Genomic DNA, 56,756 nt, shown 5'->3' with positions numbered 1-56,756 from the left:
CATGAGCGAGGGTATGTGGAAGCGCCGGTGCGCATCCGCTCCATTCTCAAAGCCATCGAGCCGCTGGGCCTGTTTCAACGCCTCAAGGTGCGCCATTTCGGCGAGGAACATATCCTGGCCGTGCATGACCGGCAGCTTGTGGAGTACATCAGGCGGGCCTCCGCGCTGCTGAAGCCCGGCGAATCGGTCTATCCCTATGTTTTCCCGATCCGCAACAGCACCAGGCCACCCAAGGAATTGCCGGTCCGGGCCGGATACTTCTGCATCGACACCTTTACGCCCATCAACCGCAACGCCTTTCTGGCGGCCAAGCGGGCCGTGGATTGCGCCCTGACGGCGGCCCAGGCCCTGCGCGAAGGCTACCGCTCCGCCTACGCCCTGGTCCGGCCTCCGGGGCATCACGCGGAGCGTCGTGTTTTCGGAGGGTTCTGCTACTTCAATTCCGCCGCCGCGGCGGCTCAGAGCCTTAGCCGCCATGGCCGGGTGGCGGTGCTGGACATCGATTATCATCACGGCAACGGCACCCAGGACATCTTCAACCATCGCCCGGACGTGCTCACCGTCTCCCTGCACGGCCACCCTCGGTTCGCCTATCCGTATTTCAGCGGATATGGAGAGGAAAAAGGAGAAGGGCCGGGCCGAGGCTTCAACCTGAACATCGCCCTGCCGGAAGCGCTTGACGGCGAGGGATACCGCGAGGCCTTGGCCCAGGCCCTGCGCCGGATCACCAAGTTCGCGCCCCGGGCTCTGGTAGTAGCTCTGGGACTGGATCCGGCCAAAGGGGATCCCACCGGGACTTGGGGGCTGACCGCCAGGGACTTCGAACGCAACGGTCGGATGATCGGCGAACTGCGTCTGCCGACCCTGGTTGTCCAGGAGGGCGGCTACCGCATCCGCTCCCTGGGAACCAACGCCAAGCACTTCTTTCTCGGCCTGGCCGCCGGGCTCTTTAGTCGATAGCGAGCCCTCCCGCTTGATGCCGCGTCCGAGACCAGCTCTTGACATCCGTTGGAAAAAGCCTCACTTGCTCAGCCGCAATTCCTCTTCCCCAACAACAAGGTAGCGTCGGCCATGCCGGTTAGCCCCATCCAATTTACCGTTTTCGTCCAACCCGCCGGGCTCTCCCATCGCTCCGTGCTGATTCAGACCTCATCGCAGCCGATCACCCATCCCGTCCGCTCAAGAAAGATCATCAACGCCCTCTCTTCGCCATAGTCGTTGTACTCGACCATCGGCGGCGCTTCCGCCTCATCTTGCGGCATCTTCCCTTACCCATGACGCGTTCCCATGGAGCACGTCTTGTCTTGACGTCTTTCAACAGCTTGATCAAGCACTTCCATGCCAAAACACTTTTTGCAGGCAGGCCGAACCACAACGAACCTGACCGTCATCTTGACCATCTTGGCCATTCATTCAGGAGTCTGGTGGTTTTTCAACCGACCGATAACTCAGCAGCAGGACTGGCAAGATTCGATTCAGGGCGTTTCCTTCAGCCCATACCAGTCATGGCAGGACCCGTTTCTTGGCATCCACCCCAGTGCCCAGGAACTACGCGACGACCTTCGACTGCTCCAGGGCAGGGTCCGGGAAGTCCGCTCCTACGGCTCCACCAACGGCCTGGAACAGATCCCGGCCCTGGCCGCGGAATTCGGACTGTTCGTCACCGCCGGGGCCTGGCTGGATGCAGATCGAACGAACAACGCCCAGGAGCTTCATAACCTGCTCCGCAACGCCGAAGTCCACGCCAACGTGAAGCAGGTGATCCTGGGGAACGAAAGCCTGTTGCGCGGAGACCTGACCGTGGCGGAGCTGAGCCGTTACCTGCGGGAGGCCAGGGATCGGACCACCAAGCCCGTGAGCACCGCCGAGCCCTGGCACGTCTGGATGGACCATCCGGAACTCGCCGCGGAAGTGGATTTTATTGCCATCCATATCCTTCCCTACTGGGAGGATATCCCGGCGGACACGGCCGTGCAGTGGGCCCTGGATCGCCATGCTGACGTGGCGAATGCCTTTCCCGGCAAACGAATACTGGTCGCCGAAGTGGGCTGGCCCAGTCACGGCGAACGCAACGGCCCGGCCAAGCCCGGCCGGGACAAGCAGGCCATTTTTCTCCGCGAGTTCCTGCCCGCGGCTCAGAAGCTCGGCATCGAATACTTTGTGATGGAGGCCTTTGATCAACCCTGGAAACAGCCCATGGAAGGCGTGGTGGGAGGACACTGGGGTATCTTCGATCAGCACCGCCAGCCCAAGTTCGCCTGGACAGGCCCCATCGTCCGCTCCGTGACATGGGGCCTGGAATGTGCCGCTGCCTCACTTTTAGGCGTGCTGATGCTGGGTGTTTATCTGCGTCGCCGTTCCAGTGTTCCGGTGATGGTGATTCTGCCCTTCGGCCTTCTGCTCCAGGCCGCCGCGGCCACTATGATCTGGTATGCGGGCGCGCCGATGGGGGCGGCCTATTCCCGTTTGGAACTGGCCGTCTGGCTGGGACTGTTTCCGCTGAATCTGGGCCTGCTCACGGTCGTCCTGACCAGCGGCCTGGAAATGGAACGGCTGCTCAGCCCGGGCGGACTCCGCCGCGACCCGTCCGCCTCCGGACCGCAACCCGTCGGGCTGCCCAAGGTCTCCCTGCATGTGGCCATCTGCAACGAGCCGGCGGACATGGTCCTGAAAACCCTGAGCAGTCTGGACGCCCTGGACTATCCGGACTTCGAGGTGCTGGTGGTGGACAACAACACCACCTCATCCGCCTCGTGGCACCCGGTCCAGGAATTCTGCAAGGGCCGGGGAACACGGTTCCGGTTCTTCCATTTGCGGAAATGCAAGGGCTTCAAGGCCGGCGCCCTGAACTTCGCCCTGACCAAGACCCACCCGGATACCGGCATTGTCGGCATCGTGGACAGCGACTACGTCGTCCGTCCTGACTGGTTGCGTACTCTTGCACCCAATTTTTGTCGGGATCCGCAGCTGGCACTGGTCCAGGCTCCCCAGGACCACCGCGACTGGGAAACGAATTCGTTCAAGACCATGTGCAACTGGGAATATGCCGGTTTTTTTCAGATCGGCATGGTTCATCGCAACGAGGACAACGCCATCATCCAGCACGGCACCATGTCCCTGATCCGCCATGAAGCCCTGCGCGAGGCCGGTGGCTGGGCAACCTGGTGCATCTGCGAGGACGCCGAACTGGGGTTGCGGTTGATGGCGGCGGGCCACAAGACCCTCTATGTGCCTCAGAGCTTCGGATGGGGGCTGGCCCCGGACACCTTCTCCAGCTACTGTGGCCAACGGTTCCGGTGGGCCTACGGAGCCGTCCAAATCCTGAAACGGCATTGGCGGTGTTTGCTGCCCTGGAACCGGAACAACGGCCTGACCCCGGCCCAGAAGTATCATTTTCTGACCGGCTGGCTGCCTTGGTTCGCGGATGCGGCGCATCTGCTCTGCGTCACGGCCAGCCTGCTCTGGGCCGGCGGAATGCTGCTGACACCGAACTGGATCGGCACTCCGATGTCCATTTTTCTGTTGCCCGTCATGGCCGCATTCGGCTTCCGCCTGCTGCAGTTCATCTGGCTCTACCAAGTCCGGGTGCGCTGCGGTCTGCCGCGCACCCTGGGCGCGGCTCTGGCCGGAACCGCCCTGATGCACACCATAGGCAAAGCCGTGCTTTCGGGAATGGCAACCTCGGATAAGCCGTTTCTGCGCACTCCCAAAAGCGAGGCTGCGTCCGGTCTGTTTCGAGGACTGTCCATGGTCCGCCAGGAGGCGCTTTTGGGCCTCCTGCTCTGGTTGGCGGCTGGCTGGCTGGCCCTTGACCGAGGATTCGCGGATGGGGACGTCAATTTATGGATGGCCGTTCTGGTCTTGCAATCGTCGCCCTACGTGGCCGCCGTGGCCGTGGCTCTGGTCAACGTCCTCTCGATAAAGCCTGCCGGCGACCTACCGCGGACGGCCGCCCCGGCCCCGTCCGTCTCCTTGTTGCGGTTGCGTTTTCGATCCGCGGCCAGATTGACGACAAGCCTGTTGCTGAAGGGAAAAATATGAGCAATAAAAAGTGCCAATGACGGCTTTCACAACCAGTTTTCCCCATCGGATACTTAAACGGATTCGGAAACCGGACGTTTCCCAACGGCTCCAGGATTGGCTGACCCGGCACCCCCGGTCCGCCAGGCTCCTGCATCACAGCGGTGCGTTGCGCACTGATCCCGATGCTCTGGCCCGGGGCGTGGCCGTGGGTCTGTTTATCGGCCTGACCCCGACTTTCGGCGTACAGACCGCGCTCATCGTTGTTGGCTGCATCCTGTTGCGCGGAAACGTCTGTAGCGCTCTGGCCGCGTCCTGGGTCTGCAACCCTCTGACCATTATCCCGCTCTATTGGTGCTTCCACGCCTTGGGTGACGCCTGCTTTTCGACCCTTCCGGCCTTTGCTGCCCCTCCTTTTGCTCCGGATGCCTGGGATGTGGGCGATGAGCTGCTGATCACGGCTCTCGGCAGCCTGATCATGGCCTTTCCCCTGGCTGTTTTCGGCTATCTAGCGGCCTTGCAGGGCGCGGGCCGGTTGCTTCGCCAAAGAGCCATGAATCGATCCCTGAAAAACGGAGTGTAATCCCCTGGACATCCTCACCGGTCTCGTCGGCCTCGCCCTGCTGATCCTCGGCGCGAATTTTCAGGTCCGCGGGACCTCGTGCGCACTCTGCCTGGGCCAGTCTTCCCCGTTTGAACGCCCACCCTGCCCAGAAAGACACGCCCTCTCATGACCTCGACGCAACAGATTCTTCTCTCCCTGGTTTGCTACGCCATCAGTACATGGCTGCTCTCCGGAAGCCTCCGGGTGCGTCCGGTCCGCTACGGATTCGGGCTCAGCGGCTTCTGTCTGATCCTGGCGACAGGTGTTTTTCTGATCGCCGATTCCTTTACCACGATGGGGATCGATGCGTCCGTGACCTATCACCTCCGGTACGGTCTGTCCGGAGCCGGCTTCGCGGAGTACTCCGGCAGCGTCTACGCGGGTATGGCCATGCTTTCCCTCGCCGCCGCGGTAGGCTTTGTCTCGGTCCGGCGACTGCGTCCGATTCCAGGCAGATCGGTTCATTCCAGAAGCTGGACCGCCCCCTTCGTGCTGGGCGCGGCGTTCCTGGTCAATCCGGGAATTCAGGACATCTCCAGGTTGGCGACCCAGCCTTTGAAGCAAGCCTCGGGCAAGGATCACTTCACTGTCCTTTACCATGTGCCACCCATTACTCCCGTGACAGGCCGACCCAAAAACCTTGTCTTCATTTACGCCGAAAGTTTGGAGCGAACCTACTTCGACGAGTCCCTGTTTCCCGGGTTGATCCAGGGGCTCCGGGAGCTGGAGCAAGAAGCCCTGTCTTTCACTGGGGTGGAACAGGTCAGCGGCACCCATTGGACCATTGCCGGCATGGTCGCCAGTCAGTGCGGCATTCCGCTTGTCACATCCTCCGGCGGCAATTCCATGTCCGGGATTGACCATTTTTTGCCCGGCGCAATCTGCCTAGGCGACGTGCTGCAAGCCCAAGGGTACGCTCTCACCTTTCTGGGAGGGGCGGACCTGGATTTTGCCGGAAAGGGCAAGTTTTATGCTACTCATGGATTCTCCGAAATAAAGGGGAAAACCGAGCTGCAAGGCATATTGGAGGATCCGGCCTACCTGAACGAGTGGGGACTGTATGACGACGTGTTACTGGAGTATGCTGGCCAACGCTTTGAACAACTGTCCCAAACGCCCAACCCGTTCGCCATGGTTCTTCTGACTTTGGACACCCATCATCCCCGAGGCCATCCTTCAAGAAAATGTGCCGGTATGCGCTACCAGACTGGCGACAACCCCGTACTCAATGCCGTAAAATGCTCGGACTATCTGATTTCCAAATTCGTCCGCGACGTGATGCGTTCTTCCCATTGGGAAAATACGCTGATCGTCATTGCCTCGGATCATCTTGCCATGGGCAATACGGCCACCCATCTTTTAGATCAGGGAAACCAAAAAAACATGTTCATGGTCATTGATTCAGACCACGAAAACGGAATAATGATCGACAAACCGGGGACGACCCTGGACATTGCCCCCACCGTTCTTTCTTTGCTCGGCTTCGACGTGTCCTTGTTTGGTCTGGGCCGCGCTCTCATCGGTGCCGAACCCACCTTGATCATGCAAGAGTCCGATCTAGGACTGACACTGGCCGGCTTTCGATCTGAAATCGCCATGTTTTGGAGGTACCCCGTAGTACGAGAGGGTATTCGAATAAACGTTCCACGGCGGAGTCTGCATGTAAATGAAAGGGTTTTTCAGCTGCCGACACTTTTGCATTTGAGCAAAAGCGGCGAAATTCTTGACGTGTTCTTCGAATACCAACTCTTTGACTACGCCGAGAAACTGGCATCCTACTTCTCGCGCATGAAACACGACGATGTCGTTGTCTGGGTTGATTTCTGTCAGAATTTCAGAGGCCTGGACTTGGACTTCGGAGAGGATTCATTTTGTGTTTACTTGGGTAAGGTCGACGATGAAAAGCCCTTAGTAACGCCCATAATCGATGAGATATATATCTCGATGAAGTTGCTGGACCCGTTTTTGAAATGACCTACAACGCCATGGGTTACGGATTGGCATATAGTTTGACTAGGTGAAGTTGGTTGTCTCGATTTTTTAAGATCACTGCTTGAATCAGGGAGCTCGCTCACTCCAGACGACTTTAGCTTGAAAAACAGTCGTTAACGCTGGCGAGACCAGGGATGCGTCCCTCGTCTCGCGCTGACCGACGACAGCTTGGGCATTGTTTTCAAAGTCACTTTGGCTTTGTATCGAAATGGTTTCGCCAAGCAGGGTCTCGGCCAGATAGTCGATGCGGATGGAGCGGACTTGGCGGCGTTCATGGTGCTCTTGGTCAAAGCTGTCCAGTATCCAGCGCACGTAGGCCGCGTTGTTGACGTGTCGGTTCACGTCCAGGTCGCTGTACGGCACGGTAACGGGACGCAGTTCCCGCATATTTTGGGCGACATCTTGCTTTTCGAGAATGTCGCCCTCCACGTCCGGCTCATCGGGCAAGACCATGTGCTCCAGAAACGGGCCGGGACGGACAGGTCGATGCTTCGCCGCATCCAGGATCACCCAGGCCGAGATACCGGAACCGAATTCCTCGCCGTCAGGGTCCAGCAGGCGAAAATGGCGCAGCGCAAAAAGCCGACGCACCCCCTGAGGCCAGGTGCGGACCACAAATTCCTTGCCCCAGGCCGGATAACGCCGGACGCGCATCCAGCAGCGAGAAAGCACCCAGAAACATCCTTGCGCGTCCAAATGTTCCCGGCCCACGCCGAGATCCCGGGCATGATGTCCGGCAGCCTCCTGAAAACAACCGAACAGGGCGTCCAGGCGGGCCAGGCCGAACATATCCGCCTCGCTGGTCCGTACCCTGAAGGATTCCGTCCAAACCGACCGGCTCATTTGGCCTCTGCCTGAGTTTGCTTCTGGGCGAGAATGTCCTTCAAAGCTCCTTCCAGCATCCCAAATCGAAAAGTAAATCCGGCGTCAGTCAGGGCCTTCGGCACGATTTTCGCCCCTTGCAGCACGACCTGGGCGACCTCTCCCATGACCAATTTGATGGCAAACCCCGGGACCGGAAAAATTGTCGGCCGACGCAGCAAACCTCCCAAGGCCCGGGTGAAATACGTATTCGTGGCCGCCTGGGGCGCGCAGCAGTTCACAGGGCCGTCCATCTCCGCGTGCAGAGCCATGAACTCCAAAGCCCGGCACAGATCAAGCACGTGAATCCACGGAAACCACTGCTCTCCGCTGCCCAGGCGCCCGCCCAGGCCCTTGCGAAAAATCGGAAGCAGCTGGGCCATGGCACCGCCGTCCGGTCCCAGCACGGTCCCGAACCGGGCAATGACCACCCGGGCACCGAACCCTCGAGCCTTTTCCGCTTCATATTGCCACGCCTGAGCCACGTCGGCCAGAAACCCCGTGCCTCGCGGCCCGTCCTCGGCAAACTCGGCTTTGGAATCCAGCGGGTAGTAACCCACGGCGTTGGCGTTGATCAGAACCTTGCCCTTGCCCTGATCTCCGGCCAGGGTCTGCACGGCCATGCGCGTGGACTGAACCCTGGATTCCAGAATCTCCTTTTTGGTCACGTCGCTCCAGCGGGTCATGATCGACCGGCCAACCAGGTTGATTACCACGTCTCCCTGGCCCGCCCTTTCCTGCCACTCTCCAGGGCGCATGGGATCGCCGATGACGGTCCGGCATCCGGAAGGAATTCGATCCAAGCTTTTCGCGCTTCGCCCCAGAACTTCCACGTCATGGCTTTGTTGCAATAACCATTTGATCAAATGCTTGCCGACGAAACCGGTCCCACCCAGAATAAAAAAGCGCATGCATCCTCCAGTATCTGTTGGTTTCTGACTACAAGGCACCCCGGTTCACCGGAGCATGGGGTATGCCTTCGTGGGCCAGCAGGTATTGTTTCATTTCCAAACCGGGGCCAAAGCCCGTCAATTGACCGGAGCGCCCCAGCACCCTGTGGCAGGGAAACAGCAAGGGCCACGGGTTTCGGGCCATGACCCGCCCCACGGCCCTGGCGGCCATGGGATGTCCGCAATCCGTCGCCAGCTCGCCGTAGCTGAGCCAGGCCCCGGTCGGCAAAGTACGCAAACGTCGCAAGACCTTCCAGGCGAAATCGCTCAAACCGTCTCCGGCCAACGGAATCTCCGGCCAAGCCGGATCCTTCTTGGACAAGTAGCGCGCCAGACTGTCCCGGAACGGCTCGGCCCAGGGAGTGATCAAGGCGGATTTCCGCCCGGCTGCCGAGCTTTCCGACCATTCCAGGGATATGGACTCCAGGCGGTCCTCCCGCCACGTCAAACTGAGAAAAAGAGGATCGACCCTGATGAGGTCGCGATTTCGCATGATGGCATCTCCTTGCCGAAGAAAGACTCGTCCGTCATGAACACAGGAAGCCCTGACCCTGCCGCGCATCCTCGGCTTCCATGCGTCGCCCCAGCGTATCCAGGACGTCTCGCTTGTCCCCGGCCCACAGAGGCGCCAGCAGTTCGTGGGGCTGGGGGTCCGCGTTCAGGCGGTGCACGATGATGTCCGGCCGGAGCAGTTGCAGCCCCGTGATCACGGACTGAACATAGGCATCTTTTGTCGGCGGGACGTAGCCGCCGCTTCGCCAGACCGGTTCCAGAGAGCTGCCCGCGGCCACGAAAAGATTGTGAAATTTGATTCCCGCGACGGGCAATCGATTCACCTGGCGAATGGTTTCTAAAAAATCGACGTCGCTTTCCCCGGGCAGTCCATGCATGACGTGAGCGCAGACCGACAGCCCCCAGGCATGAGCCCGGTCCACGCACCGGGCAAAGCAGGCGAAGTCATGACCGCGATTGATGTGCCGTAAGGTTCGATCATTGGCGGATTGCAGCCCGATGTCCAGCCAGACTTCCGCAAAGCCACAGTCCGCGATGCACCGCAGTTTTTCTTCATCCAAACAATCCGGACGGGTTCCCAGACCGACCAGACGAACTCCTGGCAGGTCGGCCAACTCGCCCATCAACCGACGGACTCGGCTCAACGGACCATAAGTATTGGAAAAGGATTGCAGATAGGCCCAAAAGGCGTCTGTCTTGTATTTTTGCCCCAAGCGCCGAGTCAAGGTAACCCATTGTTCGGTTAGGGACAGCCCGCGATCAAACAGCCCGGAGCCCGAACCGGACGGATTGCAGAACATGCAGCCGCTTCGGGAAAGCAGACCGTCCCGGTTTGGGCAGGTTGAACCGGCATCCAGGGGAATTTTCCGCACCCGGACGCCATATTTTGACCGTAAATAAACGGAAAGGGAGTTGTAGCGGAAGGAGAGCACGGCGGCATCGTTTTGAGAAGATATCGCGGGGAGGACGCGAAGGCGACTTGCCGCCTTGCTTGCACCCACCATCTTTGCTAGATTCACGGACTTTGCGCGCTCGTCGCGACACCATCCTATCTTATCCCCAAGCGAGGGTCTATGTCGAGAATTCTGGATATCCTGCTGGGCCCATTTTCCAGCGATTTGGCGATTGATTTGGGCACCGCCAATACCTGCGTCTACGTCAAGGGCAAGGGCATCGTGCTCCGTGAACCTTCCGTGGTCGCCGTGAAGAAGGATAATCGCGGTCAAAACAAGGTTTTGGCCGTAGGCTCCGAGGCCAAGCGGATGCTTGGCAGGACCCCCGGAAACATCGAAGCTATCCGCCCCATGAAGGACGGTGTCATCGCGGACTTCGAGATCACCGAGGCCATGCTTCGACACTTCATTTCCAAGGTCCACAATCGTCGTCACCTGGTACGGCCGCGGATCATCATCTGCGTGCCCACGGGCATCACCCAGGTGGAGAAACGAGCCGTGCGCGAGTCCGCGCAAAGCGCGGGGGCACGGGAAGTCTACCTGATCGAGGAACCCATGGCCGCGGCCATCGGCGCCAACCTGCCCGTCACCGAGCCGACTTCCAACATGGTCGTGGATATCGGCGGCGGCACCACCGAAGTGGCCGTCATTTCTCTCTCCGGAGTGGTGTACAGCAAGTCCGTGCGCATGGGCGGGGACAAGATGGACGAATCCATCATGCAGCACCTGAAACGCAAATATAACATGCTCATCGGAGAGAGTTCCGCCGAGCAGATCAAGATGCAGCTCGGCTCGGCCTTTCCACTGGAAAAAGAAGAAGAGATGGAAGTCAAGGGACGGGATCTGGTTACAGGTATTCCCCAGAATATTTTGATCACATCTGAAGAGGTCCGTAAAGCCTTGGCCGATCAGGTGGACGTCATCGTCCAGGCGGTGCGCATCGCTCTGGAGCAGACCCCTCCCGAGCTTGCCGCGGACATCGTCGACCGCGGCATTGTTTTGACCGGAGGCGGCGCCCTGCTCCGCGGGCTGGACAACCTGCTGCGCGAAGAGACTTCGCTGCCCATTACCGTTGTCGACGACCCACTTTCAGCCGTGGTGCTCGGTTCCGGCAAGGCACTGGACAGCCTGGACATCTTGCGGGAGGTAACCATCGATTAGCCTCTTTCCCGTCCGCTCCAAGCGGTTCATAGCTTTTTTGCTCCTGATCATCTTTCTGCTTCTGAGCATTTACACCTGGAACTGGCGTACCGGCGTCCTGGACGGGATCACGGGAAAGACCGGCCTGGAAATCGTGGCCTGGGTTTCGTTCCCCCTGCGATGGACCAGAGAGCAGGTTCGTTCCACTTGGGATTCCTACGTCAAACTGGGAGAGGTGCGCCAGGAGAATGAACGGCTGTGGGCCAAGGTCACTGATCTTTATTTGCAATTGTCCCGGTTGCATGAGGAGGCCGCCGAGGTCAACCGCCTGCGAGACCTGCACGATTTCCAGCCGCCCGAGGAATGGACTCTGGAAGGCGGGCGGGTAGTGGCCGCACGGTTCGGACCGCACGCAGTGGTGGAATCCTTACTTGTGGACAAGGGAACCCGGGTCGGTGTCGTCGAAAACACCCCCGTGATCACTCCCCTGGGAGTCGTGGGGCGAGTGCTGCGCGGTTCCCCCTCCTTTTCCAACGTGCTCTTGATCACCGATCCCAACAGTAAAGTGGCAATTATGGGCCGCGACCACCGCACGCAGGGCATCCTGGTGGGCAATGGGCCGCAACGGGAACTGCAAATGCAATACGTCCCGCTGAACGACCTGCTCCAGGAGGGCGAAATTCTCGTCACCTCCGGCATGGACGGCATTTTCCCCAAGGGGTTGCCCGTGGCCCGGGTCCAGCGCATCGAGCGGCCCAGCACCTCGCTGTTCCAAGTAGTGGAGGCCTCGTCGCTCGTGGACTTGCGCAACCTGGAGGAAGTATTCCTGGTATTGAACCTTACCCCGGTCATCGAAGAGTAGACGTGCTTTCCATCATCGGCGTGACCCCGGCACGCGTTTTTTGGGTCGTCTTCTTCGTTTTGGCGGTTTGGCTCCAACTGTTTTTTCCCGGGACGGACTTCTTCGCTCCGGGCGTCGTTCTCTGCCTGCAGCGGGAACGATTCAGCCATGTCCTCGCGCTGATCCTCCCGGCGCTGCTGATCCAGGAAGGCACCGGAGCCCTGGTGTTCGGTGCGGGGCTCCTGCGCTACGGGGGGCTCATCGGAATGTTCCTGGTCGGGCGCGGTCTGTTCGAAGCCCGCAGTCCGGTCTTCATCCTGCTGCTGGCCGCCGCCTTCTCCCTCGCGCAGATGATCATCCTGCATACCATGGCCGGGCTCCAGTCCATGGACATCCAAGGCCAGCGTCTGCTCTTGGAAAGCTTGACCATGTTCGCGACGATTATACTGGGCTGGTGGCTCCTGGACGCTGTTTACCGCTTCATCTCCCGCCATGCATCTCAATCGTGACGCCGAACAACAGCAGTCTCCGAAAAACGGCCTGCTGCTGCTCCAACTGTTGGTGCTGGGAATATTCGTCGTCTTCACCCTGCGTTTCTGGTATTTACAACTGCATCGAGGCCAGGAGTTTGCTGATCGAGCCGAAAACAACCGCATCCGCCAGCAGCAGGTTTACGCTCCCCGAGGCCTGATCAGGGATCGCAACGGCGTGTTGTTGGCCGTGAACGAACCGGCCTACGCCCTGGCCATTGTTCGCGAGGACTCACGGGACATCCCCGCCGCCCTCCGACGGATCAGCGACTGGCTGGATATGAACCACGACCTTCTCCAGGAAACCTTCGAAAAGGGACGCCCGAGAATCCGGCGGTTTGAGCCGCAAATCCTCGTCCATTCACTGACCTTTGCGCAACTGGCCACCATCGAAGCCAACACCATGACCTGGCCGGAACTGAAAATCCTCACCAAGCCGAGACGATTTTATCCCCAGGGCCCATTGCTGGCCCACGTTATCGGATACGTAGCCGAGGCCAACGAGCAGGAAATGAACGCCGATCCGAACCTGACCCTGGGCGACAGCGTAGGCAAAAAAGGGATCGAGTTCACCATGGAATCGTCAATGCGCGGGCGCAAGGGGGCGCGCCAAGTTGACGTGGACGCCGCCGGACGTCAGTTGGGGACCACGATGCTGGTCCCTCCTGAAGCCGGAGGCGATGTTCGGCTGAGCATCGACCTGGAACTGCAAGAGTTCGTCGACCAAGCCCTGGGCGAGCATGTCGGCTCGGTGATCGTTATGGAAGCCGATACCGGGCAGGTCTTGGCCCTGGTCAGCAAACCGGCCTTTGACAACAATATGTTCGTCTCCGGGTTAAGCCACGCGGACTGGGCCCTGCTCCGGGACAATCCCGCCCATCCGTTGCAGAACCGGGCCATCCAGAGCGCGTACCCCCCGGGCTCGGTCTTCAAGCTGGTCATTGCCGGAGCCGCACTGACGCACCGCATCGCCGCAACCACTGACCGGGTCTTCTGCTCCGGCGGACTCCGGCTGGGCAATCGCCTGTTCCGCTGCTGGGAACGACGCGGACACGGCTGGATGGACATGAACCAGGGATTGGTCCAGTCCTGTGACGTCTACTTTTACACCCTCGGAGACAAACTGGGCGTGGACCGGATGCACCCCCATGCCGTGGAAAGCGGGTTCGGCGTGCGCACCGGCATCGACCTGCCCCACGAATCCATGGGCCTGGTTCCCAGCCGCGATTGGAAACGTCGCCGCTTTAACGAGCCTTGGCACGGCGGAGAAAATCTGAACATGTCCATCGGGCAAGGCTACATGCTGACCACGCCGCTGCAGGTGGCCAGATACACCGCGGCCCTGATCAACGGCGGCAAACTGCTCAAGCCTCAGCTCCTGGCCGACGCGCCTCCGGATATCCTGGGAGAACTGCCCTTGCAAGCCGGGCACCGGGAATTTCTGGTGCAAACCATGGTCAACACCGTCGAAGGCTCAAGGGGCACGGCGCGACGGATCGCCAAGCCCGGCGTGCGCCTTGGAGCCAAGACCGGCACAGCCCAGGTGGTTCGACTGATGAGCGAGTTCGAGCGGGCCAAGCTCACGGACATTCCGTACCACTTCCGTGACCACGCCTGGATGAATTCCTTCGGCCAAAGAGACGGACGCAGTTACGTCATCGTAGCCATGGTCGAACACGGCGGAGGCGGCGGCTCCACAGCCGGACCGATCATCAAATCCATTTACGACTACCTGTTCCCTGACCCTCCAGCCCCCCCAGAAACGGACGAAGCCCTTGACCCTGCTTGATCGCCGTTTAATCACCCACTTCGACTGGGCCTTGGCCGGCTTCGCCATGGCCCTGTTCGCCTTGGGAGTCGTCAACCTCTACTCCGCCAGTGGGTTCCGGATGGAGGAGGGGCTCTCTTTGAGCTCCTTTTATCGGAAGCAACTCTACTGGGGCATGATTGGCCTGGGCGGAATGATCGCCTTTCTAGTCTTTGATTATCGACACTTGCGGATGCTGGCCTGGCCGTTGTTCGTGGCCACCGTGCTCGCCCTGGTCGCGACCCTGCTCTGGGGCAAAACCATTATGGGGGCCCGACGCTGGCTGGATCTGGGCCTGTTCAACTTCCAATCCAGTGAGTTCGCTAAAATTTCCCTACTGATCCTCGCCGCCAAGCTGCTTTCCCGTGACCAGGGCAAGCTTGGCTGGAACCAACTTCTGATTCTCGGCGGCATCGGTCTTGTTCCGGCGCTTCTCGTGCTCAAACAGCCGGACCTCGGCTCGGCCGTCACCCTGCTGCTGATCCTGGGCGGCATGGCCCTGTTTCGCGGTATCCGCGGCTCGGTGCTCAAAGTGGCGGCCCTACTCGTTCCCGCGGCCCTTCCCCTGGGTTGGCACGTGCTGCACGACTACCAGCGCCAGCGCATTCTCGGCTTTCTCGACCCAGGCAATGATCCGCTGGGCGCCGGATACCATATTATTCAATCTCAGATCGCGGTGGGCTCCGGGCAACTCTGGGGCAGGGGCTTTTTGGAGGGAACCCAGAGTCAATTGCGATTTTTGCCGGAAAAGCATACTGACTTCGCATTGGCCGTGTTTGGGGAGGAATGGGGATTTATCGGCTGTCTGGTCCTCTTGATTCTGATTTCCCTGTTCCTATTGAGCATCATCCGAACCGCGGCCGAGGCCAAGGACGGATTCGGCTGCTATCTGGCCGTGGGTATTTTCTTCTACTTTTTCTGGCAAATACTCATCAACATGGGCATGGTGCTGGGCTTGATGCCCGTAGTGGGCATCCCTCTTCCGCTGATCAGCTACGGAGGCACGTCGACCATGACCAGTTTCTGTTTGATCGGTCTCGTGCTCAACATTTCCATGCGCCGCTTTTTTTTCAAAAAATAATCAACCCGGAGAGCATCAATCCATGTGTGCGCTCTTTTCAAAAGACTCTAATAAAGGAACTCCAGCCATGGCCAAAGACGAGATCAACGCCTTCCTGGGCTCTGGAACGTCGTACGAAGGAAAACTCCACTTTCAAGGGGCGGTCCGCATTGATGGCTCCTTTCTCGGAAGAATCGATTCCCAAGGCACCCTGATCGTCGGGCAGGACGCAAAGATCGACGGCGAAGTCGCCGTGGGCAGCCTGATCCTCAGCGGCCTGCTCAAGGGACGCGTCACGGCGGAGGACAAGATCGTCCTGCACAAGACGGCTCGTCTGCAGGGTTCGCTGCGCGCCCCGACCTTGATCATCGAGGAAGGAGCGGTTCTGGACGGCGACGTGGTGATGTCCGCAACGACCACCGAGACCACCGACGAACTCCCAATACCTCGAGAAGATTCCGAATCTTCTTCTTGAACTACTCAGAGTACGTGAAAAAAATGAAAACCTTTTGACAGAGAACATAAAATTCGGTAGAGGCCGTTTGGCTTGCACTAAAATTCACATACTCACCACCCGGAGGGCAGACTATGATTGATGTCAACATTTCCATGCTCATTCAGCTGATCAACTTCTTCATTGTTCTGGCTGTGCTCAACGCCATCCTCTATCGACCGATCCGGGCGGTCATCAAGAAGCGCGCCCAACGCATGTCGGCGCAACTGCACGACGTGGAGAACTTCACGGCTCAAGCTCAGGAAAAAATGGCGGCCTATACGAGTGCTCTCGCAGCCGCCCAGCAACAGGGCGTGGAAATCCGCTCCAAGCTCAAGGCCGATGGATACCAGGAAGAAACCACGCTTTTGGACGGGGCCAACAAGTCAGCGGCTCAAGAGTTAAAGGCAGCCCGCGAGGACGCCGCGTCGCAGGTGCGCGCCGGCAAAAAAACATTGACATCCCGAGTCGACGGGTACGCTCGACAGGTCTCGGAAAAAGTCGTCGGCTGGGCCGTGTAACCGCAATCAATCGTAAGGAGGGCTTGGAGTTGAAACGCATTACGATCTGTTGGATCACGTTTGCTATGGTGCTCGTGAGCGTCGGAGCGGCCTGGGCGGCCGGCGAAGCGGGCGACATGGCCAAGTGGAAGGATTTCATGTGGCGGGTGATCAACTTCATCATCTTCGTCGGGATCCTTTACTGGGCCGCCGGAAAGCGCATCGGCCAGCTGCTCACCTCCCGGCGGGAGAAAATTCGGGACGATCTCATCGACCTGGATCAACGCCGCACCGATGCCGACAAAAAATTGCAAGAAGTCGAAGCCCAGATCAAGGATCTGGACGCCGAGCGCGAAAGGGTGCTTGCCGACTTCCAGAGCCAGGGAGAGGCGCTGAAGCAGACCATCATCGCCCAGGCGCATGAAAAAGCGGCGCAGATCAAGGCCCAGGCCGAAACAGCCGCAACCCTGGAGTACAAACAGGCTACGGAACGACTCCGCGAGGAACTGGCCGACATGGTCGTGGAAACCGCCGAGAAAATGATCCAGAGTCAGTTGACCAAGGAAGGCCATGAAAAATTGATCCAACAATCCTTAACAAGGGTGGTGCTGCATTGATTGGAAACATCGTGGCGCGCAGATACGCCCGGGCTCTTTTCTCCTTGGGCGTGGCCCAGGGAGACGCTGAACTTGTCGCTTACGGCAAGGACCTCACCGGGCTGGCGAAGGCATTGAACGAGTCGCCGCAATTAGACCGCATATTTCGCAATCCAGTCTTCAAGGTTGAAGAAAAGAAGGCTGTGGTCAACGCGATTCTTTCAAAGATCAAGGCCAAGCAGATGATCGTCAACTTCTGTTACCTGCTGGCGGACAACAACAGACTAGGGTTTCTGGCGGACATCCAGGCCTACTACGCCGAGTTGCTGGATGAGCACCAGGGTGTGGCCCGAGGCCGGATGACCACGGCCATCAACCTGGAGCCGGAAATCCAGAAAAAGCTTAAGAAATCGCTGGAGGAAAAGACCAGCCGCCAGTTGATTCTCGATTATGCCGTGGACCCGGGAATTTTGGGGGGACTCGTGCTGAAGATTGGGGACAGGGTACTGGATGCCAGCCTTCGGGCCCAACTGGTCGCGATGAAAGAAACCATCAAGAGGGGTGAGTAACGGCCATGCAGATTAAAGCAGATGAAATCAGCAAAATTATTGAGAGCCAGATTCAGAATTACGAACAGCGCGTTGAAATGAGCGAAACAGGCGTCGTCCTCTCAGTGGGTGACGGCATCGCTCGCGTCTACGGCGTTGAAAACGCCATGGCCATGGAGCTGCTGGAATTCACCGGCGGCGTGTACGGCATGGTGCTGAACCTGGAAGAGGACAACGTCGGCGTCGCGCTGTTGGGCGAAGTCACGAACATTAAGGAAGGCGACACGGTCAAACGGACCGGGCGGATCTTTTCCGTACCCGTCGGCGACGCGGTGGTCGGCCGGGTCATCGACCCCTTGGGAAATCCGCTGGACGGCCTGGGACCCATCGAAGCCAAGGAAATCCGGAAAGTTGAAATCAAGGCTCCCGGCATCGTGGCTCGGAAGTCCGTTCACGAGCCCATGTACACCGGCCTGAAGGCCGTGGACGCCATGACCCCCATCGGCCGCGGACAGCGCGAGTTGGTCATCGGCGACCGCCAGATCGGGAAAACGGCCCTCTGCCTGGATGCCATTCTGGCCCAGAAGGAAAGCGACATCCACTGCTTTTACGTGGCCATCGGCCAGAAGAAGTCCACCGTCGCCCTGGTCGTAGACACCCTGCGCAAATACGGTGCCATGGAATACACCACGGTTATCTCCGCCACGGCTTCCGAACCGGCCTCTCTGCAGTACATCGCGGCATACTCCGGTTGCACCATGGCTGAATACTATAGGGACAGCGGCAAACACTCCCTGATTATTTACGACGACCTTTCCAAGCAGGCCGTCGCCTACCGCCAGATGTCCCTGCTGCTGCGTCGTCCTCCAGGACGTGAAGCCTTCCCCGGCGACATCTTCTACAACCACTCCCGTCTGCTGGAGCGCTCCGCCAAGGTAAACGACGCAATGGGTGCCGGCTCCCTCACCGCTCTGCCGATCATTGAAACCCAGGCCGGCGACGTCTCCGCTTACATCCCGACCAACGTCATCTCCATTACCGACGGTCAGGTCTACTTGGAGCCCAGCCTGTTCTACGCGGGCGTTCGTCCGGCCATCAACGTCGGGCTGTCCGTCTCTCGCGTGGGCGGCGCCGCTCAGATCAAGGCCATGAAGCAGGTCGCCGGAACATTGCGCCTGGATTTGGCCCAGTATCGTGAACTGGCCGCCTTTGCCCAGTTCGGCTCCGACCTGGACAAATCCACGCAGCAGCGCCTGAACCGTGGCATGCGGCTCGTGGAACTGCTGAAGCAGCCACAGTATCAGCCGATGAACGCTGCCGAGCAGGTTATTTCCTTGTACGCCGGCACCCGCGGGCTGATGGATGATCTGCCGGTGTCCGCGGTGGCCAAATTCGAGACCGAACTGCTGGAATACATGCGCAATCAGCGCGCTGACATTCTGGACGCCATCAAAACCAAGCAGGCCCTGGACGCGGATCTTGAAGCCAAACTGCGTGAAGCCATCGAGACGATGAAGAAGACCTTTCAGGCTGAATAAACCGTTGAGGAGAGTACAATGGCTTCTTTGAAGGACATTCAGCGCAAGATCGGCGGGGTCAAGAAAACCAAGCAGATCACCAAGGCCATGAACATGGTGGCCTCGGCGAAATTGCGCAAGGCTCAGCAACGCATTGAGCAATTCAGGCCATATGCGGACAAGTTCTACGAGATGCTCACGGATTTGAGCGGCCGCACGGACGCCTCGGCTCACCCGTTGCTTGAGGTGCGCGAGGAAATCAAGAAGGTCGTGATCGTCCTGATCACTGCTGACCGCGGACTGTGCGGCAGCTTCAACGTCAACCTGATCACCAAGGCCCGCAAGTTGGCGGCGGAAAAGGAAGCCGCCGGCAAAGAAGTGGAGATCGTCTGCGTCGGCAAAAAGGGACGGGACGTGATGCGCAAGCAGTCGTGGCCCATCCGTGCGGATCACGTCAACGTGATGAACACTTTCGACTTCACTCTGGGCGCGGAACTTGGCACAAGTCTGATGAACGGTTACTTGAACCACGAGTTCGATGAAGTGATCATCGTCTTCGGGAAGTTCATCAGCTTCGCCAAGCAGGAAGTCGTCTCCCTGCGCGTTTTGCCCATCGCTTCGGAAACAGCCGAGGTGGAGGAAGCTCAGGGCCCCGCCAGCGAGTATATTTACGAACCGTCGGTGGAAGGCATTCTCGCCGAATTGCTGCCCCGGTTCGTGAACGTGCAGATATACAGGGGACTTCTGGATACGAACGCCAGCGAACATGCCGCTCGGATGCGGGCCATGGACAACGCGACGAAAAATTGTGACGAATTGTCGAAATCTTTGACATTGGTCTATAACAAGGCCAGGCAAAGCGCCATTACCACGGAGCTGATGGATATCGTCGGCGGCGCTGAAGCTCTGAAATCAGCCTAAAGAGGGGGCGTAGTAGATGAGTGAACTTATGGAAGGAAAGGTGGCGCAAGTCATTGGGCCAGTCGTGGACGTGGCCTTTCCGGAAGGAAAGTTGCCCAACATTTTAAGTGCGTTGGAAATTTACAACGCCAACAACGAAGATGCTCCCGACCTGGTGGTCGAAGTGGCACAGCACCTTGGAAACAACTTGGTCCGCTGCATCGCCATGGACGCGACTGACGGTCTGGTTCGAGGCAACGTGGCCAAGGCCACCGGCAAGCCGATCATGATTCCCGTGGGTCAGCCTGCTCTTGGCCGGATCATGAACGTGGTCGGTCGTCCAGTGGATGAACTCGGCCCCATTGACTCAACAAAGATGATGCCCATCCACCGTGCGGCACCCAGCTTCACCGAGCAGAGCACCAAGGTTGAACTGCTGGAAACCGGCGTAAAGGTCATTGACTTGCTGATCCCCTTTCCCAAAGGCGGCAAGATTGGCATGTTCGGCGGCGCCGGCGTGGGCAAGACCGTTATCTTGATGGAGATGATCAACAACATCGCCAAGCAGCACGGCGGCATTTCCGTGTTCGCCGGTGTTGGCGAGCGGACACGTGAAGGGAACGACCTGTACCATGAAATGAAGGACGCCGGGGTTATCGAGAAAGCCGTGTTGATCTACGGCCAGATGAACGAGCCTCCAGGAGCCCGGGCCCGCGTCGCCCTGACTGCTTTGGCTTCTGCTGAATACTTCCGCGACGAGGAAGGTCAGGACGTGCTCCTCTTCGTGGACAACATCTTCCGGTTTACCCAGGCCGGTTCCGAGGTTTCCGCGCTTCTTGGCCGGATGCCCTCCGCCGTCGGTTACCAGCCGACTCTGGGCACGGACCTTGGAGAACTCCAGGAGCGGATCACCTCCACCACCAAGGGTTCCATCACATCGGTGCAGGCCGTATACGTCCCCGCCGACGACTTGACCGACCCCGCGCCGGCAACCACCTTCGCCCACTTGAACGGAACCATCGTTCTTTCCCGACAGATCGCGGAACTGGGCATTTATCCGGCGGTGGATCCGCTGGACTCCACGTCCAGCATTCTGGACCCGCTGGTTCTGGGCAACGAGCACTACGACACCGCTCGGCAGTTGCAGATGATCCTTCAGAAGTACAAGGATCTGCAGGACATCATCGCCATTCTGGGCATGGACGAACTGTCCGACGAAGACAAGCTCACCGTCTCTCGCGCCCGGAAAATTCAGCGCTTCCTGTCCCAACCTTTCTTCGTCGCCGCGCAGTTCACCGGCAAGGAAGGCCGCTACGTGAAGCTTGAAGACACCATTCGCGGATTCAAGGAAATCATCGAAGGCAAGCACGATGAGATTTCTGAACAGGCCTTCTACATGGTCGGCACCATTGAGGAAGCGTTGGAAAACGCGAAGAACTTCTAAGCCGGAAGGTGGCAGATTATGGCCAAGACCATACACTTGGAAATCGTCACTCCCGACCGGAAGCTCCTTAGCGAGGACGTCGAGTTTGTCGGTGCTCCGGGGTACAACGGCGAGTTCGGCATCCTGCCGGACCACGCACCCTTTCTGTCGGCCCTGGGCGTCGGCAGTCTGCACTACAACAAGGACGGGCGAAAGCACTGGATTTTTCTCTCCGGCGGCTTTGCCGAAGTTTCCTCAAACAAGGTGAGCGTCCTGGCGGAAGTGGCTGAACGGGCCGAGGAGATCGACCTGGAGCGGGCCAGAAAGGCCAAGGAACGGGCCGAAAATCGGCTTGTCGAGCAAAAGGCCCAGATCGACTTTGCCAGATCCCAGGCCGCACTCCATCGCGCCCTGGCCCGGATGAAGACACGCAATCTGGCTGTATAGACTGTTCAGCCAATTCGAACAAAACCGGCGCAAGCCGGAAACGACGAAAGCGGATCACTTGATCCGCTTTCGTTTTTTTCGACGTCCAGCATCGCTGCTTTCAAACCTGTCGACCCTTTGATCACACCGCAATCCTCCGAACCTGATCAAAATCGCTCCAGCCCCGCAGAACTTTTTGAATCCCGTCCTGCATCAGGGTGCGCATGCCCTGAGCCATGGCCTGACGGCGCAGTTCCGCCGCTCCGGCCTTGCCTGCCAGCAATGCGCGGATTTCCGGAGTACCCACCAGAAGCTCATGGATTCCCATGCGTCCTTTGTATCCGGAATTTCCACACACGGAGCAGCCCGCCGCCCGATGCAAGGTTGGCGGATCGTCGGTCAAGCCCAACTCTTGGGCATACTCCTCGCCGTAGTGATGGACCATCGCCTGCAGCTCCTCGGAAGAGGGCGTGTAGGGAACCTTGCACTTTTCGCAGAGCGTACGCAGCAATCGTTGCGCGAGAACGCTCAACAGGGCGTCGGAAAAGCTAATGGGATCGATGCCCAGGTCCAGTAGTCGGACCAGGGTTTCCGGCGCTGAATTGGTGTGCAGGGTTGAGAAGACCAGGTGACCGGTGAGCGACGCCTCTACCCCGGCTTGGGCCGTTTCCGGGTCCCGCATTTCGCCGATCATGATCACGTCCGGATCGGCTCGCAGGAACGAACGCAGCGCCGAAGCAAAGGTCACGCCGATTTTGGGCTGGACCTGAAGTTGTTGCAAACCCGGTTGGGTGATCTCCACAGGATCTTCGGCGGTCCAGATCTTCCGGTCCGGCTTGTTGATATGTCCAAGAACCGCATGCAGGGTCGTGGTCTTGCCCGAGCCGGTGGGGCCGACCACCAGAAAAATGCCGTGAGGCCGTGAAGTCAGCTCCAGGGTTTGATCCATGTTCCATGAAGACAGGGCCAGTCTCTCCAAAGGCAAGGCCTGGCTCGCGGCCAAGAGCCGCAATACGGCGCTTTCTCCGTTCACCGTGGGCATGGTCACCACACGCAGTTCCAGAGGCGTTCGGGCCAGGCGGACGAGACATTTTCCGTCCTGTGGCTTACGCCGCTCTGAGATATCCAGCCCGGACATGACCTTGATCCGGGCGATGACCGCCCGTATATGGCTGGCCGGTATCCGCAGGGCGGGACGGCACAAACCGTCCACGCGAAAACGGACCATGGCCGGAGCGGCACCCTTCTCCGGCTCGATATGGATGTCCGAGGCATTCTGACGATGGGCTTCCAAAATCAGTTTGTTGACCAACTGGATCACCGTGGCCGTGTTTTCACTCAGTCCGTCGTCCGCCTGTTCAGCCAATTCGTAGGTTCCTCCTTCCTCCTCCAGCCGGACGACGAGGTCAGAAATGTCCGCCTCGTCCTTATCCTGGAGATCCTGTCCAAGATAACGGTGAATGTCTCCGGGCAGCCCAATACGGAAGACATACCGTTCAGCCCGGACAATCTTTTGGATTTCAGTAATTCGCTGCATGTCCGACGGATTGTCGATGAGAATCACGACCTCGTCCGCGCTTCCGGACAGGGGAATCCAGTTCTGATTACGCAGATAGTCAACGGAAACATGCCGTACCAGATCCAGGGACGGGGTCAGGTTCGGATCATGGGCGTGAAAGGGCACTTGGTAGAACCGCTCCATGGAATGCCCAACTTCATCGGACCGCAGCCCGGCCTCATTGATCAGCAGCGTGCAGACATCCACGCCTTCTTCAACAGCACGGCGGCAAAACTGTTCGAGCCGATCACTGGATATGCGATTCTTCAAGACCAGATGCTCGAAGGGGCCGTTGGTTCCCTGGAACTCCGAGGAAAATTTCTGCCCCAAAATGGTCGCCAGCTTCGAGGCGTTGCGCAGATCGACTTCTGTGAAGGACGCTCCGGCAGTGCAATTCAAGAGCTGGACTACGCCCAGTCCGACGCCCCTATGGATGATGGGAACCACCACCATGGATCGGCTCCGGAAACCAGTGCGCTGATCAAAGGCCATGTTGAAGCGCAGCGCGGGATGAATCCGATGCAGATCCTCGGTGTCGTAGACGTCCTTGATCAGCAAAGAGACTTGGTTCAAGGCCACATATCCGGCAATGGAAGTGGGTGAGAGCGGGACGCGGATTTCCTTGATCTCGTCGCCGCTCTTGAATTTGGAGACGATCACCTGTTCGGCGCGCAGACGCTGGTAGACGGTCAAGCGCTCAGCACGCAGGAGCTGGAGCAAAGAGCCTTCGATGTCCGGCAGCAGATCATGGAAACGGTCCGCCAGGTAGATCCTTTCCACCACGGAGTTGAACAACGCCTGAGCGTCGCAAGCGGGTGTCGGTCGCGGGGGCGTTGGAGAGGAGGAGCTGTCCATTTGGGTCACCGTGACGTCAGTCCATGTTTGTGCAGCTTGTACTGCAGCGTTCTGCGGCTGACGCCCAAAGCTTGGGCCGCCTTGCCCCGGTGGCCGCCGTGGGCTTCCAGGGCGTCCAGCAAGACCTGACGCTCAGCTGCGTCGAAGGAAGGCTCGTCGGCGTTTTTCGCCGAACGATTCCGCTCGGGGCTGGTCTCCCGGATATGATCCGGCAACAAATCCGGCGTCAGCATGTCCGAGCGGGCCAGGATCAAGGCCCGTTCCAGCGCGTTCTCCAGTTCACGGACATTTCCGGGCCACCGGTAGGCCGTAAGGGTCTCCAGAAATCCAGGCCCCACGTCCCGAAAGGGTTTGCGGTTTTTCAGGGACAATTTGCGCAACAGATGGCGCGTCAGCAGAGGCAGGTCATCGAGCCGGTCCCGAAGCGGAGGCAGTTTGATCTCCAGGACATTCAACCGGAAGTATAAGTCCTCGCGGAACGCCCCGGAGGACACCAGCCTGGGCAGATCCTGATGGGTCGCGGCAATGATGCGCACGTCAACCTGGACGGTCTGGGTCCCCCCAAGCGGCTCCACGGTGCGCTCCTGAAGCGCCCGCAGCAACTTCGCCTGAAGAGGCGGAGGCATATCCCCTATTTCGTCCAGAAACAGGGTCCCCTTTTCGGCCAGTTGAAACCGACCGGGCTTGTTGTTCACCGCCCCGGTAAAAGCCCCTTTGACGTAGCCGAACAGTTCACTTTCCAGAAGTTCCCCGGGCAAGGCCGCGCAGTTGATTTCCACCAACGGGCCGGAATGACGCAGGCTGGACGCATGGATCGCCTTGACCACCAACTCCTTGCCGGTGCCGGATTCACCCAGCACCAGGACCGTGGCCTCGGTGGGCCCGACCTGATGAATCAACTCCACGACCCGCCGCATGGCCGGGCTCTGGCCCACCAGTTTAGGATTTCCGTCCTCTTCTCCCAAGGCTCGGCGCAAGTCCTGATTTTCCCGAACCAATCCCAGATAATCCCGGGCCTTGAGCAAAACGGCCTTCAGTTCTTCGTTGTCCGCGGGCTTGGTCAGGTAGTCGAAGGCTCCCAGCTTCATGGCCTGCACGGCGGAACCGACGCTGCCGAAGGCCGTAAGCATGATCACGGGCAGTTGCGGGTGCAGGGACTTGATCTCCTGCAGAATGGATATCCCATCCCGGTCCGGAAGGCGGATGTCCAGAAGAACGGCGTCAAGGTTCACCGTCTCCCGGCAGACCACAAGGCCCTCGCCGCCGTCCGCGGCCTCCAGCACCGTCCAGCCCACGTCCTCCAGCACGGCGCGGACCATCAGCCGATGGCCGGGTTCGTCATCAATGACCAGGACCGTGGGGCTGGATTGGAACGTGTGGGGTTTATGGGAGATGTGGGACGCATGGGACATGGTGTGTTACCTAAAAGGGACGCGATAAAAAAAGTCCCGCCTTCGAACCAGGACGAAGGCGGGACGGATGAATGGATGATTAACGGCGGAAGCCGCTTACGCTGTGCGCAATGGGCTACTTTTGCAGCCAGGCCATCATGCCCCGCAGTCGCTCGCCGACTTCCTCAATGGGATGCTCCTCCACCTGGCGGCGCAGCGCGTAGAAGGCGGGACGACCGGCTTGGTTCTCCAGGATCCATTCCCTGGCAAATTGACCTTGCTGGATCTCCTCCAAAACCCGCTTCATTTCCTGCTTGACCCGTCCGTCCACCAAACGCGGACCTCGGGTCAGGTCGCCGTATTCAGCGGTATCGCTGATGGAGTGGTGCATCTTCTTGAACCCACCCTCGTACAGCAGGTCCACGATCAGCTTCAGTTCGTGCATGCATTCAAAATAGGCCACCTCTGGCTGGTACCCGGCTTCGATCAATGTTTCGTAACCGGCCCGGATCAAGGCGCTCACCCCGCCGCAGAGCACGGCCTGTTCGCCGAAAAGGTCGGTCTCGGTTTCTTCCTGGAAGGTGGTCTGCAAGACCCCGGAACGAGTCGAGCCGATGCCCCGGGCATAGGCCAGGGCCGTGGCCAATGCCTGGCCCGTGGCGTCCTGATGCACGGCCACAAGGGCCGGCACGCCGCCGCCGCGCTCATACTCCCGGCGCACCAAGTGTCCCGGGCCCTTGGGGGCGACCATGACCACGTCCACGTCCTTGGGGGGCAGGATCTGGTTGAAGTGGATATTGAACCCATGGGCGAAAACCAGAGTCTTGCCAGCCGTAAGATTCGGCAGAACTTCCTCCTGATAGACCTTGGGCTGATACTGGTCCTGGACCAGGATCTGGATCACGTCGGCGGTCTTGGCCGCGTCCGCGGCGCTCATGGGTTCGAAGCCGTGCTCCTTGGCCAAACGCCAGTTCTCTCCGCCGGGCCGCTGCCCGATGACCACGTTGCATCCCGAATCCCGCAGATTCTGGGCATGGGCATGGCCCTGGCTGCCATATCCGATGATGGCAACGGTTTTGCCGACCAAAGGCTCCAATGGGGCGTCCTGTTCGTAATATACGCGCATTCCTTCTCCTTTCCTGTTCATAATACGTACCTGTGTTCCGCGACAACAAGGCCAATCATCGAAGCGACGGCCTTGAATTCGCGAATGATCTGAGCCGATTCTCAATGGTATCTTGCCGAAAAATTTTATAAAAAATCAGTCCACCTGCATACTGCGGCGCATGGCCACGGTGCCGGTGCGGGCGAACTCCTTGATGCCGAATCGCTGCAACAGGCTGACGATGGCCCGAATTTTGCCTTGGTCTCCGGTGATTTCCAGGGTCAGGTCGTTGCCGCTGACGTCCACGACCTTGCACCGGAAGATGTCCGCGATGCGCAGCACCTCGGCCCGGCGTTCATCCTCGGCGTTGACCTTGATCAGCACCATTTCCCGTTCCACGGACTGCAAGTGAGTCAAATCCACGACCTTGACCACGGTCACCAGCTTGCGCAGCTGCTTGGTGATCTGCTCAATGATCTGTTCTTCGCCGGAGGTGGTGATGGTCATCAGGGACAGACCGTCCTCCAGCGTCGGACCGACATTCAAGGTCTCGATGTTGAAGCCGCGGCCGCTGAACAAACCGACCACCCGGGACAGCACTCCGGGTTCATTTTCCACAAGTACGGACAGCACATGACGCATGGGAGGCCCTCCTTTACACCAGCAGCATGTCGGTCAGCGCGGCGCCGGCCGGAACCATGGGATAAACGTTTTCCTCGGGTTCCACGACCACGTCCACAATGGCCGGCCCGGGGATCGCGAAGGCTTCCTTGAGCACCCGTTCCACATCCGCGGCCTTGGTCACCCGGAACCCGGCCGCGCCGTAGGCCTCGGCCAGTTTCACGAAGTCCGGATTGAGATGCATGCAGGTGGCGCAGTAATTCTTGGCGTAGAACAGTTCCTGCCATTGTCGGACCATCCCCAGATAGCCGTTGTTCAAAATCACGATCTTCACCGGGATGTTGTAGCTCACCGCGGTGGCCATTTCCTGGATGTTCATCTGAATGGACCCGTCGCCGGCGATGTCGATCACCAGCTTGTCCGGAAAGGCCACCTGAGCGCCGATGGCCGCGGGAAAACCGTAGCCCATGGTCCCCAATCCGCCGGAGGTCAGAAAGGTTCGAGGACGGTGAAACTTGGAAAATTGGGCCGCCCACATCTGGTTCTGTCCCACTTCCGTGGTGATGATCGCCTCGCCCTTGGTCAGTTCGTAGATCTTTTCCACCACGAATTGCGGCTTGATCGGTTCTTCGCTGAACGTGTAACGCAAGGGATGGTCGCGTTGCCATTCGCCTACCTGCTCCAGCCAGGACTGGTGGGCATCGCTCCAGTCCGGCAGGTCCGGGCAGATTTCCAGTTCCTCGCGAATTCCGCGCAGGGCTTGGCGGCAATCGGCCACGATGGGCACGTCCACGTTGACGTTCTTGCGAATGGAGGTGGGGTCCACGTCGATATGCACCACTTGGGCCGACGGGGCGAAGGAACTGATTTTTCCGGTCACCCGGTCGTCGAAGCGCGCCCCCACTGCCAAAAGCAGGTCCGTGTGACCCACGGCCATGTTCGCGGCATAGGTTCCGTGCATGCCCAGCATGCCCAGCCAAAGAGGGTCGTCGCCGGGAAACGCGCCCAGGCCCATCAACGTGGAAGTCACCGGGATGCGCAGGGTCCGACACAGCCAGGTCAGTTCTTCGGCGGCATCCGAGGAAATCACCCCGCCGCCGGAATAAACCAGGGGTCGCCGGCTTTGCCGCAGCAGTTCCGTGACCTTGCGCACCTGACGGCGGTTGGGCGCGAGATTGGGATTATAGCTGCGCATGGAAATGGCTTCCGGATATTCGAAAACGGTCTTGGCCTGGAGCACGTCCTTGGGCAGATCCACCAGCACCGGTCCGGGCCTCCCGGTGCGGGCCAAATAGAAAGCCTGCTTGATGATCCAGGCCAGGTCCTTCACGTCCTTGACCAGATAGTTGTGCTTCACGCACGGTCTTGAGATGCCGACGATGTCCACTTCCTGGAAGGCGTCGTTGCCGATCAAGGGCGTGGGGACCTGGCCGGTAATGATCACGACGGGGATGGAGTCCATGTAGGCGGTGGCGATGCCGGTGACCGTATTGGTCGCGCCCGGACCACTGGTGACCAGGCAAACCCCGACCCGGCCAGTGGCCCTGGCGTACCCGTCCGCGGCATGAATGGCCCCCTGTTCGTGGCGGACCAGAAAATGCCGCAAAGCGGGGTATTCCGGCAGGTGGTGGTAGATATCGATGACCGCGCCGCCTGGAAACCCGAAGATCGACTCCACGCCTTCCTGGAGCAGACACTCCAGAAGGACTTGCGCCCCCGTCCGTTCCATGATTACGCCTCCGATTTTCGATGCTTGTCCAGGATGGCCTGGATTTTTGTCTTGCCGGCCAATTTTGTCTTCTTCAAAAGCTTCAGTTCGGCGTCCTCCGACGGTGAAAGATAGGGCTTGCCCTCGAACCTGGCCAGCTGTTTCTCATATTCCTGGTGATCGTTCCACAGTTCGGCAAGCTCCGGGTTTTCCGGCACCAGTCGGGTAATGAGTTCCATTTCATGCTGTTCCATGGGCATTACTCCTTGGTTGTTCGTACATGTTGCTACATGCCCGCGGGAGCCAAGCGCTCCCAGTCGGGTTCCTGTTCCGCGACAATGCGCAACGTTTTTTTCCTGCCGGTGGTCCCGGCGACCAACGCCACCTGATTCCGACGCAGCCCCAACTGTCCGGCGACATACGCGGTCAGGGCAGTATTGGCCTTGTTGTCCACCGCCGGAGCGGCGATCCGCAGCTTCAGCCGCCCGTCGACAATCCCGGACACCTGATCCCGCTTAGCTCCGGGTTGCACCCATATGGGCAGCAACCATCCGTGCCCGTCGCCGCGAAGAATCCTGTCCACGACTTTGCTCACGGCGGCTAGAATCCAGCGGCGAATTGATACAGGGACTGTACCAGAAAAATTTGCAAAAACTTGATCCCCAACAGCACAGCGATGGGTGAGAGGTCCAGTCCGCCGACCATGACGAACGGTATCACGCTCCTGATCTTGTGAAAGACCGGCTCGGTGAGCGAGCGCAGGGCGCGGACGATTGGATTGTAAGGATCGGGGTTGATCCAAGACATCAGGGCGGAAATGATCACGATCCAGAAATAGACGGTAAGGACCGAGTTCAGGACGAACGCCACCGCGAAGATAAAGTTGGCCGTGAGACCCATTCAACCTCCTTGAAATTCTGGCTTGTTTAATTGACTCAACCGCGTTTGAGTAGCCACCGGCTGAGCGTGTCGAAGTTCTGAATCAGGACGTCGCCGCGCAATCGTTCGTTCTTGTAGGCCCAAAATCGGACTCTGGCCGAAGCGGCGGTCTGTTCATCCACCGCGGAGTCGCCGATAAAGGCGATTTCCGAGCGACGCAACCCCCACTTGCCGAGAATCTTGTTCAGTCCCTCCGGGTGCGGCTTGGGAAAGGTCACCGTTGCCGCCGTCTCCACGGGATGGAAGAAGCTGGACAAGTGGTAATGGTCCAAAATCGCCCCCATGGTGTCGGTTCGGTTGGTGCAGATGGCCAAACGCAACCCCTTAGAGCGGGCCGTCCGCAGAAACCGCTCCAGACCTGGCTCCAACTGGAGATAAGGCATCAGGTCCGTGTACCGGATCTTCTTTTTGACGGCTTCCAGTTCGTTCCAGCGGTCGGCGGGAATGATCCGACGCAGGGACTCGTGCACCGAATGGCTGTGCACGAACGACGCCTCCTCTGAATTCATGGCCGGAAGCCCCACTCCGCGGCGCAACGAGTTGTAGAACACCGTATTGGCCTGAAAGGAGTCCAGGATCACGCCGTCGCAATCCAGAACGATGCCCTTGAGCCGAGGGTCGGCGACTTGGCTTGGACCGGTCCTCATTACAGATTTGCTCCTGAGTTTACTCCTGGGCTTGCCCCTGAACGACCTTGGGTTCTGGAGACATCGGGGCCAAGACAGATCAAAAAATGTTCCCGCTCCAGCCACGGTTTATCCGTCGGACAGCGCGTCGCACCGACCAGCTTCCAGCCGGGCGCGTGAACGGTCCTGGCCACCTCGGCCTGAACGCCGGCGAGCAAACCTTCAAGATCGCCCGACTCGTTCACGAGAAAGTCGGCGAGGGAGCAATCCGGCTCGTCGGCCAGGGTTTCGATGATCTCCCGATGCGACGTCATCAGCAGCGTCCCTTGCGGAACGAAAAAGAGCATGGCCTCCAGCACCAGCCGCCAAGACGGGATTGACTCCCGATCTCCGGGAACCAACGCGAAGCGCTCTCCGGAAAGATCTTCGAGATCGCCCGTGTCGTCCACGCCCAACGCCGCGTCCAACTCCCGCCATCCGGCCTGAACATGCTGGTCCAGACTCCGAAGCTCCAACGCCTGCTCCTCCAACTGCCAAGCCAGCAGCAAAAGCTGCTGACAACGCACAGCGGGATCGTCTCGACGCCGCGCTCCACCGGTCAATTCGGACTGAATGGAAAGGGCCGATCCGGCATAAAAATCATTGCCGGCCAGGGAGTTGACGTTCAGCGCGCCTCGGCTTCCGCCGTGCTCCCGGGCGAACGCGGCTGACTCGCGCAGAAAAGCCGCGGCCATGGCCTCGGAAAGCGGTGGGTCAGCCGGACGCCATCCGCCCGGAGTACTTGCCGGAAGACTCGCCGGAAGACTCGTTGGGCCGACGCCGGGATCGAAAAAACGCACCTCAGCCGGGAGCGCAGCCGGTTCCATCTCTGGATGGAGCCACGGAACGGCGAGCATCAATGGCTGAATGGTCTCATGGGGCTGATCGGGTCGCGTCGGCGAAGCGGCGAAGCCGGGGGCGTGGTCGAGAGTTTCAAGAGGTTCGGGCGAACCCTCTTGGATGTGGGGCATGTTCAAACGGACTCCGGTTGTTCGGACGATCTGGCGGGACGCGTCGCGTAACTCGGACACGAACCGTTGCAAAGCGGCATTTCCCGCATACATAAATGTCCATGCAAAAAGATGCAATCCAAATCCGCGCTGGTCCCCGCCGGTCGGTGCGCGTGACAAAGCAGGCCCGGTTGGAGCCGGTGGGCCACGACCTCGGCGAGCAGCCCGTCGGCGTCCGCCATGGACAAGGCCAAATGGTCGGCCTGCTCCACGACCAGGTCATGGGCGTCTTCCCACATTGAAACCACCCGGCATTGCATCCGGTCGGAACCTAGCGGATGCCAGGCCCAGGCCTTGAGGCAGCGGTTCCGGACGGAGAAGCGGCACGACCGAGCAGGAAAGTGAAGAATCTTGGGGGATGCGGGCAACATGACGGATCAGATGCAAGCCAAGCCCAAACCCGAGTCAGACGCATGCCAAGCACATGCCTGGCGCGAGCTGGCATTTTTGCAAGCAAAGAGTTCAAATTACCACAACGCGCTCGGATGTCCAAGCATGTTTTTCCCGGTCGGAATCATTGACCTCCCGAGCAAGGCGGAGTAGGGGTCATCCATGTTTCTCAAGGAGGAAATCGCATGTTTGGAATAGGCATGACAGAACTCATAGTGGTGCTGGTGATCATCCTGATCATCTTTGGAGCCAACAAGCTCCCGGAAATCGGCTCCGGCATGGGTCGGGCCATCAAGAATTTCAAAAAGGCGACCACCGAGCCCGAAGAAATCGAGGTCTCGGCGAAGCAAAAGGAGACGACGGAATCCAAGGAAACCGCGAAAGAATCCTAAAGAGTTTCTCCCAAGAGTTGCCATTGACTCCGACCGATCACCCTGAAATCAATACTTTCGGGCAATCCTCCTCAGAAGTCGGAGGGTTGCCCGTTTTTTTTCGCGAATCCCCGACAACCGACTCGCCTCCTCAACACCACGCGAACCCGCAACACTCCAAAAGCCGCACCCATGAAGACACGCCCCACGACAAAAGAGCAAACCCTGACAGCGACACCTCGCGAGACGCCCGGCGCCCTGAGCGAAGATACACAAAGCAAGGCCCTGGCCGTTGCCGGGTGGTTGGAAGAAAAAAAGGCCCGGGACGTTTCCGTCCTGGACGTCACCCCGTTTTCCGCCGTGGCCGACGTGATGGTCATCTGCTCAGCGCATGGCGCCCGACACGCCCAAGCCCTGGCGGACTGGCTTCTGGAGCGTTATGCCGAGAAGGGCATCGGCTATCTGGGCATGGAAGGCTACACCGAAGGACGATGGATTCTCGTGGACGGCAACGACGTTCTGGTGCACATCTTCCAGGAAGACAGCCGGGAATTTTACAGCCTGGACGGTCTCTGGTCCCGGGCCCGTTCCCTGCTCGACGCCCCGAACCCTGAACCGCCCGCGGACAAGCCATGAACGCCAGACAAAAAGCTCTGTTGCCGGTCAAGCCGGCGCGCATGGAAATAATTTATCTCTATCCGTGCCCGTTTTGCGGACGCGAACTGCCCCTGTCCTCCCCCACCCAGGCGTCCCTGGCGCAATGCGACGTCTGCAAGAATCAATTTCCCATCGTTCCGGTGGACGAACGGATGACTCGCTTCCTGAAACTGGTCAACGCTGACGGCAAAGCCGCCATTGATCAGGACTACCTGTAACGGACCACTGCAAACGACTCCGTCCGTCTTGGGACATCGCCATGATTCACGACCATGTTCTCTCGCTCATCGGCAAGACGCCGCTGGTGGCCTTGCGCAAGCTGAACCCCTTTCCCGGAGTCCAAATCGCCGCCAAGATCGAAGAGTTCAATCCCGGCGGCTCCATCAAGGACCGGGTGGCCCTGGCCATGATCGAACAGGCCGAGGCATCCGGGCTTCTGACCCCGGACAAGGTGATCATCGAAGCCACCTCCGGGAATACCGGTATCGGCTTGGCCATGGTCTGCGCGGTCAAGGGGTACAAGCTGATGCTGCTCATGCCCGAGTCAGCCTCGGAGGAACGCAGACGGATCATGCTGGCCTACGGGGCGACCATCCACCTCACGCCGGGCCATCTGAGCACGGACGGGGCCATCGAAGAAGCCTACCGGCTGCACCGCGAGGAGCCGGAACGCTACGTGCTCATGGACCAGTTCAACAATCCGGCCAGCATCGCGGCCCACTACCGGACCACGGCCCAGGAAATCTGGGACCAGACCGAAGGTCGGGCGACCCACGTGGTGGCCACCCTGGGTACGTCTGGGACCGTGATGGGTTTGACAAAACGGCTGAAGGAACTCAACCCGGATATCACGGTCGTGGCCGTGGAGCCCTATGCCGGGCACAAGATCCAGGGCCTGAAAAACATGCAGGAGTCCTATCCGCCGGGCATCTACGACAAGCACGCTCCAGACCGGATTCTAAACGTGGAGGACGAGACCGCCTTTGACCTCTGCCGCAAGCTGGCCAATCAGGAAGGAATTTTCGCGGGCATGAGTTCCGGGGCCGCGCTCAGCGGAGCACTCCAACTGGCCCGCGAATTGGACCAGCAAGCCGCGAAGCATCCGTCGGGGCCGCCCCCCCTGGTAGTGGTCATCTTCCCGGACGGCGGCATCCGCTACCTGAGTACCCCGCTTTTCGCCCCGCCCCAGGAGCAGGGCGTTCAGGTCCGGGATTTGCGCCGACGCGAGTTGACGGCGTTACGGCCCGGCAAGTCCGCCATGCGCCTGTTCACCCCCGGCCCCAGCCTGGACGACATCACCGGATTCGGAGCATGGCGCCGCATCGTTTTGCTGGACGTGGCGGCCAGGTATCTCAATCAGAAGGACGCCAAAGCCAGTGACCGGGCTGAAGTGCTGGTGGGCGTGGCCGATCTGGACGACCGGGCCGTGGCCGCTGCCCGGGCCGGAGGCATGAGCCTGGAGGTGTCCGGAAAGCAAGCCCTTTCCACGATTCGGGAGCTTGCCTCGCGCCTGGGCGTTTCCTCCCAGGTCCGTTTCGTCTCCGCGGGCCAGTGCGCCCCGGAACTGCTCCAGGCCTGTCGCAAACTGCTCAGCAAGGGTCTCGGGTACGAGAAGCTGCGCTCGGTCTACTTCGACGTGCGCCGGGACAAGCACTACGGGGACCTGCTCGGGGTGGACCCGGAAAAATTGCGCTCCGGCTCCACCGTGGACCTGGACGGCTACGTCAAGGACAATCCCCGGGACTTCACCCTGCTCAAGCGCACCTCCCTGGCGGATCTCAAGGACGGCTTCTTCCTCCAGACCGAGTGGGGCAACGTCCGTCCCAGTTGGTACCTGCAGATGGCTGGTGTGGTGATGCACGGCCAGTCCCAGGGCCAGTCCCAGGGCCAGTCCCAGGAACTGACCCTGGTCCTCGGAGACGACGACCATCGTTTTCCGCACCTGGAAAACCTTTGCTCCATCTGGCGCGCAGTAAGCAACACCCAGCCCCAGGCCTGGATCACGGCCCAGTCCGCCACCTGCGCCGATACGGAGACCTCTTGTTCTCTGTCCTCCCTTCCGGTCACGGACATCCCTCCGCTCGCCCTGCGCTTCTGGCTGCTCTCCGGCTCCTACCATACTGCGTTGCAATGTTCCGCTGAAAGCCTGGAAATGTGGCTCAAAAACTGGAGACGCATTCAGCAGACCCTGGCAAGGCTGCACACCCTCGCCCCGGATGCCGAGCCGAAGAAGCCCGCGACGAACATCGGCCAGAATATCGGTCAGAATATCGGCCCAAATATCGGCCAGTCCCTGTTCAACGTCAAACAGGCTCTCACGGACTGCCTGGAAAACGACCTCAATCTACCCGCCTTTTGGCCTGCCCTGTTCCAATGCACCAGGGAAATCAACGCCGCGATCAACCAGAACCGCCTCTCCACCCAGGAAGCCGCGGCCTGCGTCGATCTCTTCCGGTACCTGGACGCCGTTCTGGGCCTAGTGGATTGGACCGAAGTTCCCCTCCGCCCATCCGACCTACCGGACCACGTCCGAGACCTCTGCGCCCGACGCGAAACCGCCCGAGGCGACAAGGACTTCGCCACAGCCGACGCCCTGCGCCAAAAAATCGAAGCCGCGGGCTTCCGCATCCAGGACACCTCGGATCGGACGCTGATCTTCTCCGCCTCCTGACAGCTTTCTGGTCTTTTTTCGACGACCACCCTTTCAGGGCCTCAACCCGCCCGGACTAACGCCAAGCCCGTTCAAGGCTGATATCAAAGTACTTGCCCACCCCGTACTCCCGGCGACGGAAGAATTTGGCCGGGTCGGGGCCGATGATCTGGAGTTCAGGATGCCGTTTCTGCATGTCCAGGGCGATTTTCATTTCCTTGGTGCAGCCCGTGGAGTAGGTGGCGTCCTTGCCGTTCCAGACCGCGGGCATCTTTTGGCCCAGCAATTCAAAGGCGCGTTCGATGTCCTCCACGGTCTGGAACCGCCAGACGTCGATGAACCCGCTGCGCTGGACCTTTTCCCACATGTACATCAGATCGTCCCCGTCCATCCCCGGTTCGAAGTGTTCGGCGGGATTGATGATCAGGGACTGTTCCAGCCTGGAGCGCAGGTGCGCGGCAAAGGCGTTGAGCACGGTGATGGCCGTCTTGGTCTGTCCGGGAATGGACCCGATGATGGCGCTGTAAAAGATCACGGTCTTGCCCGCGGCCCTGGCCTGACGCATGGCGTCGATGAGCTTCTCGGCCTTGACCAGCAGCTCCCGTTCCGTGACGTGCCGGATGCGCTCGGATCGCGGTTTGCACGAAAAAAACACCTTTCCGTCTTCGTTGCGATAAAAAGCGACGATGTCCCGAGTGAACCGCTGGCTCACGGGGATCAGCCGCCGATAATGGTCATGGCCGTTGGCCATGACCAGGTTCGCCTCTTTCCAGGCCCTGGCGAAGGTCAGGCTTGTCCGGTAGAGGTTCAGACGCTCCCGGGTGCCGTCCGAAATCACCAGGAGTTGATTTTCCCGAATCCGTTTGAGCAGTTCATTTTTGGAAACCTGATTGTCCGTAAGAAAAAAGGCGTCATCCAGGGATTCGGCGAGTACGGGGTCGTAGTCCGCGTCCCAGACCGTGGGAGCCATGAAGTCGAACCCTTCCTTCAGGGCCAGGATGACCCGGTGCCCCTGGCGCATCAGGGCGCGGACGATCAGAATGTCAAAGAGCACGGCCCCGCTCTCACCGGGCAGGTAGAGAATTTTCAGGGAGTCATGGCGCTTCTGGAACAGATAGTTCCGCAACTTCTCAAATTCCGGCCACGGCGCGTCCACTTCGTCCAGCAGGGTCTGGGCGTCCGGCTGAATCTCCTTGGATTCCCAGACAGGGAGAACGTCGGTCCACTCGGCAACGGTCTTGTGCAGGCGGAACTCCTTGGCTTCCCAGATCCCGTGCAATGTGGCCAAGCGCACCAGTCGCTTCAGCTCCAGAAGATCCAGATCCTCCCGCAGTTGATCCATGTTGGTGCAGGCAATCAGATCCTGGGGGCAGGCGCTGACGATCCGGCGGTACAGCGACGTCTGCGTGAAGGCGTAGGCCCGGGCGTTGGCCCGGCGCTTGCGGTCCCGGAGCGGATCGTCCAGCCCGCTGTGGCTCATGAAGATCGTCAGCATCCATTTGATCAGCCGCGAGGGAATAACGATGGACGACCGCAGGGCGGAACGGAACTTGAATTGGCACAAGGCGACGATCTTGTCCCGCAGGTACGGATCGGCGATCTGTTCACGAACCAGGCGAAACAGGCTTTTCCAGTGCCGGGCGTACTCGACGCGCAGGTCCGGAGCCAGCTCCTGCTTGAGCAAGTAGTCCAGCATCCAGTCCGTGCAGGCCGGGAAAAACTGGTCGTCATCCAGATCCACCATGAATCGGATCTGCTCCGGTGAAGCGTTCTCCTCCGGATTAGTGGCGTGATCCAGATTGTTTTCCGTGAGAAAATGCAGAATCCAGGCGTCCAGTCGGGGGTCATGGCCCAGCCGGAACTCTGGAGAGGAATCAGTACGAAGAAGGGTGGACACGTCAGATCTCCCGAAGAAAACCTTTGGCCTTGAGTTTTTGAAAATAGGACGACCCCGGATACCTGACCAGATGCATTCTTCGGGACGACCTGGCGACCAGCACCGTGTCCCCCTTGCGCAACGGCCAGCCCGATTGTCCGTCAAGAGTCAGAAACACCTCGGTCGTCTCCTCGTTCACCCGGACCCGGATTTCTTGATCGGCCGGAAAGACGAACGGCTTGACTTCCGTCAGGAACGAACAGATCGGAGTGGCGCAAATCACCTCCAATTCCGGATAGATCAGCGGCCCCCCCGCGGAGTAGGAATAGGCAGAAGCCCCGGTGGGCGTGGAAAGCACCAAGCCGTCGGCCCGTAGGGCGGCGATTCGTTCGTCCGCGAAGAACAGTTCCAGGTTGACCAGTCGGGCCAAGTTGCCCCGACCGACCACGATGTCGTTCACCGCGACGGTTGAAAGCAGGGTGGCGTCGTCGCGGACCAGACGGACGTCCAGGAGTAAGCGTGAGGACACCGCGGCCCCGTTGGCAAGAATGTCCTCCAGGACCTCCTTCCAGGCATCCCTTGAACATTCCGTCAGAAATCCCACCCGCGCGAAGTTGATCCCCAGCAGCGCCATGTCGTTGGTGCAGATCTTTCGGGCCACGCTGATCATGGTCCCGTCCCCGCCCAAAACGAGAACCAGGGTCGGAGTCTGGCTTTGGGCAGGCAAACACGAAGAGAGGTCGTCCTCGTTTTCAGTAACCCAGGCAACGATCCCGCGCCGGGTCAGCCAGCCAGAGATTTCGTCGGCCAGACCGAGGGCTTCGCCATGACCTCGTTTGACGACCAGAAGGACGGACTTAGGATGGATGCGACTCATGCCGAGACCCCGTGGGGCTGAACTTTGAGGGACAACGGGGTATCCAAGCGGAGAAAAAAATGAATCATAAGGGAAGGGTCCTTGATGCGCCTTTCATGCTTGCGCGAAGGCGTCGTGTGGATGGTCGGCGGCCTTTATCGATGTACTTGCCAGGCAAGGCATTACCCTTTACCCATTCATGGATCAAGGATAGCCGGAATAGGAGAGGCAACCAATGACCCATACGAAGAATGAAAACCTCGAAGATATCATCCGGGCCCTGGGCACGGAGCTTTGCAAACGATCCGCGCTGCTGGCCGCAGCTGAATCCTGCACCGGAGGGCTGATCAGCCACGAAGCGACCAACGTCTCGGGCAGCTCGGGCTGGTTTGCCGGCGGCGTCGTGGCCTACGCCAACCACGTCAAGCAGCAGGTCTTGGGGGTGCCGGAGACCGTGTTGACGACCCATGGAGCGGTCAGCCGGGAGACGGTCCTGGCCATGGCCCAAGGTGCACGGCGACTCCTCGGTGCCCAGGCCGCCCTGGCCGTCTCCGGCATCGCCGGTCCGGACGGAGGAACTCCGGAAAAGCCCGTGGGCACGGTCTGGATGGCCTGGGCGCTGGGCGAAGCAATGCACAGCGCGCTTTGGCGCTTTTCCGGAACACGTCTGGAGATCAAACACCAGACCGCACGGGTGGCCCTGGAAGGGATGTTGAACATGGTTCGGAAAGCAGGGGGCTGACCAGGCGGGGAAGGAGAAAAAGGCAGACGGAAGACCCATGCTTCAGGGCTGAAACATTTGCCTGCGCCTGCGGCGCGAAGTGTATTTCTCCAGCCAAGTCGGCTGGAGAAAAGTCCTTCTTTGTCTGCCTTTTCCGTCTGTGGCCAAAATTCTGGACAGTAGACTGAATAAGGCGGTAGCCGCATCCGGCACGACAGCTATTCCAGCCCGTTCTCCAGAACCTCCTCCTGAAACGCGGCCACCAGGACCGGGTCGAGATGGGATCCGGCGATGGCCTCCAAAGTGGCGAGACCTTCGCGCAGGGTCTTGCCGCGTTGGTAGGGACGATCCGTGGTAATGGCGTCAAAGATATCGGCCACGGCCACGATTCGGGCGAAATAGGGGATGTCCTCGCCGACCAGGCCTTGCGGATACCCTGAGCCGTCCATGCGCTCGTGATGGTGACGCACCACGTCCAGGGCGGGGCCGAGAAAATCGAGCCAGAGCAAGATGGAACCGCCGATTTTCGGATGGGCCTTGATCGCTTGCAGCAGTTCCGGTGAATCACGACAATCCTCGCCGCTAAACAGCGCATCGGAAAAACCGAGTTTGCCGATATCATGCAGCATGGCCCCGAGATATACAGACTGGGCGTCCTCCATGGACAAGCCGACCCTTCGGGCCAGACGCAAGGCATATCCTGCGGTACGCTGCTCGTGCCCCTGGGTGTAGGGATCCCGAGCCCCTATCGCGGACGACATGGCCAAAGCGAAACTGGTCACCGCTTTTTTGAACATTTCGTGCCGCTCGCGGAGTTCTTCAAGGTCCATCAAAATGCGCTGCTCCCTGGCCTCCACCTTGACCATCATCATCCCCATGGCCTCGGCGATCCTGCGCACCATTTCCGGATGCTCCTCCGTACTGTACCGGAAGAGATCGCTTCCATATTCACCACCAGCAATCCGCTCCATGATCCGCACAAGATCATCCGTGACATCCCGCATCAGCTTCCTCCAACGCTTTTCCTCATCTCCCGGCGTGGACGGATTTCGACCAGCATTCCCCCGACCACATCCGATCTTCTTGCCTCAACCCCGCGGAAAAGTCCAAAAATCAGCCGTCAAGCGCACCACCAAAGCCATGGGGGAAGCATGATGACACAGCCTGTCTACCGACGTGTCATGTTGAGCGTTGATGCCGTCCCAGCGGTTTCAAGGCCTCATTCTCGGCCGGGACGAATCGAGGTGCTTCGCCTGGACCATGGCCGAAGCCCGGAGCATATTCTCGTCGAAGAATCCCTGGATGAAACCGAAACGCTCCCTGGGCCGGTCCTGCGCTGCCGGGCTTGCGGATCGGCAATCACCTCGATGGACCAGCGCATCGCGATCAACGATCGCCACGACCATGTCTTCTTCAATCCTCACGGACACGTCTTTGCAATCGGCTGCTTCGCCCGCGCCCCCGGCGCGCTCCCGGCAAGCCCGCCCAGCACCGAATTCTCCTGGTTTCCCGGCCTCTCCTGGCAGGTCGCCGCGTGCGCGGCCTGCCAGGCGCATCTCGGCTGGCGCTTTCAGGACGGCCGGAACTCCGGCTTTTTCGGCCTGATTCTGGATAGGCTGATCGAGGATGGGTGAACCGTTGCCATGGATTGCTGAGAGCCCCCCGAACAGGAGAAACACATGCGCTGCTTTATTGGCCTACCGTTGCCCGAAGCCTACCAGCGGTTGCTGGCGGGCATCATTGAGGAATGGAAAATCCCGCTGGGCTCCGGGGTATCCTGGACCAGGCCGGGGAACTGGCATCTGACGTTGAAATTTTTGGGAGATATCCAGGAGCAGCGGATCAAGCCCTTGATGGAGGCTTTAGGGGAGGGGCTTTCCGGTGAAAAAACGTGCCCGGCGTTTGCGTTGCGGGGACGCGGCGCGGGATTTTTCCCGGATCTACGCAGGCCTCGGGTTTTCTGGGTGGGGCTGGGCAAAGGGATGGAGCAGGCCCGCAAACTGGCGACCAGGGTCGAGTCCACATGCGCGGGTCTGGGTTTTGCCAGAGAAGAACGAACGTTTCGACCGCATCTCACCGTGGCGCGGATCAAGCCGCCACGAAAAGACCGCCACTGCATGGCGCGGCGTGGTTCACGGGAAACCAGGCACTCATCCGCGTCGCCTTGGGTCGATATTCTCCGCTCCGTGGGAGAGTTTTCCTGGCCGGAAATCACCGTGGACCGGATGGTGCTCTGGGAGAGTCGCTTGTCCGCGGAAGGGCCGAACTATCGGCCCCTGGCGGAATGGAGACTGATGACGGGAGCCACGAGGTGATCGGCTCCCGTCGATCTAAATATAGTCTCCGCGGTTGAACTTGATCCGCTCGGTGACGGCCATAACTTCCAGCTCGTCAAGCACGCCGCGCAACTCCGGCATCATGGGCTGAGGCGGAGCCTGCTGGGGCCAGTTGGCCTTCAAGGCGCCGATCTCGGTGGAAATCTCATCAAGGATGCCGTTGGCGCTGCGTAACTCCGGGGGCTGGGCGGCCAACTGGTGGGCATATTTTTCCCACCTCGAAAGCAGATTGTCGAGGGAGTCCATGGCCGTGCTCTCGAATCCTGGGGTTTTGTCAACGGGGAAGAGCATCTGGGTCGGGGTCAGATGCATCATGTCCCCGGTGCTCAGGGGCTGTGCCGGGCCGGACGGCGGACTTTGGTTGGACGAGATGTTTTCCGTGGCGCGAAGGAGCAGATCTTCAAACCGTTCACTGCCCCTGTTCACCCTCCGGACATCCCGTTCCGCATCCGCCTTCACGAGGGAAGATTGATCTGGATTGATTTTCATGGGGGTGCTCCTGGGTGGAGGTGAAATCCGTATGCTTTGCGTTTTTGCAAATAGGTTGCCAACTCCACCGACATGGGTCAAGTTCGATGCGAACCCATCTAACTGAATACGCCCCGAGCTACGCCAAGGGCAGTAAAAGCTGCATTAACACCGGCCCGTACAAGATTTGAAGCATGGCTCCCAGGCTCAGGAACGGGCCGAAGGGAATCCGGGTCTGCATGCCCTGATGGGCATTTTTTGCCATGTAGCCCAGGCTGGCCGCCAGGGCCGTGAACGCGGCCAGAAAAATCATCATCGGCAGCCCCTGCCACCCCACCAGGGCCCCGAGCATCAGCATCAGCTTGATGTCCCCGGTTCCCAGCCCCTCCACTCCGCGCAGCAAATAATACCCTTTCTGCAACAACCAGAAGGCCCCCGCGCCGATCACCGCGCCCAACAGGGAGTCAACCCAGGGCATGTTGGTCAGCAACGCCGTCCCGGCAAAAGCCAACATTGCTCCAGGGAACGTGAACACGTCCGGCAGGATGAATTCCTGAAAATCGATGAAGCTCATGATGATCAGCAATCCGCCGACGATCATGTACAAGAGCCATTCCCAGCCCAGGCCGAATTGCACTGCCAGCAGCAGGGCCCAGACTCCGGAAACCGCCTCCACGATGGGATAACGCCAGGAAATAGACTCCTTGCAAGCCCGGCACCGCCCGCGCAACAGGATGAAGCTGATCAGCGGAATGTTCTCCCACCAGGAAAGCGCGTTGCGGCAACGCGGACAATGCGAAGCCGGCAGGACAATGGATTCCCCGGTCAGATAGCGATGGATGCAGACGTTGTAGAAACTGCCCAGGACGAGACCGAGAGCCAGGGCGATGAGGGGAAAAAAAGAAATCAATGGAGTCATGGCAAGCTCATATCATGTCCAAGAGGTCAAGCACTTCAGTGGGTTCTAAAAGCCGCTTCAGACAACAGCGGAGTAGCGAACCCGGCCTGTTTGAAGTGGCTGTCAAAACAAAGGGCCGTGTGGATGCCATAATGTTCCATGATCAGAAACGAGAAGCAATCAACAAACCCCCAGCCCTGATCCATTCGATTTCTGTACAGATCGAATGTTTTCTCAAAATACCCCGAATTGAACTCCACGATGGTCGTCCGTGAGTCAGCTTTGAGCTCATCAATCACGGCCACCGCCACATTTCTGTATGCTGGAGCGGCAAGACTGTTCCCAAGCTCAACCAATATCAGGGAGGTTGTTGTGTATGGCCCGGTAAATCGGGCAGCCCCAGCCAAAGCCGCTTGGTGATGCTGGTCGTTTTTCCGAACCAAGGCAAGGAGATAGCCCGTATCCAGAAAAACACGAACACTCATTTCCTGGGTGCCCCATATAAATAGTGATCATGATTTTGGGCCAAATCATGTGGGAGATCATCCTCCGCGATAGCGTATGAGGATAACTTTTCCAGAAGATTTTCCGGTTCCTGACCAGCACGATCCTCATGAAGATTTTTCAAAAACAACTCCACATTGAGAAGCAATTCCGGAGGAAGTTCTTCCAACTGCTGCTTCACGCTTTCAAGTGTTGGCATGTTGACCTCCCTTTCTCTCAAAGCTTTGGCTCTCCCGCTCTCATCACCCGACAATTACGGCACCAAAGGCGCAACAGGCAAACCTAGGGCCGGGTCGAAGCCCAGCATCAGGTTGGCGTTGGCCAGGGCCTGGCCGGATGCGCCGCGGCAGAGGTTGTCGATGACGCTGACGATCACCAGCCGGTTTGTCCGCGCATCCACCAGCAGGCCGAGGTCGCAGAACATGGTTCCGCGGGTGAAACGGGTTTCCGGCCATGATCCTTGCGGGTGGACGCGCACCCAGGCCCCGGCGGTCGGGCCCAGGGTCTCGGAACGGCTGGAGTAGAATTCGCGGTAGAGTTCCTGGACTTCTTCTCCGGTGACGGACCGGGTCAGCCGGGTGTAGACCGTGGACAGGATGCCCCGGTCGACGGGCAGCAGGTGCGGATTGAAGGACAAGACCACCGGAGCCCCGACCAGCTTGCCCATTTCCTGCTCCATTTCCGGGGTGTGGCGATGTTTGCCCAGGCCGTAGGCCCGGAAGGTGTCGTGGACCTCGCAGAACAACGTGGCCGTGGCCGCCTTGCGCCCGGCCCCGGAGGCCCCGGACTTGGAATCGGCAACAATCCCGTCCGGCTCCACCAGCCCGACCTGCAGGGCCGGGGCCAGGGCCAGCAGGACGCTGGTGGGATAGCAGCCGGGGTTGGCCGTCAGGTCCGCCCGGGCGATGTCCCGGGCGTACAGCTCCGGCAGGCCGTAAACCGCCTGATCCAGCAGATCGGCATGGCGGTGCTCCAGGTTGTACCACTGGGCGTAGACCTGGGGATCACGGAGTCGGAAGTCCGCGCTCAGGTCCACCACCCGGACGCCTTTTTGGAGCAGCTCCGCGGCCATGTCCATGGCCGTCCCGTGGGGCACGGCCAGAAAGACCAGCTTGCAGACCTCGGCCAGATCATCCGTGTCCGGCTGAGTGACCACCAACTCGGCCAAGCCGGTCCCGGCCAGATGGGGCAGCAGCCGTCCCAAAGTCTTGCCTGCCTCGCTCCGGCTGGTGGCCCGAACGAGTTCCATTTCCGGATGCCCGGCCAAAAGCCGGCACAGTTCCATGCCGGTATATCCGGCCACGCCCACGAGTCCGACGGGAATGCGTTGCATGGTTCTCTCTGCGATTAATGATTTAAAAACTCGTTACGACGACTTGCGCACGTAATGCATGCGCAATTCGAAGAGCATGTCTTTGAGCAATTTGGATTCCTCGACATCCAGGTTGCCCTTGGTCTTTTCCTCGAGCATGGCCAGGATGTCGATGGTGTGCTTGGCTATTTCGATATTCTCGGAGATCTTTCCGGTTTCCGGATCCGGCACTTCGCCCAGATGGACCAAGGCCGAGGAACTCAGGGAAAGAACAAAGGTGGGGAAGCAAACCTGGGGCATCACGCAGCCCTGGAAAGCTCCGGCCCCGGCCTGGTGGTCCGCCTGGGCCTGTTCCACGGCCGATGCCCCTTGCTCCGCGCCCTCCTTGCCATGATCGACGCGTCGATCCGTGATCTTGATCTCTTCGGTCATTGTTCACCTTCCTTGTCGGGTGCCCGCCGGACGGGAGTCCATGCACCCGACCGGTTTCGCTCAGATTCTCTCCGGCTCTTCCCCTGGAACGCTCCGCGGATCCAGGGCTTGCTCGTAGGCGGCCAGACCGGCTTCCAGGTAGTCCCGGCTGGCCGTGTGCCCGCCGCACGCTTTGAAGGCCTGGCGCAGGGCGTACAATCCGGCCAAAACGTCCGCGAAGTCCACATGACCCATGTGCCCGAGGCGGACAATCCGTCCCTTGAGATGATCCTGTCCCCCGGCCATGACCACGCCGTAGGCGTCGGCGGCGATTTGCAGCAGCCGCTGTCCGTCCAGACCCGCGGGGACCAGAATGCTGGTCAGCCCCCATGTGTACCGCTTTTGCACCAGCAGTTCCAGCCCCAGGCTTCGAACCGCCGTGCGGGTCAGTTGGGTCAGGGCCCATTGCTTGCGGTAGATTTCCCCCAGCCCGCGTTCCCGGAAAAGCCGCAGCGAAACGTCCAGGCCGTTCAACAAATTGATGGCCGGAGTGAACAGAGTCTGATCCTTCAAGCAGTTTTCCCGCTCTCGGCGCAGGTCGAAATAGGCAATAGGACACGCCCCAGGACTTGAATGGCGTTCCACCGCGGCCCAGGCCCGTGCGCTGAGAGCGATGAAGGCCAGGCCGGGCGGCAGCATCAGGCCTTTCTGAGAACCGGTCAGCAGGCAGTCCACGCCCCATTCGTCCATGGGGCACGGGGAAATGGCCACCGCGGAAATGCCGTCCACCACCAGCAGGACGTCCCGGTTCCGGGTCAGTTCCGCGATCTCCCGCACCGGATGCAGCACCCCGGTGGAGGTCTCCGAAGCCTGGACCAGCACCCCCCGGATGGCCGGATCCGCTTCCAGGGCATCGTGGATCGCCTCCGGGGAAACGGCCTGGCCCCAAGGCAGATCGATCACCGTGGCTTCCAGGCTCCGGGCCAGGGCGATGTCCTTCCAGCGCTGGCCGAACTTCCCGGCCTCCACCACCAACACCCGCTCGCCCGGTAGAAACAGGTTCCACACTGCGGCGTTCATGGCCCCGCTGCCTGAACAAGTCAGCGGCAGCACGGGTTGTGTCGTCCCGAACAGCCATTGCAGCCCCTCCTGAACCCGGTGCAAGACGGCCTTGAATCCGGGCTTGCGATGATGGACCATATCCTGGGCCAGGGCCAAACGGACCTCCTCGGGCAGAGGCGTCGGTCCCGGGGTCAGCAAACGAAGCTTGTTGCGCATTCGGTTCGTTCCTTTTCGGTTGTCGTCAAATAAGATCGATCCTCATTCATGTCCCACGGCCCAATTCGGCCCTCGCCCCCAATCCACCACCAGGGGGACGTCCAGTTGAACGACCGAGGCCATCAGCTCGGCCACTCGTTCGCCGACCCCTTGGCTTTCCGTGTCCGGAGCTTCCAGCAGCAGTTCGTCATGGACCTGAAGGATCATCCGCGCTCCGCTCGCAAGCAGCGCTTCATCGCCGTGAACGCGGATCATGGCCATTTTGATGATGTCCGCGGCCGAGCCCTGGACCACGGTGTTGATGGCCATGCGCCGGGCGATCTGGGCCAGATTGTCGTTGCGGGAGTTGATGTCCGGCAGGGTCCGACGCCTTCCGGCCAGGGTAAACACCGCCCCTTGCTCCTTGGCCTTGGCCACCACCTCTTCGTAAAAATCCCGGACCTTTTGCAGCCGGGTGAAGTACAGGGCCATGAAGTCCTTGGCCTGCTGCTGGTTGATGCCCAGTTCCCGGCCCAGTTTTTGCGGCCCCATCCCGTAGAGCAGCCCGAAGTTGATGGTCTTGGCCTTGCGCCGTTCCTCGGCGGTGACCTGCTCCGGCTCCTTGACGAACAAAATGGCCGCGGTACCGGAGTGGACGTCCACGCCCCGGCCGAACAGTTCCCGCAGGTGCGGATCTTCGGAAAGATGGGCCAGGACGCGCAGCTCGATCTGGGAATAGTCCGCGCTGATCAACTCATGCCCTGACGGCGCGGTAAAGCAGGCCCGCATCCGCCGCCCCTGGTCGCCCCGGATCGGGATGTTCTGCAAGTTCGGATTGCTGCTGGACAGCCGCCCCGTGGCCACGGCCAACTGGTTGAAGGTGGTATGCACCCGGCCGTTTTGATCCGCCAGCTTGGGCAACGGCTCCAGGTAGGTGGAGCGCAGCTTTTCCAGTTTGCGGTATTCCAAAATCTCCGGAACGATTGGATGCTCTCCGGCCAGCCGCTCCAGGACCTCCACGCTGGTGGACCTGCCGCCGCCGGGGGTCTTGCGCCCGGTCTTCAGGCCCAGGCGTTTGAACAACACCTCGGCCATCTGCTGGCTGGAACGCAGGTTGAACGGCCCTCCGGCCCGCTGGGAAATGGACTTGGACAGCCGTTCCAATCCCGCCTGGACCTCGCTCAGGAAGGCTTTCAAGGCCTTCTGATCCAGCAGCACCCCGGCCCGCTCCATGTCCACCAGCACCGGGACCAGGGGCATCTCCAAAGTGGCTATCAGCTCGGAAAACCCGGCCTGCTCCACGCTGCGCCCCAATGCCTCAGCCAGGCTCAACGTCAGCAGGGCGGGGGATTCCTCGCCCTGCTGGGCGGTATCGGCCAACTCATGACCGTACCGACGAACCAGCGCCGTCAGGCTGTAGTCGCGCTCCTCGGGCTGGAGCAGGTAAGCGGCCAGACTGACGTCGAAACGCCGGTCCATGGGCACTCCGGACCAGTCCGCGTCCTGAATCAGCAGTTCCTTCCAGGAATGGGCCGCGACCAGGGCCGCCGGACGCAACGCGTCAGCCAATTCCCTGGTCGCCTTCCTGCCCATTCCACCCCACAGGAGTTCACGCCCTTCCAGCCCCAGTCGCCAGCCGTCCCGGTCCGCGGCCACCCCGACCCGTTTTCCGGAAAAATTCGGCAGAACCTCGGTTCGTTCCACAGCCTGTTCGTCCGCAAGGTCGTCTTTCGGGTTTCGGTGCGCGGCTGAACGTTTCGTCGCCTTCTGGGTCTTCGAGGTCAGCAACTCTCCTTGGCTCAGTCGGCCAGATTCGGAGGATTCGGAGGTTGTCTCTCCAGAAGCGGACAAGGCCGCCAGCTCCCGCTCCAGGGACCGGAACTCATACTCGCGCAGAAACGCCGTCAGCCGCTCGCCCTCCCATTCCCGGCAGCGGTAATCTTCCAGCCGGGCGTCCGGATGCAGGTCCGTGCGCAGGCGGGTCAGTTCCCGGTAGGTAAAAATCCGCTCCAGCTCGGGTTCGACCTTTTTGCGCTCCTTGGGCGTCAGCTCGCTCACGTTGTCCCGCAAAGCCTCCAGGGTCGGGAAGCGCTGCATCAGGCCCATGGCGGTCTTTGGGCCGACCCCGGGAATACCGGGGATATTGTCCGTGCTGTCTCCGGTCAGGGCCTGGAAATCCGGCCACTGCTCCGGGGTCATGGCGTGTTCCTGGCGGAAGGATTCGTTGGTGACCAGCTTTTCGTTTTTCAGGCCCGGGTCCCAGATCACGACATTCTTGTCCAGGCATTGCAACAGGTCCTTGTCCGAGCCGACGATAACCACCGGGCATTCAGACTTGAACTTCCTGCACAGGCTGGCGATCAGGTCGTCCGCCTCCACCCCTTCCGACACCTGGGCGGCCAAGCCGAACAGTCCCACCCCCCGGACCAACGGCTCGATCTGCTGGACCAGGGCTTCCGGGGTCTTAGGGCGCTGGGCCTTGTAAGGCGTGAACAATTCATGGCGAAAAGTGGGGCCGCGTCCGTCCAGAAAAAAACCGGCGTATCGCGGACGTTCCTCGCGATGCAGGCGCAACAGCAGGCGCAGGACGATGAAAAGGGCGTTGGTCGGAAAGCCGTCCGAGCGCTTCAGGTCCGGAAAGGCGTAAAAGGCCCGATACAGAAAGGAGGTTCCGTCGATCAGGAACACCGGGTCCGTGGAGAGGTTCAGGCGGGATTTCAGACTCATGGGAAGGCGAAAAACGCTTTGCAAACGCTCTGAAGACGTTCAGAATGTGCTTGGAGCAGGCTTGGCAACTTTACGCTTGGCGGAACGCAAACGGTGCCAGACATACTCCTCGGGGTCGTGCTCGCCGATGTTGGCCAGCGGAATTTCCGCCCGAGCCATGGTCGCGTGGCCTCCGGCCGAGCCCACGTCGCCGAACAGCTTGTTGGCCAGCTTGCCCATGTCCCGATGCAGTCCGTCGCCGCGAAAGATCAAGACCAGGGTGTCGTCACAGACCCCGCAGGTCACGGTCCAGGAAATCCCGTACAACCGCAGGAAGAAATCCCCGAGAATCACCAGGATGTCCGGGGAGTCCAACCGCCCCATGAACACGTGCAGGCAATGGCCGTTCACCCGCAGCTTGCGGAAGGCCAGGGAAAAATATTTCAGCCAGTCCAGTCGGAACTCGCTGCGGGAAATTTTGCGCAGCAGGTTCAGGTTGCCGAACTTGCTCAGGTAGCGGAAGGCCCGGACGTCGGTGTCCGAGAACTGCCGTTCAAAGCTCTGCGTGTCGGTCTTGATGCCGTAGAGCAGGGCCGTGGCCAGTAGTTCCCCCGGTCGGATCTTCAGGCGATAGAGATATTCCGTGAGCATGGTGCTGGTGGCCCCGTAACCGGGCTGGATGTCCTTGAATTCGGCCTCCACCGGGTTTTCCGGAACCAGTGGGTGGTGATCGATGACCAGGGAAAAGGCGTAGTCCTTGAAGGCCGGATGGTGATGGGGCTGGGAGTCCACCAGGGCGAAGTGGTCGTACTGCACGGCCAGATTCGGGGTCAGGCGTTGGGTGGGGATGCGCAGAGCCTTGATCATGGTCAGGTTGTCCGGCCGGGAGATTTCGTTGACCTGGGCGCAGTCCACCGCGGCCACCTTGCGGGCCATGATCCGGCGCAAGGCCTGGGCTGAAGCCAGAGCGTCCGGGTCCGCGTTCATCAGGATCAGCCAGCGGTCCGACTTGCGCCACAACCCGCTCAAGGCCTCGATCTTCGTGTCCAAGGATCGAAAGTAGCCCATGCTACCGCGCTCCTTTCAGCCAAAGGGGCAACCCGGCGACCAGCAGGATCACTTCGTCGGCCAGGGCCGCGATCTGCTGATTCAAAAGACCCAGCGAGCGTACGAAGCGACGGGTCTCGGGCGTGGCCTGGATCGGACCGAAGCCGATTTCCGAACTGACGAAAAGCAGATGCGTCCCGACTTGTTCTGAGGCGCTCTCGTGCAGGCAGTCCAGAAACTCGGTTCGCAGCCGGTCCTCCTGGTCGGCCTGGATACAGGCGAACAGCCAGAAGTCCAGGCTGTCCACCAGGATGGCCCCATGCTCCGCCCGTTCCCGACGCAGCGCCTCGGGCAGTTCGATATCCGTTTCCAGAGCCGGCAGATGCGGAGGCCGCAGGCGGCGGTGCTCGCGGATGCGCCGACGCATTTCCATGTCCCGGGCCGCGGCCGTGCCCACGAACAGATGCGGTCCGTCCGCCTGAAGCAGGCGCTCCAGGGCCCAGGCGGACTTGCCGGATTTTTCTCCTCCAAGAATCAGGGAGATCATCCGCGAACCGTCACCCAGCGAAGCATGTTCAATGATTCCATGAACCCCTCCGGTTCAAATACTTCCAGCATCAAGACGCAGTCCGGGCGAATCCGCCCCAGGATTTCCTCCAGCAGGGCCCGGCCCCGGTGGTCCAGCGCGGCCAGGGAGCAATGCCCGTCCCGTGGGCGTCCGTCCGGGCCAGGCTTGCCGGGCGCGCTGAGATGCACCATGCGCACTTGGGACCAGATCCCCGGCACACGGTGGGTTTGTTGATCGTGGATCAGCAGATGCCCCAGATCCAGGCAGATACCCAGGTTGAGGGATTGAATCAATGGCCACGAGTCCACCAGGTCGTTTTCCCTGGTGTTCTCCAGCAGCAGTTCCCCGGAACATCCGCCACCCTGCTTTTCCCTTTGCTCCCAAAGACGGGCGAACTCCGCGAGAGAGTCAAAACCTTGGCCGAAGGCTACGCCATTTCCCGGCGGCGGGCAAACCCGGAGTTGCCTGGATTGGTCGGTAAAAACCGGTCCCGGCCCAATTTCAGGCGGGTGCAGCACGAAGGCCCAAGGCTGGAGAAACGCGGTCTTGCGTCGCAGCCCGGAAACGATCTCCCAGGCCCGCTCCGGCCCTTCGCTCCAGGGGAGATCCAACGGCAGATGGACGTGAAACCCGAGGCCGGTTTCAGCCAGCCAAATGGGAAGGTCGCGTTCGGTGTAGGCCAGACAGGCTTCGGACTGAAAAAAAAGCAGCCCCACTTCGTCCACCAGAGGCTCGAGCCGCCGGCAGTTCTCGGCGATATGCGCCGGCCAGACGAAAGAGGGCGCGGCAATTTTTGCACATTTCAACCTGGAGTGTGGACTGAGACCGGAAAAGGGCATGGTCGGATTTCAGTGGGGACGCACGTTTTCTTAAACGTGGAGTTGACATGGGAAAAAAATCACAGCAATAAGCTCTCAGCACGCTGGAGTCCTTGGGGCGATGGCATCCGCCTTGCACTAATAACGTTGAATGACTCCCGCACAGCAAGTTTTTCGCACCGCTTCCCAAGGCCCAGATCAATGCGTACCGTTCGCTTTTTCGTCCAGCACTACTTCAATCCCTTGCACGTCTACTGTAGACTGCGGGAAATCGGGGTCAACACCTGCACGGCCCAACGGTTCTGCACGGTGTACGAGCGCTTTGTCTACCGCGCTTTCCGATTCTGATTTCTCGCGTCACTCCTTGCCGTGCCCATCGAGCCTGCCCGGACGCTTCGACTCCGTCCGACAGACTCGTCGCCAAATCCGCCGACATATTTGCTAGGCGGACACGCTCCGTCACCCCGAAAGCCGTTGCAAAACCACGGTTTCTCGCCCATCAAGAAAATAACGTCATCCGCTTTTCCCGCCGGACCACCTGTTGCACGGTCTTGCTGCACCGCATCTCGTCTCGGGGCAGATCCCCCAGAAAACGCGACGGCTTGAGCCGCAGGGTTCGACCGAACAGATTGCGTTTTTCCGCGTGGCTGAGAAACAGCCATTGCCTGGCCCTGGTCAATCCGACATAGAACAGCCGTCGCTCCTCTTCCAGGTCCCCAATAAAACTGGATGGCGAACTGAGTGGCGCACTGGACGGCTGACCAAGAACGCCTTCCTGGGGCGGTTCCCCGGCATCCCGACCGCCCAACTGCCCCAGCCCCACCATGGGCAGCAGGCCGTCCTCCAGGGCCGGTAAAAAGACGGCTTCGAACTCCAGCCCCTTGGAGGCGTGCAGGGTCATCACCTGGACGGTTTCGGCCCGGGCGCGGACCAGTTCCAGTTCGGTGTGGAAGTTGATCCAGGTCAGCAATCCGGCCCAGCCCTTGTGCCGGGCGTAGGCCTCCTTGAGGCGCAAAAATTCCTTGCCTTGCCAGAACAGCCGGTCAAAGGGCGGCACCTCCTGCAGGTGCGCCGCCAGCGCCACGGGCCCCTGTACCAGGGCCTGCTCCAAAACATGACCCTGAACATGCTGTGTAAGGACGTCCTGATCGGCATCCTCCGCCCGACCGAGCCCCAGCAGTTCCGAGGCAGCCTGTAGCAGCAGAGCGACCCGGGGTTCCTTCCAGAACGGCTCGGTTTCGGGCGCGGAACAGGGGATCCCACGGCGCTGCATGGCCTGAACCATGGGCGGGATCAAGGCCTTGATCCGGACCAGCACCGCCACGTCTCCGGGACTCAGGCCGCCCTGGGCTCCCCGATCCGCTTCCCAATGGGCGCTCCCGCCCAACAGCGTCCGGGTTTGGTCGGCGATCCAGGCGGCCTCCCGGGCCGCGCTGGAGGCCTGAAACAGGGCGATCCGCCCCGGACGCGGATTCTCGGCCAACAGGCCTTGCACGCCCGGAAAGACCATTCCAGAGAGCCGAACCAGATTTTCCGCGGAGCGGTAGTTTCGGCTCAGGGAGACGACTTCCAGATCGGGCCAGCGAGCCCGCATGGTCGCGGCGATGTCCTCCACCGCGCCCCGGAAGCCGTAGATGCTCTGACGGGGGTCGCCGATGGCCCAGAACCCGGATCCGTCCTGGGGGGCGAGGGCCTGAAGCAGCTCCCACTGCAACCGGGAAAGGTCCTGCACCTCGTCCACCAGGATGTGCGCATAGGGGTGATGGGCCCGTTCCCCGATGGCCTGGGCCAGCCAGAACTCCAGCAGGTCCGTGTAATCGACCAGGTTCCAGTCCTGCTTCTGGCGGGCGTACCGGGCCGCAAGCTCCGCTCTTTCCGCCGCACTCTCGTCGTCCTCACCGGGGCCAAAACCTGGGCCAAAACCTGGGCCTGGCACCACACGGCCTTCCCTGGCCCGGGAGAGATCATTCCAGGCCTGCTTCACCCCGGCCGGACCGAGTTCCGGATTGGCAGCGGCGAAAACCCGCCGGGCTGCGTCCTCGGAGAGCAGCACCGGGGCCTCGCCCTGAACCCTGGTCCAGACCTCGTAGGCCGCGGCATGCAGGGTATCCGCCTGGGGCAGGGCCTCTTCCTCGCCCTGGGTGGCAATCAGTCGTTCGCGGAGTTCGTTGGCCGCCCGTCGGGTGAAGGTGACCACCAGCATCCGCCGGGGCTGCTCCCCTTTTTGCAACAAATAGACGATCCGACCCATCAAGGTCCTGGTCTTGCCCGTGCCCGGCCCGGCCAGAACCAGCACCGGCCGCGGCCCGGCCCGCAGGGCCCGGTCCTGCTCGGCGTTGAACTCCATCCGGGCTTCGGGCCGTGTATCCATGCCGGAAGCTTCCGAAGGAAGCCGCGATGGAGCCTCGGCTCCATAGGGAGATTCCGGCTCGGAAGCTCCAGGCCAAACACCCACGGGCCGGGCATCCACTGGCGACGTCGCGAAAAAAGCGCGACCCCGCCGCAGTTCCCGCTGCTCCTGGGGCGTAAACATGGAAATCGTACCGAAATGGCCGTCATATCCGGATTGGCGCAGTACGCGGCCCTGACGCATCCGGCGCAGCGATTCGGCCAGGGCAGGGCGACGACGGGCGATATCGTCCAGGGGCAATTCACCGAGAATGTCCAGCTCCGGGCCGTAGCCCGCGACCAGGGCCGCGTACTCCCGGCGCACGGTCTTGGTGGCCGGGCCCTTGCCCAGAATCTCCGCCACCAGCTCCACCAGAGGCACCAGGGACTGAAATCCGGGCTGATTCGGAGGCTGGAGTGGCTGTTCCCGATCGGCCAGCTCCAGCACCCGGTGCAGCACGCCCAAAGTCAGGGGCTGGCCGCAGACCGGGCAGATATTGCCCCGGGCCTTGGCTTCCCCGGGGGACAGAACCACGTCGCATTTGCGATGCCCGTCCAGATGATACTTGCCCTCCTCGGGGAAGAACTCCACCGTGCCCAGAAAGGCATGGCTCTCCCCTTCGCCCCGCAGGGCCTGGTACATGCCCTCGAAGCTCGGTTCGCCGCGGAACATGTTGGCCTCCCGGGCCAGCTTCTCGCCGGAATGGGCGTCGGAATTGGAAATCATCCGGAAGCGGTCCAGGGCGCTCCACTGCCAGTTCATGACCGGGTCCGAGGACAGCCCGGTCTCCAGGGCGAAAATTTCCGAGGACAGTTCTCCGTAGCACTCCTCAATGGCGTCGAAGCCGGACTTGGAGCCGAACAGGGAAAACCAGGGCGTCCAGATATGCGCGGGAACGAGGAAGGCCCGGGGGTGCAGTTCCAGGACCATTTCCAGGAGATGGCGCGAGTCCAGGCCAAGGATGGGCCGCCCGTCCGAGCCCAGATTGCCGATTTGACCCAGCTTGGCGTTCAACGCCCTGGCCTGCTCCAGGCCGGGAACGTACACCAGATGGTGGACCTTGCGCACCCGGCCCGCGCGTTTGTAGATGGTGCTGATTTCCGCGGAGAGCATGAACCGGACCGGACTTGGGCCGCGAGCCGGAGCAACGGACTCCAGCCAGGGAATCTCCGCCGAGAGGTCCGCCTCCCGGCGGGGAACCAGCAGTCCGGAGCCGTCCTCTTCCAGGCTTTCCTCCAGCTCTTGCAGCCATCCCGGGTGGGTGAAGTCCCCGGTGGCCACCACGTCCAGGCCTTTGACCCGGGCCCAGGCGGCCAGGTGGCTTGGCGTCAGGCCGCGGCTGGTGGCCCGGGAATACCGGGAGTGGATGTGCAGGTCCGCGCGGAACAGGTCGGAGGTCATTCGGGAATCACTGGGTGATTGTTGGGGGAGACGTCGTTTGAATGCGCCGTGGCGCAGTTCAAGGGATGCGCCGTGGCGCAGTCCGAGAGATCGCCCTGGAGCTTGGCCAGGGCGTGATCCAGGGCGGGCAGCAGGGCTTCGAGATTCTCCCGAACCGCCTTGGGCGAACCCGGCAGGTTGATGATCAGGGCGCGTCCGAGAATGCCGACCACGGCCCTGGAAATTACGGCATGCGGGGTCTTGCGCAGGCTGGCCTGGAGCATGGCCGCTTCCATGCCGGGCAAACGCTTTTCAATCACGGCCAGGGTGGTCTCCGGGGTGGTGTCCCGGGGCGCGACCCCGGTGCCTCCGGTGGTCACGATCAGGTCGAAGCCCTGTTCCAGAGCCAGTTCCGTGAGCAGCGAGCGCAGCCTTCCGGGCTCGTCGGGAAGCAGAAATCCCTGGGCCCAGGCCAGTTCCAAGGGACCGCCGGACTGTTTGTCCAGGACCTCGACGATCAGCGGTCCGGCCCGGTCCTCGCGGAGTCCGGCGTAGCCTTTGTCGCTCAGCGTGATCCAGGCCAGACTGTGGCCGCATTTGGTCGCGGTCCAGGATTGCCCTCCCGGTTCGATTTGGAACGCCTCCAGCACCTGGACCCATCGCCCTTCCCGGCTCGGCAGGCCAGCCACGGGGTCCGGCCGGCGGAACGTGCCCAGCACCTGAAGGCTCCCGACCTGGCCGGGCCGGGTCAAGACAACGCCCACGCCGGGCAACGGCGGCGTTTCAGCGATCAGATAGGAACCGGGAAACAGGCCCGAAGCCGCATCCGGCTCCAGGTCCCGGCCGCAAACCACGGCCAGACGCTGCCCCGAAGCGAAATTCTCCCGCCGCATGGCGCTGAGTCGCAATTGCATGGCGATTCCCGTTGGTGTCGGAAGCTATCTGAGTGTTGAAAAAGTCCTTATCCGGCAGTCCGTTCAAAAACCCCAAGTGCAAGGAGCAAAAAAAGCTATCCGGACACGTCCTGTGTCCGGCCCCTGCGGGCTGTGGCAGCACCACATTTTCGATTGCCGTCCTGGCAATCGAATCAAGGTCGAAGCGTATTTATTCATACGTGAGAGTTTGAACTTTTTGCAGCGACGCAGCAATTGGGGTTTTTCAACGGACTGCCATGGGGACGCCCAAACGACAAAAGCCCCCCGCCCGCACGGATGAAGCTTTGGCCGTGGACCGAGGGGCCAAATCGCCGCCCAAGCCCCTTTGGGCTGGGCGCCCTTAAGGCCGGATTGAAGACAAGAAGCGATTAGTGATCCATGTGCTTGCCCTGCTTGATGCGGACAAGCGCGGTGATCACGATCACGGTCAGATAGGTGAAGATGAACCCGACTCCGATTACGCTGGAAAGATCGGCTTCCTTGGCCGCGTTGGCGATCAAAGTGGGGATGATTTCCGTAATGCCCATAAGGTCGTCTCCTTTGTAATTAAGTTCACATGCGTGGTGTTTGGTCAATGTCCAGGCAAATGTCAAGAACGGCTGAAGACCCGCGGGAGTATTTGACCTCTATCCCGCACATATCGGAGCCTGATCCAAATCGAAATCGAAATCGTGATCGAA

Annotated in this window: 57 protein-coding genes (1 of these 57 only partly in view); 25 read left to right on the top strand and 32 right to left on the bottom strand. The window is 60.4% G+C overall.

Features of this window, described 5'->3' with window-relative positions:
* The 4 genes from GY33_RS0114165 to GY33_RS0114145 all read left to right on the top strand — a co-directional run.
* Positions 1-960, top strand: the 3' portion of a protein-coding gene (locus GY33_RS0114165) for a histone deacetylase family protein (RefSeq protein WP_031387961.1). Its footprint begins 801 nt before the window's first position; 960 of the gene's 1,761 nt are visible here — the last part of the coding sequence; its start codon lies beyond the left edge, outside the window; the stop codon is at positions 958-960.
* 378 nt (positions 961-1,338) lie between these two features.
* Positions 1,339-4,041 (top strand): glycosyltransferase, encoded by a 2,703-nt coding sequence (locus tag GY33_RS0114155; protein WP_051822659.1) that lies wholly within the window; start codon positions 1,339-1,341, stop codon positions 4,039-4,041.
* Between the two features lie 16 nt (positions 4,042-4,057).
* Positions 4,058-4,603, top strand: coding sequence for a DUF2062 domain-containing protein (locus tag GY33_RS0114150; RefSeq protein ID WP_051822658.1), 546 nt, complete (start codon positions 4,058-4,060; stop codon positions 4,601-4,603).
* Positions 4,604-4,750: 147 nt separating this feature from the next.
* Positions 4,751-6,598 carry a sulfatase-like hydrolase/transferase gene (locus GY33_RS0114145; RefSeq protein ID WP_051822657.1) on the top strand — a complete coding sequence of 616 codons (1,848 nt, stop codon included), beginning with the start codon at positions 4,751-4,753 and terminating at the stop codon, positions 6,596-6,598.
* An 84-nt stretch (positions 6,599-6,682) separates the two neighbouring features.
* On the opposite strand, the gene GY33_RS19955 is transcribed toward GY33_RS0114145, so the two are convergent.
* Genes GY33_RS19955 through GY33_RS0114125 form a run of 4 tightly spaced genes read right to left on the bottom strand, consistent with a single transcriptional unit; the run spans position 6,683 to position 9,959 of the window.
* Positions 6,683-7,459: an acyl-[acyl-carrier-protein] thioesterase gene (locus GY33_RS19955; protein ID WP_051822656.1), complete on the bottom strand. Its 777-nt coding sequence runs from the start codon at positions 7,457-7,459 to the stop codon at positions 6,683-6,685.
* Positions 7,456-8,388: a TIGR01777 family oxidoreductase gene (locus GY33_RS0114135; RefSeq protein ID WP_031387956.1), complete on the bottom strand. Its 933-nt coding sequence runs from the start codon at positions 8,386-8,388 to the stop codon at positions 7,456-7,458. The genes GY33_RS19955 and GY33_RS0114135 overlap by 4 nt, the downstream gene beginning before the upstream one ends.
* A 28-nt stretch (positions 8,389-8,416) precedes the next feature.
* Entirely contained in the window at positions 8,417-8,920 is a 504-nt protein-coding gene (locus GY33_RS0114130; protein WP_031387955.1) for a methylated-DNA--[protein]-cysteine S-methyltransferase, read from the bottom strand.
* 34 nt (positions 8,921-8,954) lie between these two features.
* Entirely contained in the window at positions 8,955-9,959 is a 1,005-nt protein-coding gene (locus GY33_RS0114125) for a TIGR01212 family radical SAM protein (protein WP_235185531.1), read from the bottom strand.
* Positions 9,960-10,013: 54 nt separating this feature from the next.
* On the opposite strand from GY33_RS0114125, the gene GY33_RS0114120 reads away from it, so the two are divergent.
* The 13 genes from GY33_RS0114120 (at position 10,014) to GY33_RS0114060 (ending at position 21,695) form a co-directional block, all read left to right on the top strand.
* Positions 10,014-11,054, top strand: coding sequence for a rod shape-determining protein (locus GY33_RS0114120; RefSeq protein ID WP_031387953.1), 1,041 nt, complete (start codon positions 10,014-10,016; stop codon positions 11,052-11,054).
* 37 nt (positions 11,055-11,091) lie between these two features.
* Positions 11,092-11,895, top strand: coding sequence for a rod shape-determining protein MreC (mreC, locus tag GY33_RS0114115; protein WP_051822655.1), 804 nt, complete (start codon positions 11,092-11,094; stop codon positions 11,893-11,895).
* A gap of 2 nt (positions 11,896-11,897) precedes the next feature.
* Positions 11,898-12,383, top strand: coding sequence for a hypothetical protein (locus GY33_RS0114110; RefSeq protein WP_051822654.1), 486 nt, complete (start codon positions 11,898-11,900; stop codon positions 12,381-12,383).
* Positions 12,367-14,193 carry a penicillin-binding protein 2 gene (gene mrdA, locus GY33_RS0114105; RefSeq protein ID WP_051822653.1) on the top strand — a complete coding sequence of 609 codons (1,827 nt, stop codon included), beginning with the start codon at positions 12,367-12,369 and terminating at the stop codon, positions 14,191-14,193. The genes GY33_RS0114110 and mrdA overlap by 17 nt, the downstream gene beginning before the upstream one ends.
* Positions 14,180-15,292, top strand: a complete 1,113-nt coding sequence (rodA, locus tag GY33_RS0114100; protein WP_031387949.1) for a rod shape-determining protein RodA — start codon at positions 14,180-14,182, stop codon at positions 15,290-15,292. Before mrdA ends, rodA begins: the two co-directional genes overlap by 14 nt.
* Before the next feature lie 67 nt (positions 15,293-15,359).
* Positions 15,360-15,746: a bactofilin family protein gene (locus tag GY33_RS0114095; RefSeq protein WP_035272244.1), complete on the top strand. Its 387-nt coding sequence runs from the start codon at positions 15,360-15,362 to the stop codon at positions 15,744-15,746.
* A 113-nt stretch (positions 15,747-15,859) separates the two neighbouring features.
* Positions 15,860-16,285 (top strand): ATP synthase F0 subunit B, encoded by a 426-nt coding sequence (locus GY33_RS0114090; protein ID WP_031387947.1) that lies wholly within the window; start codon positions 15,860-15,862, stop codon positions 16,283-16,285.
* Positions 16,286-16,314: 29 nt separating this feature from the next.
* Entirely contained in the window at positions 16,315-16,881 is a 567-nt protein-coding gene (gene atpF / locus GY33_RS0114085) for a F0F1 ATP synthase subunit B (RefSeq protein WP_031387946.1), read from the top strand.
* Entirely contained in the window at positions 16,878-17,429 is a 552-nt protein-coding gene (gene atpH / locus GY33_RS0114080) for an ATP synthase F1 subunit delta (RefSeq protein ID WP_031387945.1), read from the top strand. Before atpF ends, atpH begins: the two co-directional genes overlap by 4 nt.
* A 5-nt stretch (positions 17,430-17,434) precedes the next feature.
* Positions 17,435-18,946 (top strand): F0F1 ATP synthase subunit alpha, encoded by a 1,512-nt coding sequence (atpA, locus tag GY33_RS0114075; RefSeq protein WP_031387944.1) that lies wholly within the window; start codon positions 17,435-17,437, stop codon positions 18,944-18,946.
* A gap of 18 nt (positions 18,947-18,964) precedes the next feature.
* Positions 18,965-19,846, top strand: coding sequence for a F0F1 ATP synthase subunit gamma (locus GY33_RS0114070; RefSeq protein ID WP_031387943.1), 882 nt, complete (start codon positions 18,965-18,967; stop codon positions 19,844-19,846).
* Positions 19,847-19,862: 16 nt separating this feature from the next.
* Positions 19,863-21,269 (top strand): F0F1 ATP synthase subunit beta, encoded by a 1,407-nt coding sequence (gene atpD / locus GY33_RS0114065; RefSeq protein ID WP_031387942.1) that lies wholly within the window; start codon positions 19,863-19,865, stop codon positions 21,267-21,269.
* An 18-nt stretch (positions 21,270-21,287) separates the two neighbouring features.
* A complete protein-coding gene (locus tag GY33_RS0114060; protein WP_031387941.1) occupies positions 21,288-21,695 on the top strand; it encodes a F0F1 ATP synthase subunit epsilon in 408 nt (135 codons plus the stop codon).
* Positions 21,696-21,816: 121 nt separating this feature from the next.
* Here GY33_RS0114060 and GY33_RS0114055 read toward each other — a convergent pair whose 3' ends face one another.
* From GY33_RS0114055 to GY33_RS21095, 11 genes are all read right to left on the bottom strand, one after another.
* Complete coding sequence (locus GY33_RS0114055; protein WP_084185195.1) at positions 21,817-24,087, bottom strand: GspE/PulE family protein; 2,271 nt, start codon at positions 24,085-24,087, stop codon at positions 21,817-21,819.
* 5 nt (positions 24,088-24,092) lie between these two features.
* Positions 24,093-25,499, bottom strand: a complete 1,407-nt coding sequence (locus tag GY33_RS0114050; RefSeq protein ID WP_051822652.1) for a sigma-54-dependent transcriptional regulator — start codon at positions 25,497-25,499, stop codon at positions 24,093-24,095.
* A gap of 115 nt (positions 25,500-25,614) precedes the next feature.
* Positions 25,615-26,604 (bottom strand): ketol-acid reductoisomerase, encoded by a 990-nt coding sequence (ilvC, locus tag GY33_RS0114045; protein ID WP_031387938.1) that lies wholly within the window; start codon positions 26,602-26,604, stop codon positions 25,615-25,617.
* Positions 26,605-26,739: 135 nt separating this feature from the next.
* On the bottom strand, positions 26,740-27,225 hold the full coding sequence (gene ilvN, locus GY33_RS0114040; RefSeq protein WP_028572765.1) for an acetolactate synthase small subunit: 486 nt from the start codon (positions 27,223-27,225) through the stop codon (positions 26,740-26,742).
* Between the two features lie 13 nt (positions 27,226-27,238).
* Entirely contained in the window at positions 27,239-28,933 is a 1,695-nt protein-coding gene (gene ilvB, locus GY33_RS0114035; RefSeq protein WP_031387937.1) for a biosynthetic-type acetolactate synthase large subunit, read from the bottom strand.
* Between the two features lie 2 nt (positions 28,934-28,935).
* A complete protein-coding gene (locus GY33_RS0114030; RefSeq protein ID WP_031387936.1) occupies positions 28,936-29,166 on the bottom strand; it encodes a DUF465 domain-containing protein in 231 nt (76 codons plus the stop codon).
* 32 nt (positions 29,167-29,198) lie between these two features.
* Positions 29,199-29,507, bottom strand: coding sequence for a DUF167 domain-containing protein (locus GY33_RS0114025; RefSeq protein ID WP_035272234.1), 309 nt, complete (start codon positions 29,505-29,507; stop codon positions 29,199-29,201).
* Between the two features lie 5 nt (positions 29,508-29,512).
* On the bottom strand, positions 29,513-29,812 hold the full coding sequence (locus GY33_RS0114020) for a YggT family protein (RefSeq protein ID WP_031387934.1): 300 nt from the start codon (positions 29,810-29,812) through the stop codon (positions 29,513-29,515).
* Between the two features lie 35 nt (positions 29,813-29,847).
* Positions 29,848-30,498, bottom strand: coding sequence for an HAD family hydrolase (locus GY33_RS0114015; protein WP_031387933.1), 651 nt, complete (start codon positions 30,496-30,498; stop codon positions 29,848-29,850).
* Positions 30,498-31,487 carry a hypothetical protein gene (locus GY33_RS0114010; protein ID WP_152555201.1) on the bottom strand — a complete coding sequence of 330 codons (990 nt, stop codon included), beginning with the start codon at positions 31,485-31,487 and terminating at the stop codon, positions 30,498-30,500. Before GY33_RS0114010 ends, GY33_RS0114015 begins: the two co-directional genes overlap by 1 nt.
* A gap of 2 nt (positions 31,488-31,489) precedes the next feature.
* The gene (locus tag GY33_RS21095; RefSeq protein WP_152555200.1) at positions 31,490-31,765 is read right to left on the bottom strand and encodes a hypothetical protein; all 276 of its coding nucleotides are present in this window, start codon (positions 31,763-31,765) and stop codon (positions 31,490-31,492) included.
* Between the two features lie 336 nt (positions 31,766-32,101).
* On the opposite strand from GY33_RS21095, the gene GY33_RS0113995 reads away from it, so the two are divergent.
* The 4 genes from GY33_RS0113995 (at position 32,102) to GY33_RS0113980 (ending at position 35,615) form a co-directional block, all read left to right on the top strand.
* Complete coding sequence (locus tag GY33_RS0113995; protein ID WP_028572756.1) at positions 32,102-32,308, top strand: twin-arginine translocase TatA/TatE family subunit; 207 nt, start codon at positions 32,102-32,104, stop codon at positions 32,306-32,308.
* A 171-nt stretch (positions 32,309-32,479) separates the two neighbouring features.
* Positions 32,480-32,923, top strand: a complete 444-nt coding sequence (gene rsfS / locus GY33_RS0113990) for a ribosome silencing factor (RefSeq protein WP_084185183.1) — start codon at positions 32,480-32,482, stop codon at positions 32,921-32,923.
* A complete protein-coding gene (locus tag GY33_RS0113985; RefSeq protein WP_028572754.1) occupies positions 32,920-33,162 on the top strand; it encodes a hypothetical protein in 243 nt (80 codons plus the stop codon). Before rsfS ends, GY33_RS0113985 begins: the two co-directional genes overlap by 4 nt.
* Before the next feature lie 41 nt (positions 33,163-33,203).
* The gene (locus tag GY33_RS0113980) at positions 33,204-35,615 is read left to right on the top strand and encodes a cysteine synthase (RefSeq protein WP_031387928.1); all 2,412 of its coding nucleotides are present in this window, start codon (positions 33,204-33,206) and stop codon (positions 35,613-35,615) included.
* 55 nt (positions 35,616-35,670) lie between these two features.
* On the opposite strand, the gene GY33_RS0113975 is transcribed toward GY33_RS0113980, so the two are convergent.
* Positions 35,671-37,491, bottom strand: coding sequence for a hypothetical protein (locus GY33_RS0113975; protein WP_031387927.1), 1,821 nt, complete (start codon positions 37,489-37,491; stop codon positions 35,671-35,673).
* A gap of 1 nt (position 37,492) precedes the next feature.
* Positions 37,493-38,347, bottom strand: coding sequence for an NAD(+)/NADH kinase (locus tag GY33_RS0113970; RefSeq protein WP_031387926.1), 855 nt, complete (start codon positions 38,345-38,347; stop codon positions 37,493-37,495).
* A gap of 214 nt (positions 38,348-38,561) precedes the next feature.
* Here GY33_RS0113970 and GY33_RS0113965 point away from each other — a divergent pair, with 214 nt between their 5' ends.
* A complete protein-coding gene (locus GY33_RS0113965; RefSeq protein WP_051822651.1) occupies positions 38,562-39,068 on the top strand; it encodes a CinA family protein in 507 nt (168 codons plus the stop codon).
* 197 nt (positions 39,069-39,265) lie between these two features.
* Here GY33_RS0113965 and GY33_RS0113960 read toward each other — a convergent pair whose 3' ends face one another.
* On the bottom strand, positions 39,266-40,051 hold the full coding sequence (locus GY33_RS0113960; protein ID WP_031387924.1) for an HD-GYP domain-containing protein: 786 nt from the start codon (positions 40,049-40,051) through the stop codon (positions 39,266-39,268).
* A gap of 240 nt (positions 40,052-40,291) precedes the next feature.
* Here GY33_RS0113960 and GY33_RS0113955 point away from each other — a divergent pair, with 240 nt between their 5' ends.
* Both GY33_RS0113955 and thpR read left to right on the top strand, forming a co-directional pair.
* Positions 40,292-40,681, top strand: coding sequence for a cereblon family protein (locus GY33_RS0113955; RefSeq protein WP_051822650.1), 390 nt, complete (start codon positions 40,292-40,294; stop codon positions 40,679-40,681).
* A 45-nt stretch (positions 40,682-40,726) separates the two neighbouring features.
* Positions 40,727-41,362 carry an RNA 2',3'-cyclic phosphodiesterase gene (gene thpR / locus GY33_RS19320; RefSeq protein WP_035272228.1) on the top strand — a complete coding sequence of 212 codons (636 nt, stop codon included), beginning with the start codon at positions 40,727-40,729 and terminating at the stop codon, positions 41,360-41,362.
* Positions 41,363-41,377: 15 nt separating this feature from the next.
* Here the strand turns inward: thpR and GY33_RS19950 are convergent, their stop codons facing one another.
* The 11 genes from GY33_RS19950 to cbiR form a co-directional block, all read right to left on the bottom strand.
* Complete coding sequence (locus tag GY33_RS19950) at positions 41,378-41,872, bottom strand: hypothetical protein (protein WP_051822649.1); 495 nt, start codon at positions 41,870-41,872, stop codon at positions 41,378-41,380.
* Between the two features lie 118 nt (positions 41,873-41,990).
* Entirely contained in the window at positions 41,991-42,770 is a 780-nt protein-coding gene (locus tag GY33_RS0113940) for a prepilin peptidase (RefSeq protein ID WP_031387920.1), read from the bottom strand.
* A gap of 35 nt (positions 42,771-42,805) precedes the next feature.
* On the bottom strand, positions 42,806-43,234 hold the full coding sequence (locus GY33_RS0113935) for a type II toxin-antitoxin system VapC family toxin (RefSeq protein WP_035272225.1): 429 nt from the start codon (positions 43,232-43,234) through the stop codon (positions 42,806-42,808).
* Positions 43,231-43,452, bottom strand: coding sequence for a hypothetical protein (locus tag GY33_RS0113930; RefSeq protein ID WP_031387918.1), 222 nt, complete (start codon positions 43,450-43,452; stop codon positions 43,231-43,233). The genes GY33_RS0113935 and GY33_RS0113930 overlap by 4 nt, the downstream gene beginning before the upstream one ends.
* Positions 43,453-43,506: 54 nt before the next feature.
* Positions 43,507-44,586 carry an N-acetyl-gamma-glutamyl-phosphate reductase gene (argC, locus tag GY33_RS0113925; protein ID WP_031387917.1) on the bottom strand — a complete coding sequence of 360 codons (1,080 nt, stop codon included), beginning with the start codon at positions 44,584-44,586 and terminating at the stop codon, positions 43,507-43,509.
* 33 nt (positions 44,587-44,619) lie between these two features.
* Positions 44,620-44,997, bottom strand: a complete 378-nt coding sequence (locus tag GY33_RS0113920) for a DUF1844 domain-containing protein (protein ID WP_084185182.1) — start codon at positions 44,995-44,997, stop codon at positions 44,620-44,622.
* Positions 44,998-45,057: 60 nt separating this feature from the next.
* Positions 45,058-46,254 carry a pyridoxal-phosphate-dependent aminotransferase family protein gene (locus GY33_RS0113915; protein ID WP_031387915.1) on the bottom strand — a complete coding sequence of 399 codons (1,197 nt, stop codon included), beginning with the start codon at positions 46,252-46,254 and terminating at the stop codon, positions 45,058-45,060.
* 42 nt (positions 46,255-46,296) lie between these two features.
* Positions 46,297-48,960: a DNA polymerase I gene (gene polA / locus GY33_RS0113910; RefSeq protein WP_031387914.1), complete on the bottom strand. Its 2,664-nt coding sequence runs from the start codon at positions 48,958-48,960 to the stop codon at positions 46,297-46,299.
* 39 nt (positions 48,961-48,999) lie between these two features.
* Positions 49,000-50,007 carry a DHH family phosphoesterase gene (locus GY33_RS0113905; RefSeq protein ID WP_031387913.1) on the bottom strand — a complete coding sequence of 336 codons (1,008 nt, stop codon included), beginning with the start codon at positions 50,005-50,007 and terminating at the stop codon, positions 49,000-49,002.
* A 1-nt stretch (position 50,008) separates the two neighbouring features.
* Entirely contained in the window at positions 50,009-50,533 is a 525-nt protein-coding gene (locus GY33_RS0113900) for a bifunctional adenosylcobinamide kinase/adenosylcobinamide-phosphate guanylyltransferase (RefSeq protein ID WP_031387912.1), read from the bottom strand.
* Complete coding sequence (gene cbiR, locus GY33_RS0113895) at positions 50,530-51,393, bottom strand: cobamide remodeling phosphodiesterase CbiR (protein ID WP_031387911.1); 864 nt, start codon at positions 51,391-51,393, stop codon at positions 50,530-50,532. Before cbiR ends, GY33_RS0113900 begins: the two co-directional genes overlap by 4 nt.
* A 180-nt stretch (positions 51,394-51,573) precedes the next feature.
* Here cbiR and GY33_RS21445 point away from each other — a divergent pair, with 180 nt between their 5' ends.
* Complete coding sequence (locus GY33_RS21445; RefSeq protein ID WP_162834856.1) at positions 51,574-51,720, top strand: hypothetical protein; 147 nt, start codon at positions 51,574-51,576, stop codon at positions 51,718-51,720.
* A 151-nt stretch (positions 51,721-51,871) separates the two neighbouring features.
* Here GY33_RS21445 and GY33_RS0113885 read toward each other — a convergent pair whose 3' ends face one another.
* The 3 genes from GY33_RS0113885 to GY33_RS21405 form a co-directional block, all read right to left on the bottom strand.
* Complete coding sequence (locus GY33_RS0113885) at positions 51,872-55,162, bottom strand: UvrD-helicase domain-containing protein (protein WP_031387910.1); 3,291 nt, start codon at positions 55,160-55,162, stop codon at positions 51,872-51,874.
* A complete protein-coding gene (locus tag GY33_RS19315; RefSeq protein ID WP_084185181.1) occupies positions 55,159-56,055 on the bottom strand; it encodes a MogA/MoaB family molybdenum cofactor biosynthesis protein in 897 nt (298 codons plus the stop codon). Before GY33_RS19315 ends, GY33_RS0113885 begins: the two co-directional genes overlap by 4 nt.
* A 389-nt stretch (positions 56,056-56,444) precedes the next feature.
* Positions 56,445-56,603 carry a hypothetical protein gene (locus GY33_RS21405; protein ID WP_153304589.1) on the bottom strand — a complete coding sequence of 53 codons (159 nt, stop codon included), beginning with the start codon at positions 56,601-56,603 and terminating at the stop codon, positions 56,445-56,447.
* Positions 56,604-56,756: the final 153 nt, after the last annotated feature.

Origin of the sequence: Desulfonatronum thiodismutans (assembly GCF_000717475.1) — a bacterium.
GTDB classification, from domain to species: domain Bacteria; phylum Desulfobacterota; class Desulfovibrionia; order Desulfovibrionales; family Desulfonatronaceae; genus Desulfonatronum; species Desulfonatronum thiodismutans.
This window is presented reverse-complemented; position numbering and strand designations above follow the sequence as displayed.

Bases quoted from the DNA above. Each gene is read 5' to 3' on its own strand.
- GY33_RS0113920 (WP_084185182.1), bottom strand. From the start codon at position 44,997: ATGACCGAAGAGATCAAGATCACGGATCGACGCGTCGATCATGGCAAG.
- GY33_RS0113930 (WP_031387918.1), bottom strand. From the start codon at position 43,452: ATGCCAACACTTGAAAGCGTGAAGCAGCAGTTGGAAGAACTTCCTCCG.
- GY33_RS0114050 (WP_051822652.1), bottom strand. From the start codon at position 25,499: ATGTCCCATGCGTCCCACATCTCCCATAAACCCCACACGTTCCAATCC.
- GY33_RS21405 (WP_153304589.1), bottom strand. From the start codon at position 56,603: ATGGGCATTACGGAAATCATCCCCACTTTGATCGCCAACGCGGCCAAG.
- GY33_RS0114090 (WP_031387947.1), top strand. From the start codon at position 15,860: ATGATTGATGTCAACATTTCCATGCTCATTCAGCTGATCAACTTCTTC.
- GY33_RS0114145 (WP_051822657.1), top strand. From the start codon at position 4,751: ATGACCTCGACGCAACAGATTCTTCTCTCCCTGGTTTGCTACGCCATC.
- GY33_RS0113905 (WP_031387913.1), bottom strand. From the start codon at position 50,007: ATGGGCTACTTTCGATCCTTGGACACGAAGATCGAGGCCTTGAGCGGG.
- atpD (WP_031387942.1), top strand. From the start codon at position 19,863: ATGAGTGAACTTATGGAAGGAAAGGTGGCGCAAGTCATTGGGCCAGTC.
- GY33_RS19950 (WP_051822649.1), bottom strand. From the start codon at position 41,872: ATGAAAATCAATCCAGATCAATCTTCCCTCGTGAAGGCGGATGCGGAA.
- GY33_RS21445 (WP_162834856.1), top strand. From the start codon at position 51,574: ATGCGTACCGTTCGCTTTTTCGTCCAGCACTACTTCAATCCCTTGCAC.
- GY33_RS0113980 (WP_031387928.1), top strand. From the start codon at position 33,204: ATGATTCACGACCATGTTCTCTCGCTCATCGGCAAGACGCCGCTGGTG.
- GY33_RS0113885 (WP_031387910.1), bottom strand. From the start codon at position 55,162: ATGACCTCCGACCTGTTCCGCGCGGACCTGCACATCCACTCCCGGTAT.
- GY33_RS0114150 (WP_051822658.1), top strand. From the start codon at position 4,058: ATGACGGCTTTCACAACCAGTTTTCCCCATCGGATACTTAAACGGATT.
- GY33_RS0114095 (WP_035272244.1), top strand. From the start codon at position 15,360: ATGGCCAAAGACGAGATCAACGCCTTCCTGGGCTCTGGAACGTCGTAC.
- GY33_RS0113915 (WP_031387915.1), bottom strand. From the start codon at position 46,254: ATGCGCAACAAGCTTCGTTTGCTGACCCCGGGACCGACGCCTCTGCCC.
- GY33_RS0114135 (WP_031387956.1), bottom strand. From the start codon at position 8,388: ATGCGCTTTTTTATTCTGGGTGGGACCGGTTTCGTCGGCAAGCATTTG.
- GY33_RS0114010 (WP_152555201.1), bottom strand. From the start codon at position 31,487: ATGCCCCACATCCAAGAGGGTTCGCCCGAACCTCTTGAAACTCTCGAC.
- GY33_RS0113970 (WP_031387926.1), bottom strand. From the start codon at position 38,347: ATGAGTCGCATCCATCCTAAGTCCGTCCTTCTGGTCGTCAAACGAGGT.
- GY33_RS21095 (WP_152555200.1), bottom strand. From the start codon at position 31,765: ATGTGGGAAGACGCCCATGACCTGGTCGTGGAGCAGGCCGACCATTTG.
- GY33_RS0114015 (WP_031387933.1), bottom strand. From the start codon at position 30,498: ATGAGGACCGGTCCAAGCCAAGTCGCCGACCCTCGGCTCAAGGGCATC.
- mrdA (WP_051822653.1), top strand. From the start codon at position 12,367: ATGCATCTCAATCGTGACGCCGAACAACAGCAGTCTCCGAAAAACGGC.
- GY33_RS0114020 (WP_031387934.1), bottom strand. From the start codon at position 29,812: ATGGGTCTCACGGCCAACTTTATCTTCGCGGTGGCGTTCGTCCTGAAC.
- rsfS (WP_084185183.1), top strand. From the start codon at position 32,480: ATGAAGACACGCCCCACGACAAAAGAGCAAACCCTGACAGCGACACCT.
- cbiR (WP_031387911.1), bottom strand. From the start codon at position 51,393: ATGCCCTTTTCCGGTCTCAGTCCACACTCCAGGTTGAAATGTGCAAAA.
- GY33_RS0113985 (WP_028572754.1), top strand. From the start codon at position 32,920: ATGAACGCCAGACAAAAAGCTCTGTTGCCGGTCAAGCCGGCGCGCATG.
- GY33_RS0114120 (WP_031387953.1), top strand. From the start codon at position 10,014: ATGTCGAGAATTCTGGATATCCTGCTGGGCCCATTTTCCAGCGATTTG.
- GY33_RS0113900 (WP_031387912.1), bottom strand. From the start codon at position 50,533: ATGATCTCCCTGATTCTTGGAGGAGAAAAATCCGGCAAGTCCGCCTGG.
- thpR (WP_035272228.1), top strand. From the start codon at position 40,727: ATGCGCTGCTTTATTGGCCTACCGTTGCCCGAAGCCTACCAGCGGTTG.
- GY33_RS0114055 (WP_084185195.1), bottom strand. From the start codon at position 24,087: ATGGACAGCTCCTCCTCTCCAACGCCCCCGCGACCGACACCCGCTTGC.
- polA (WP_031387914.1), bottom strand. From the start codon at position 48,960: ATGAGTCTGAAATCCCGCCTGAACCTCTCCACGGACCCGGTGTTCCTG.
- atpA (WP_031387944.1), top strand. From the start codon at position 17,435: ATGCAGATTAAAGCAGATGAAATCAGCAAAATTATTGAGAGCCAGATT.
- GY33_RS0113995 (WP_028572756.1), top strand. From the start codon at position 32,102: ATGTTTGGAATAGGCATGACAGAACTCATAGTGGTGCTGGTGATCATC.
- GY33_RS0114060 (WP_031387941.1), top strand. From the start codon at position 21,288: ATGGCCAAGACCATACACTTGGAAATCGTCACTCCCGACCGGAAGCTC.
- GY33_RS0114030 (WP_031387936.1), bottom strand. From the start codon at position 29,166: ATGGAACAGCATGAAATGGAACTCATTACCCGACTGGTGCCGGAAAAC.
- argC (WP_031387917.1), bottom strand. From the start codon at position 44,586: ATGCAACGCATTCCCGTCGGACTCGTGGGCGTGGCCGGATATACCGGC.
- GY33_RS0113965 (WP_051822651.1), top strand. From the start codon at position 38,562: ATGACCCATACGAAGAATGAAAACCTCGAAGATATCATCCGGGCCCTG.
- GY33_RS0113935 (WP_035272225.1), bottom strand. From the start codon at position 43,234: ATGAGTGTTCGTGTTTTTCTGGATACGGGCTATCTCCTTGCCTTGGTT.
- GY33_RS19315 (WP_084185181.1), bottom strand. From the start codon at position 56,055: ATGCAATTGCGACTCAGCGCCATGCGGCGGGAGAATTTCGCTTCGGGG.
- GY33_RS0114070 (WP_031387943.1), top strand. From the start codon at position 18,965: ATGGCTTCTTTGAAGGACATTCAGCGCAAGATCGGCGGGGTCAAGAAA.
- GY33_RS0114155 (WP_051822659.1), top strand. From the start codon at position 1,339: ATGCCAAAACACTTTTTGCAGGCAGGCCGAACCACAACGAACCTGACC.
- GY33_RS19955 (WP_051822656.1), bottom strand. From the start codon at position 7,459: ATGAGCCGGTCGGTTTGGACGGAATCCTTCAGGGTACGGACCAGCGAG.
- GY33_RS0114130 (WP_031387955.1), bottom strand. From the start codon at position 8,920: ATGCGAAATCGCGACCTCATCAGGGTCGATCCTCTTTTTCTCAGTTTG.
- GY33_RS0113960 (WP_031387924.1), bottom strand. From the start codon at position 40,051: ATGCGGGATGTCACGGATGATCTTGTGCGGATCATGGAGCGGATTGCT.
- ilvB (WP_031387937.1), bottom strand. From the start codon at position 28,933: ATGGAACGGACGGGGGCGCAAGTCCTTCTGGAGTGTCTGCTCCAGGAA.
- ilvN (WP_028572765.1), bottom strand. From the start codon at position 27,225: ATGCGTCATGTGCTGTCCGTACTTGTGGAAAATGAACCCGGAGTGCTG.
- GY33_RS0113940 (WP_031387920.1), bottom strand. From the start codon at position 42,770: ATGACTCCATTGATTTCTTTTTTTCCCCTCATCGCCCTGGCTCTCGGT.
- ilvC (WP_031387938.1), bottom strand. From the start codon at position 26,604: ATGCGCGTATATTACGAACAGGACGCCCCATTGGAGCCTTTGGTCGGC.